46 protein-coding genes and 2 pseudogenes are annotated in these 46674 nt (G+C 37.3%); 34 read left to right on the forward strand and 14 right to left on the reverse strand.

What is annotated here, in order from left to right; translation table 11 throughout:
* Window positions 1–590 precede the first annotated feature (590 nt).
* From CUN59_RS06115 to CUN59_RS06145, 7 genes are all read left to right on the forward strand, one after another.
* Window positions 591–1247, forward strand: coding sequence for a hypothetical protein (locus tag CUN59_RS06115; RefSeq protein WP_104387003.1), 657 nt, complete (start codon window positions 591–593; stop codon window positions 1245–1247).
* A gap of 437 nt (window positions 1248–1684) precedes the next feature.
* Window positions 1685–3451: an N-6 DNA methylase gene (locus CUN59_RS06120; RefSeq protein ID WP_104387004.1), complete on the forward strand. Its 1767-nt coding sequence runs from the start codon at window positions 1685–1687 to the stop codon at window positions 3449–3451.
* 69 nt (window positions 3452–3520) lie between these two features.
* Window positions 3521–3745 (forward strand): hypothetical protein, encoded by a 225-nt coding sequence (locus tag CUN59_RS06125; protein WP_104387005.1) that lies wholly within the window; start codon window positions 3521–3523, stop codon window positions 3743–3745.
* On the forward strand, window positions 3726–4007 hold the full coding sequence (locus CUN59_RS06130; RefSeq protein WP_104387006.1) for a type II toxin-antitoxin system RelE family toxin: 282 nt from the start codon (window positions 3726–3728) through the stop codon (window positions 4005–4007). Before CUN59_RS06125 ends, CUN59_RS06130 begins: the two co-directional genes overlap by 20 nt.
* Window positions 4008–4048: 41 nt before the next feature.
* Window positions 4049–4249 (forward strand): type II toxin-antitoxin system HicB family antitoxin, encoded by a 201-nt coding sequence (locus tag CUN59_RS06135; protein WP_104387007.1) that lies wholly within the window; start codon window positions 4049–4051, stop codon window positions 4247–4249.
* Window positions 4246–5577 carry a type ISP restriction/modification enzyme gene (locus CUN59_RS06140; protein ID WP_104387008.1) on the forward strand — a complete coding sequence of 444 codons (1332 nt, stop codon included), beginning with the start codon at window positions 4246–4248 and terminating at the stop codon, window positions 5575–5577. Before CUN59_RS06135 ends, CUN59_RS06140 begins: the two co-directional genes overlap by 4 nt.
* A 144-nt stretch (window positions 5578–5721) precedes the next feature.
* The gene (locus tag CUN59_RS06145; protein WP_104387009.1) at window positions 5722–5949 is read left to right on the forward strand and encodes a type II toxin-antitoxin system HicB family antitoxin; all 228 of its coding nucleotides are present in this window, start codon (window positions 5722–5724) and stop codon (window positions 5947–5949) included.
* 446 nt (window positions 5950–6395) lie between these two features.
* On the opposite strand, the gene CUN59_RS06160 is transcribed toward CUN59_RS06145, so the two are convergent.
* Both CUN59_RS06160 and CUN59_RS06165 read right to left on the reverse strand, forming a co-directional pair.
* A complete protein-coding gene (locus CUN59_RS06160; protein ID WP_104387011.1) occupies window positions 6396–6590 on the reverse strand; it encodes a hypothetical protein in 195 nt (64 codons plus the stop codon).
* 32 nt (window positions 6591–6622) lie between these two features.
* Entirely contained in the window at window positions 6623–7828 is a 1206-nt protein-coding gene (locus CUN59_RS06165; RefSeq protein ID WP_104387012.1) for an RNA-guided endonuclease InsQ/TnpB family protein, read from the reverse strand.
* Between the two features lie 81 nt (window positions 7829–7909).
* On the opposite strand from CUN59_RS06165, the gene tnpA reads away from it, so the two are divergent.
* The 3 genes from tnpA (at window position 7910) to CUN59_RS06180 (ending at window position 10928) form a co-directional block, all read left to right on the forward strand.
* Window positions 7910–8314: an IS200/IS605 family transposase gene (gene tnpA, locus CUN59_RS06170; RefSeq protein ID WP_104387013.1), complete on the forward strand. Its 405-nt coding sequence runs from the start codon at window positions 7910–7912 to the stop codon at window positions 8312–8314.
* A gap of 381 nt (window positions 8315–8695) precedes the next feature.
* Complete coding sequence (gene ccsB, locus CUN59_RS06175; RefSeq protein WP_104387014.1) at window positions 8696–9733, forward strand: c-type cytochrome biogenesis protein CcsB; 1038 nt, start codon at window positions 8696–8698, stop codon at window positions 9731–9733.
* 475 nt (window positions 9734–10208) lie between these two features.
* A complete protein-coding gene (locus CUN59_RS06180; RefSeq protein ID WP_243406883.1) occupies window positions 10209–10928 on the forward strand; it encodes a sterol desaturase family protein in 720 nt (239 codons plus the stop codon).
* A gap of 73 nt (window positions 10929–11001) precedes the next feature.
* On the opposite strand, the gene CUN59_RS06185 is transcribed toward CUN59_RS06180, so the two are convergent.
* A complete protein-coding gene (locus CUN59_RS06185) occupies window positions 11002–11613 on the reverse strand; it encodes a (2Fe-2S) ferredoxin domain-containing protein (RefSeq protein WP_104387016.1) in 612 nt (203 codons plus the stop codon).
* Window positions 11614–11818: 205 nt separating this feature from the next.
* Window positions 11819–11962 carry an Asr1405/Asl0597 family protein gene (locus CUN59_RS22425; protein WP_306460502.1) on the reverse strand — a complete coding sequence of 48 codons (144 nt, stop codon included), beginning with the start codon at window positions 11960–11962 and terminating at the stop codon, window positions 11819–11821.
* Window positions 11963–12447: 485 nt separating this feature from the next.
* Here CUN59_RS22425 and psbX point away from each other — a divergent pair, with 485 nt between their 5' ends.
* From psbX to CUN59_RS06210, 4 genes are all read left to right on the forward strand, one after another.
* Entirely contained in the window at window positions 12448–12567 is a 120-nt protein-coding gene (gene psbX / locus CUN59_RS06195) for a photosystem II reaction center X protein (RefSeq protein ID WP_096669626.1), read from the forward strand.
* Between the two features lie 150 nt (window positions 12568–12717).
* The gene (locus tag CUN59_RS06200) at window positions 12718–13659 is read left to right on the forward strand and encodes a Ycf66 family protein (protein WP_104387017.1); all 942 of its coding nucleotides are present in this window, start codon (window positions 12718–12720) and stop codon (window positions 13657–13659) included.
* A gap of 29 nt (window positions 13660–13688) precedes the next feature.
* On the forward strand, window positions 13689–14246 hold the full coding sequence (locus tag CUN59_RS06205; protein WP_104387018.1) for a TolB family protein: 558 nt from the start codon (window positions 13689–13691) through the stop codon (window positions 14244–14246).
* A gap of 307 nt (window positions 14247–14553) precedes the next feature.
* Window positions 14554–15063: a TolB family protein gene (locus CUN59_RS06210; RefSeq protein WP_207765375.1), complete on the forward strand. Its 510-nt coding sequence runs from the start codon at window positions 14554–14556 to the stop codon at window positions 15061–15063.
* Window positions 15064–15117: 54 nt separating this feature from the next.
* On the opposite strand, the gene CUN59_RS06215 is transcribed toward CUN59_RS06210, so the two are convergent.
* Complete coding sequence (locus tag CUN59_RS06215; protein ID WP_104387020.1) at window positions 15118–16113, reverse strand: succinate dehydrogenase/fumarate reductase iron-sulfur subunit; 996 nt, start codon at window positions 16111–16113, stop codon at window positions 15118–15120.
* Window positions 16114–17589: 1476 nt separating this feature from the next.
* Here CUN59_RS06215 and CUN59_RS06220 point away from each other — a divergent pair.
* Entirely contained in the window at window positions 17590–18015 is a 426-nt protein-coding gene (locus CUN59_RS06220; protein WP_104387021.1) for an AbrB family transcriptional regulator, read from the forward strand.
* A gap of 197 nt (window positions 18016–18212) precedes the next feature.
* Window positions 18213–19070 (forward strand): CPBP family intramembrane glutamic endopeptidase, encoded by an 858-nt coding sequence (locus CUN59_RS06225; RefSeq protein WP_207765376.1) that lies wholly within the window; start codon window positions 18213–18215, stop codon window positions 19068–19070.
* 85 nt (window positions 19071–19155) lie between these two features.
* Here CUN59_RS06225 and CUN59_RS06230 read toward each other — a convergent pair whose 3' ends face one another.
* Window positions 19156–19539, reverse strand: coding sequence for a hypothetical protein (locus CUN59_RS06230; protein WP_104387023.1), 384 nt, complete (start codon window positions 19537–19539; stop codon window positions 19156–19158).
* A gap of 150 nt (window positions 19540–19689) precedes the next feature.
* On the opposite strand from CUN59_RS06230, the gene hslO reads away from it, so the two are divergent.
* From hslO to eno, 4 genes are all read left to right on the forward strand, one after another.
* Window positions 19690–20604, forward strand: coding sequence for an Hsp33 family molecular chaperone HslO (gene hslO, locus CUN59_RS06235; RefSeq protein WP_104387024.1), 915 nt, complete (start codon window positions 19690–19692; stop codon window positions 20602–20604).
* Window positions 20605–20763: 159 nt separating this feature from the next.
* Entirely contained in the window at window positions 20764–22839 is a 2076-nt protein-coding gene (locus CUN59_RS06240) for a chromosome segregation ATPase (RefSeq protein WP_104387025.1), read from the forward strand.
* A gap of 377 nt (window positions 22840–23216) precedes the next feature.
* Window positions 23217–24158 carry a DNA adenine methylase gene (locus CUN59_RS06245; RefSeq protein WP_104387026.1) on the forward strand — a complete coding sequence of 314 codons (942 nt, stop codon included), beginning with the start codon at window positions 23217–23219 and terminating at the stop codon, window positions 24156–24158.
* Window positions 24159–24521: 363 nt separating this feature from the next.
* Window positions 24522–25811, forward strand: a complete 1290-nt coding sequence (eno, locus tag CUN59_RS06250) for a phosphopyruvate hydratase (RefSeq protein WP_104387027.1) — start codon at window positions 24522–24524, stop codon at window positions 25809–25811.
* Window positions 25812–25955: 144 nt separating this feature from the next.
* Here eno and argC read toward each other — a convergent pair whose 3' ends face one another.
* Window positions 25956–27014: an N-acetyl-gamma-glutamyl-phosphate reductase gene (gene argC, locus CUN59_RS06255; RefSeq protein ID WP_104387028.1), complete on the reverse strand. Its 1059-nt coding sequence runs from the start codon at window positions 27012–27014 to the stop codon at window positions 25956–25958.
* 338 nt (window positions 27015–27352) lie between these two features.
* Here argC and CUN59_RS06260 point away from each other — a divergent pair, with 338 nt between their 5' ends.
* Window positions 27353–27799 carry an SRPBCC family protein gene (locus CUN59_RS06260; RefSeq protein WP_104387029.1) on the forward strand — a complete coding sequence of 149 codons (447 nt, stop codon included), beginning with the start codon at window positions 27353–27355 and terminating at the stop codon, window positions 27797–27799.
* Between the two features lie 370 nt (window positions 27800–28169).
* Here CUN59_RS06260 and CUN59_RS06265 read toward each other — a convergent pair whose 3' ends face one another.
* The 4 genes and pseudogenes from CUN59_RS06265 to CUN59_RS06285 all read right to left on the reverse strand — a co-directional run bounded on the left by CUN59_RS06265 (window position 28170) and on the right by CUN59_RS06285 (window position 32142).
* The gene (locus CUN59_RS06265; RefSeq protein ID WP_104387030.1) at window positions 28170–29117 is read right to left on the reverse strand and encodes a LysR family transcriptional regulator; all 948 of its coding nucleotides are present in this window, start codon (window positions 29115–29117) and stop codon (window positions 28170–28172) included.
* A 602-nt stretch (window positions 29118–29719) separates the two neighbouring features.
* Window positions 29720–30677: pseudogene (locus CUN59_RS06270) on the reverse strand (RNA-guided endonuclease TnpB family protein); the annotation flags it as partial.
* Between the two features lie 206 nt (window positions 30678–30883).
* Window positions 30884–31717, reverse strand: a complete 834-nt coding sequence (locus CUN59_RS06280; protein ID WP_104387032.1) for a M56 family metallopeptidase — start codon at window positions 31715–31717, stop codon at window positions 30884–30886.
* 5 nt (window positions 31718–31722) lie between these two features.
* A complete protein-coding gene (locus CUN59_RS06285) occupies window positions 31723–32142 on the reverse strand; it encodes a BlaI/MecI/CopY family transcriptional regulator (protein ID WP_104387033.1) in 420 nt (139 codons plus the stop codon).
* A 135-nt stretch (window positions 32143–32277) separates the two neighbouring features.
* Between CUN59_RS06285 and CUN59_RS06290 the strand changes: the two genes are divergently transcribed.
* A complete protein-coding gene (locus CUN59_RS06290; RefSeq protein WP_104387047.1) occupies window positions 32278–32730 on the forward strand; it encodes a DUF29 domain-containing protein in 453 nt (150 codons plus the stop codon).
* 274 nt (window positions 32731–33004) lie between these two features.
* Here the strand turns inward: CUN59_RS06290 and CUN59_RS06295 are convergent, their stop codons facing one another.
* Window positions 33005–33886: an SGNH/GDSL hydrolase family protein gene (locus CUN59_RS06295; protein ID WP_165790166.1), complete on the reverse strand. Its 882-nt coding sequence runs from the start codon at window positions 33884–33886 to the stop codon at window positions 33005–33007.
* Window positions 33887–33978: 92 nt separating this feature from the next.
* Between CUN59_RS06295 and CUN59_RS06300 the strand changes: the two genes are divergently transcribed.
* Entirely contained in the window at window positions 33979–34179 is a 201-nt protein-coding gene (locus CUN59_RS06300; protein WP_133164003.1) for a hypothetical protein, read from the forward strand.
* Here the strand turns inward: CUN59_RS06300 and CUN59_RS06305 are convergent.
* Window positions 34172–35340, reverse strand: a pseudogene (locus CUN59_RS06305) (glycosyltransferase). The gene CUN59_RS06300 and the pseudogene CUN59_RS06305 overlap by 8 nt on opposite strands.
* Window positions 35341–35473: 133 nt before the next feature.
* On the opposite strand from CUN59_RS06305, the gene shc reads away from it, so the two are divergent.
* From shc to CUN59_RS06335, 6 genes are all read left to right on the forward strand, one after another.
* Window positions 35474–37384: a squalene--hopene cyclase gene (gene shc / locus CUN59_RS06310; protein ID WP_104387036.1), complete on the forward strand. Its 1911-nt coding sequence runs from the start codon at window positions 35474–35476 to the stop codon at window positions 37382–37384.
* Window positions 37385–37897: 513 nt separating this feature from the next.
* A complete protein-coding gene (locus CUN59_RS06315) occupies window positions 37898–38299 on the forward strand; it encodes a DUF2267 domain-containing protein (RefSeq protein ID WP_104387037.1) in 402 nt (133 codons plus the stop codon).
* A 198-nt stretch (window positions 38300–38497) separates the two neighbouring features.
* Window positions 38498–38938 carry an urease accessory protein UreE gene (ureE, locus tag CUN59_RS06320; protein WP_104387038.1) on the forward strand — a complete coding sequence of 147 codons (441 nt, stop codon included), beginning with the start codon at window positions 38498–38500 and terminating at the stop codon, window positions 38936–38938.
* Window positions 38916–39602, forward strand: a complete 687-nt coding sequence (locus CUN59_RS06325) for an urease accessory protein UreF (RefSeq protein ID WP_104387039.1) — start codon at window positions 38916–38918, stop codon at window positions 39600–39602. Before ureE ends, CUN59_RS06325 begins: the two co-directional genes overlap by 23 nt.
* Before the next feature lie 5 nt (window positions 39603–39607).
* Window positions 39608–40204 carry an urease accessory protein UreG gene (gene ureG / locus CUN59_RS06330; protein WP_104387040.1) on the forward strand — a complete coding sequence of 199 codons (597 nt, stop codon included), beginning with the start codon at window positions 39608–39610 and terminating at the stop codon, window positions 40202–40204.
* Between the two features lie 162 nt (window positions 40205–40366).
* Window positions 40367–40903: a Uma2 family endonuclease gene (locus CUN59_RS06335; protein WP_104387041.1), complete on the forward strand. Its 537-nt coding sequence runs from the start codon at window positions 40367–40369 to the stop codon at window positions 40901–40903.
* Window positions 40904–40945: 42 nt separating this feature from the next.
* Here the strand turns inward: CUN59_RS06335 and CUN59_RS06340 are convergent, their stop codons facing one another.
* On the reverse strand, window positions 40946–41617 hold the full coding sequence (locus CUN59_RS06340) for a helix-turn-helix domain-containing protein (RefSeq protein WP_243406884.1): 672 nt from the start codon (window positions 41615–41617) through the stop codon (window positions 40946–40948).
* A 131-nt stretch (window positions 41618–41748) separates the two neighbouring features.
* Between CUN59_RS06340 and CUN59_RS06345 the strand changes: the two genes are divergently transcribed.
* The 5 genes from CUN59_RS06345 (at window position 41749) to CUN59_RS06355 (ending at window position 46193) form a co-directional block, all read left to right on the forward strand.
* Window positions 41749–43923 carry a DEAD/DEAH box helicase gene (locus CUN59_RS06345; RefSeq protein ID WP_104387043.1) on the forward strand — a complete coding sequence of 725 codons (2175 nt, stop codon included), beginning with the start codon at window positions 41749–41751 and terminating at the stop codon, window positions 43921–43923.
* A gap of 55 nt (window positions 43924–43978) precedes the next feature.
* The gene (locus CUN59_RS21350) at window positions 43979–44116 is read left to right on the forward strand and encodes a hypothetical protein (RefSeq protein WP_165790167.1); all 138 of its coding nucleotides are present in this window, start codon (window positions 43979–43981) and stop codon (window positions 44114–44116) included.
* A 268-nt stretch (window positions 44117–44384) separates the two neighbouring features.
* Window positions 44385–44552, forward strand: coding sequence for a hypothetical protein (locus CUN59_RS21660; protein ID WP_207765377.1), 168 nt, complete (start codon window positions 44385–44387; stop codon window positions 44550–44552).
* Between the two features lie 83 nt (window positions 44553–44635).
* On the forward strand, window positions 44636–45214 hold the full coding sequence (locus CUN59_RS06350) for an Alr1449 family protein (protein ID WP_104387044.1): 579 nt from the start codon (window positions 44636–44638) through the stop codon (window positions 45212–45214).
* A 346-nt stretch (window positions 45215–45560) separates the two neighbouring features.
* On the forward strand, window positions 45561–46193 hold the full coding sequence (locus CUN59_RS06355; protein WP_104387045.1) for a metal-independent carbonic anhydrase family protein: 633 nt from the start codon (window positions 45561–45563) through the stop codon (window positions 46191–46193).
* The last annotated feature ends 481 nt before the right edge of the window (window positions 46194–46674 follow it).

A 46674-nucleotide genomic window follows, 5' to 3' on the forward strand; every position in this document is an offset into this window, starting at 1 on the left:
ATAATAGCTTTCATCACATTTTCCTAGATTTGATTTGTTATCATTAGGACTTACGTAAGATGTGGCTGAACACCTTATTCTTGCGTAGGGGTAATTCATGAATTACCCCTACTTGCGGTTATTTTTGCGTAAGTCCTGATCATATTTATAGTGTAGTAATGATTAAAAGTTCATAAATACTTGTACCCCTACCCAAAAGGGTTACTGATTTTTTCAAATAGTTCTAACAGTTGATTGCAAATACCCTATCGTAATTTTAGCTAATGCGTTAAATAGCGGATCATATTCAAGTATGATACTGCTGCTAGGTTTCAACCACTGTGTAATCATTAAGTGAGTATGTGAAGGAGGTTAAGGGGTTTATATCCCTTTTTGAATAAGCTCGTGATCTACTTCGATGACAAGTTTCATTAAATCAATGTCATTTATCACTTTTGTACTCCAACCACAAATTTAGACTACACAGTATCATGATATATAATGCTATAAGTAAGTGTTTTCGCAAATTTGTTAATAAAAACTTAATTATATAGGTATTTTTAGTCTATACTACTTATCAAATCAAGGTTTAGACATAAGGATATTTTGCTATGTCACTTATAAAGCTGCTACAAACACTCATTTCCGGTACTCATAATCCTGAATTGGATGCGGCGCGAATAAATCATGACAGCTTGCCTCAAAGTGAATATTTTCAGGGTGAAAAACTTTCAAAAGACCAATTGGAAAGGGATAAACAGATAACTTCTCAAAGAGGTTATCAATTGGGGCGGAGTTTGAGAGCAGCTATCGAAGAACATTACTCTGCTCCAGAACAACAGCGAGTTATTGATAGTCTTATGAAAGCAATAGTATACCTTGGTAATAACGCCAGGATATTTCCTGATATGGACTATAAGGATATTTGGTACACAGATTACTATGATCTAATTGAATTAGCGAAAGATATGGGTTTAGGGGATCGTACTTTACCTCACTGGCCTGAAGAATCAAATTCCTTTAATCGCTATCTAGAACTGACTACTTCTGATTTAGTTCAAATATTTCTGGGTTTTTTAGAAGAAGCTTTGCTTGATGAGTATAAGTTTGGGGCAGATTTAGATAGCTGGGTTAGGTACTTATTAAGAGAAACCTTAAAATCGAGACAGCGTTTAGCTCGTGAACAACAAAAGCAGGATGAAGCTTTGCGCTTTTCCCCTACAATCTTCAAAACAACTCAGCAGAATAAAAGCAATAACAGTAAGTAAGACATTTGAACGTTAAAAGCTCTTACAGTATTATCGGTTGTTGAGAGCGATAGCGAAACGTGACTTAAGAATCGCATTTTCCCTATGTGGTTGATGTGCGATACCTTTGGTAAGCTTCGCTAACGCTTTTCTAATATTGTGATTTAAGTGCGATTAGAATGCTGTTATCTTAGGCAGGACTTACGCAAAATAGAACGAAAGTAGGGGTAATTCATGAATTACCCCTACAAAATAATCAGGGTTGCAGTTACATCTTGCGTAAGTCCTATTAGGATTATGATCCAATTTTGTCATCACTTGCTATACGTCTATCAATGAACTGTTACCTACTATTAATCAACCATCCCAGCAAGAGAAATTGCGTCTTATTCATTTCCTATGATTAACCGTAGCAAAAGTAGAATATGGTAATATAACGACAAACTAGTTTTAATGATATGTATAGTCTTAACCTCAAACCAACCCATAAACCTATTAAGCAATATTACGAAGAGTTAGAAAACTTTAAGAAATTGGGCGTTGTTCATGAAACTGCGGTAAAAGTTGCTTTCCAAAAGTTGCTTGAATCTTGCTGTCAGCAGTTTAAATGGACTTTGATACAAGAGTATGCTATTTCCAGACCAAAAAGAAAACCATTGCGTGTTGATGGTGGTTTAGTTGATGATTTTAATTTGCCTCGCGCTTATTGGGAAGCTAAGGATAGTAAAGATAATTTAAAAAAAGAAGTCCAGAAAAAAATAGCTGTTGATTATCCTAAAGATAACATTATTTTTCAACAACCTGAAAGGGCGATTTTGTACCAGGATGGTAAACTGGTAATGGATGAAGATATTACTAAACCCCAAAATTTAGTAGATGTATTACGACAACTTTTTGAATATCGTCCTCCCGCAATTGAACAATGGGAAAAAGCATCTAATGAGTTTGGTTTTCGGGTTAAGGAACACGCAACAGCATTATTAGAATTAATTCGAGAACAGAGTAAAAAAAATAAAAAGTTTATTGATGCTTTTGCCGAATTTTTACAACTTTGTCGTCAGTCAATTAATCCCAATCTTTCAGAAGTAGCAGTTGAAGAAATGTTAATTCAACATTTATTAACTGAGCGTATTTTTAGAAGTGTATTTAATAATCCTGATTTTGCTCAAAGGAATATTATCGCGGTAGAAATTGAAAAGGTAATTAATGCTTTAACTTCTAAATCTTTTAGTCGTAGTCATTTTTTAAGTAGTTTAGATCGGTTTTATGGTGCAATTGAAGAAACCGCCGCAACTATTGATAATTTTTCCCAAAAACAGGATTTTCTCAATAAAATTTATGAGCGCTTTTTTCAAGGGTTTTCTGTAAAAGTTGCTGATACCCACGGAATTGTTTATACTCCTCAACCAATTGTTAATTTTATGGTTAAAAGTGTTGAGGAAATTTTACAGAGAGAGTTTGGTAAATCCTTAGTTGATAAGGGTGTACATATTCTTGATCCTTTTGTGGGAACAGGTAATTTTATTATTCGGGTCATGCGAGAAATAGCGGAAATTCAAAAATCAGCTTTACCTTATAAATATGAACATGAATTACATTGTAATGAGGTGATGTTATTACCTTATTATATTGCTTCTATGAATATAGAGCATGAGTATTTTGAGCAAGCAGGAGAATATAAATCTTTTGAGGGTATTTGTTTAGTTGATACTTTTGAGGATCAAAATATCCAACAATTAGATTTATTTAGTCCTGAAAATATGAAACGAGTAGAAAAACAAAGACAATCTGATATTTTTGTGATTATTGGTAATCCTCCTTATAATGCAGGACAATTGAATGAAAATGATAATAATAAAAATAGGAAATATACCACTAAAGATAAAACAGGTATAGATGATCGTGTGTCTGCAACTTACGCAAAAGCATCGAAAGCAACAAATAAAAATAAACTTTCAGATACTTATGTGAAAGCAATTCGTTGGGCAAGTGATAGAATAAAAGAAGAGGGTATTATTGCTTTTGTCACTAATAACAGTTTTATTGAACAAATCGCTTTTGATGGTATGAGACAGGAATTAGAAAAACATTTTGATCAAATTTACGTATTTGATTTAGGGGGGAATGTTCGCAAAAATCCTAAACTATCAGGTACAACTCATAATGTTTTTGGTATTCAGGTGGGAGTAAGTGTTAATATATTGGTTAAGCATCTAAGCAGATGAAATTTATTTATAATTATTGGTATAATTCTTGATGAATTAACAATCTGACTCAATAGATAGGGAATAGATATGGAAACACAAGAACTTAAAACTCTGATTCAAGAAACTGTAAGAGAAACAATGCTAGAAGTATTAAAGAAAGAAAGACTTGCTCTTTGTTTAGCTTTGATACCTCGTGTTAGTGACAGGGAAATGCGGGAAATTGAAAAACAATTTGGATCACCTTCAGATTATGATCAGGATGAATTTATTAATATGACAGACTGGGTGCGAAATGGAACTAAACTTCAGTAAAAATGCGCTGAAATTTATCAAAAAACTTTCAGATAAAGATACAGAGAGAGTACGTAATAAGATATTGCAACTGTTAAACTCAGTTGAAGAATCTGGTTTAGTACCATCTGGAGAACTTGATATAAAAACATTAGAAGGAGAATGGCAAGGGTTCTTAAGAATGAGGGTAGGTAAAATTAGGATTATTTTTACAGTTGATGTAGAACAAGATGAACTACAAATTTATGACATAGGCTTTAGAGGTGATATTTACAAAACTTGAAAATATCAACAAAAATTAATTCCTATGGAACAAGGGTAAAAATGAAAAAATCATTTCCTCATCACTTTACTATTGAAGTTGAACAAGAATATGATGGACGATGGATAGCAGAAATTTTAGAAATACCTGGTGTTTTAGTTTATGGTTTAACTAAACAAAAAGCAATATCCAATGTCCAAGCATTAGCTCTGCGTGTCATTGCTGATAAACAAAAAAACGAATTACAACCAGAGGATTTATGAAAAAAGCTAAAATATACTATGCGCGAATGGATGAATTTTGGACAAAGGAAGAAAAGTTAAAATATTTAGAAAAACTTGAACATACTGGTAATGTAGAATGGCAAGAAATTACACCAGACAAAAACAATAATTGGTTAACTGAAGACTGCCAAATTGATTATGATGATTTTTTACCAATAGGTAATAAAGAAACAAAATCTAAATCTTTAAATTCTTCTGCAATCTTTTATATTTACAGTTTAGGTGTTAATAGTAATAGAGATAATTGGGTTTATAATTATGATATTGATGATTTAAGTAAGAACATCAATATTTTTATTGAAACTTATAATGAACAAGTTATTAAATGGGGTCAAAACAAACAATCTCATAAAAATATAGATTTGTTTATTTTATATGATGATGAAAAAATTAAATGGAGTAGTAAATTGAAAGCATTATTAAATGCTGGAATTTCTACAAAGTTCGATCCAGAAAAAATTAGAAAATCTTTGTATAGACTATTTACTAAACAGTGTCTTTATTTTGAAAAAGTTCTAATTCATAGACCTGGGCAATTTCCCACAATCTTTCCTACTGCTGAAACTGAAATTGAAAATCAGGTGATTTCTGTGAGTGGTATAGGTAGTAGTAAAGCATTTCATTGTATGGCTAGTGTAGTAATACCTTGCTTAGATTTTTTAGAAAAAACTCAATGTTTCCCATTCTACACCTACAACGAAGACGGAACAAACCGCCAAGAAAATATCACAGATTGGGCATTAAAACAATATCAAAACCATTACCAAGATACTACAATCACTAAATGGGATATCTTCTATTATATCTATGGAGTGCTGCATCATCCCCACTACCGGAAACGCTACGCAGCCAACCTGAAAAGAGAACTTCCCCGCATTCCCTTTGCTCCCCAATTCCATCCTTTTGTCATAGCTGGAAAACGACTAGCAGAAATTCATGTTAACTATGAAAAACAGCCAGAATATCGCCTTAAACATATAGAAAATAAAGACTTACCCATTGATTGGCGTGTAGAAAAAATGCGCCTTTCTAAAGATAAAACCCAAATCAAATATAACGATTTTCTCACCTTAACAGGAATACCTCCAGAAGTATTTGAATATCGTTTAGGCAACCGTTCCGCCCTAGATTGGATAATAGATCAATATCAAGTTACCACAGATAAGCGCAGTGAAATTACAAATGATCCTAATCGTCTTGATGATGAACAATATATTGTCAGGTTAATTAAACAGATAATTACTGTGAGTTTAGAGACAGTAGAAATCGTTAATAATTTACCAGATTTGGGATTACCAAAAGATTGATAAGTACGTTTGGAGTCATCCCAGTTTATCCTATAGTTTGATATTATCAGGGAAAGACGGAGCAGATGCAGATCGTTATCAAGAACGCGACGTAAAAAATGCCCTCAGAGACTTAGAAAATTTAGATAACGAGGAAGAGTAACTATGAATCATCATTACAGTATATTAATTCAGTGGTCAGATGAAGATCAAAAATATGTAGTCAGTTTTCCAGAGTTCGGTCCTTATGCCCATACTCACGGAGAAACTTATGCAGAAGCCCTAAGAAATGGAGAAGAAGTATTAGAACTTTTGATTGAAGAATATCAGTTACAAGGAAGACCACTTCCACAGCCTTTAATGGTAGGTTCTTCTATGATAATTGGTCAGTAATCTTCAACGTTTTATTGAACAAATCGCTTTTGATGTAATGAGACAGGAATTAGAAAAACATTTTGATCAAATTTATGTATTTGATTTAGGGGGGAATGTTCGCAAAAATCCTAAACTATCAGGTACAACTCATAATGTTTTTGGTATTCAGGTGGGAGTAAGTGTTAATATATTGGTTAAGTATCTAAGCAGATGAAATTTATTTATAATTAATCTGACTCAATAGATAGGGAATAGATATGGAAACACAAGAACTTAAAACTCTGATTCAAGAAACTGTAAGAGAAACAATGCTAGAAGTATTAAAGAAAGACTTGCTCTTTGTTTAGCTTTGATACCTCGTGTTAGTGACAGGGAAATGCGGGAAATTGAAAAACAATTTGGATCACCTTCAGATTATGATCGGGATGAATTTATCAATATGACAGACTGGGTGCGAAATGGAACTAAACTTCAATAAAAATGCGCTGAAGGTTAATTAAACAGATAATTACTGTGAGTTTAGAGACGGTGGAAATCATTAATAATTTACCAGATTTGGGATTACCAAAAGATTGATAAGTACCAAGATCCCCAACTTCTTTTACCCCTGCGTTTATAGCAAAATGCTCATAAACTAAATTTAGCCATTTTGTATTCACTCTCGGAATTAAATACCTTGACACTCCCCGGTCTAAAGACGCGGGGATTCTACATTCATAGTCAAAACTTGCTCAACCAGGTTTGCACCAAGTAGAGTAGAGGCTTCAACTCCTGTAGCGTTACTTTGGGGATGCCCTCCCCTAGCTTTTGCAAGATTTAAAATATTAATTGCTGCATTTGTATCTCTATGCAACTCGCATCCACAACTACATTTATGGGTACGAGTTGATAGAGATTTTTTGACAATTACGCCACAACTAGAACACTTTTGAGAAGTGTAATATGGTGCTACAGCTATAGCAACTTTGTCAAATTTAACCGCAAAATATTCAATCCATTGCCTGAACAAATACCAACTAGCATCACTAATTGATTTTGCTAGACAATGATTTTTTACCATATTTACAACCCTTAAATCTTCGTAGGCTACTAAGTCGTTAGACTTGCATACGTTACGCGCTATTCTCTTAGCGTGTTCATTCCGTTGCCTACTTACTTTTAAGTGTTTTTTAGCATAAAGTTTTCTAGCTTTTTTCCTACCACTAGAACCTTTTCGCTTTTTGTAAATTTGTCTTTGAGAATGTTTGATTGATTTTTCAGCTTTCTGGTAAAATTTAGGGTTAGGTTCATGATGCCCGTTAGAATCAGTGTAAAAAGATTCTATACCAACATCTAAACCAATTTCTTCGCCTGTTTTTGATTGAATATCTACAACATCAATACTAATACAAAACTGAGCATAATAACCATCAGCACGACGGATTAAACGCACTCGTTTAATATCTTTAAGGTTGTAGGAATGAATATCCCATTTACCTAAAAGTTTAAGTTCACCAATCCCTTTTTTGTCGGTAAAAGTGATGCGTCGTTTAGTTTTGTGTAACTTCCATCCAGATGTTTTATATTCAACAGAACGACAATCTTTTTGAAAACGGGGGAATCCCTTTTTCCCGGATTTATTAGATTTACAGTTGTCGTAAAACCTGGATATAGCGAACCAAGCTCTTTCTGCTGCTGATTGCACAGCCATTGAGTTTAATTCAGCAGTAAAAGGAAATTCCTTCCGAAGTTCCGTAGAGTATTTGTTAAGAGCAAACTTATCAATTTTTAACTCACGGGGTGCATCCATCCAATATCTAATCGCTTTATTGCGAATGAATTGGGTAGTCCGAATTGCATCGTCTATGGCGTTGTATTGATGTTGTTTTCCTTTAAGTTTATATTCTAGAACTATCATGGGTTTTATTGATTTGTTGTTTACGACCTGTAACTATTATACAATAGCTATATACAGATAGCAAGCAAATCTTTTTAAATTATGGCGAAGTTTTCTCCAGATGAGTACAGACACGAAAGCAATGCGGTATCGCTTCTGAATTACCACTTTGTCTTTATTCCTAAGCGGCGGAAAAAAGTCCTGGTAGGTGCTGTTGCAGAGAGGTTGCAGCAAATTATTTGCGAGTTGGTTGTAGAGAATAGGTGGAAAATTATTGCTATGGAGGTTATGCCGGATCATGTCCATCTGTTTTTAAACGTGAAGCCAACCGATGATCCGTCTAGCATTATGAGGAAAATTAAAGGCAGGGCTTCTCATCATCTTAGGAAAGAATTTCCCGAACTTTTAAAAATACCTACGTTGTGGACACCAAGCTATTTTGTAAGCACTGCTGGGAATATTTGCACAGAAACGGTTAAGAAATATATTGAGCAGCAACGCGATTAACGTCAATGCAGGATAAATCCTGCAACTAGCATTCATCCCTTGTCTAAAGCACAGATGTGACTTCCTGAGTCAGTCACATCTTCAAGGGTTTTCGGCATTTTTCTTATAAAGTTTCTCCACTTCTTGGCTTGTGAGCAAGTTTGGGCAACTCACGGACTAATTTATATTCAAAACGTCTTAATTCTGTGATTCTATAGTGGGGGTTTAGCACTGCTAAACCCCTGCATACCTGCTAAATCTCTACACATCTGGATATTTAACTAAATATTTAGGCGCTATGAATTATGAAGGTTAATTTTGCCAATTACTAATTCCCAAAACCAGTTAGGATCGAGATAATCGGAATTGATATTTTCAAGCATCCACTGGAGAGAAGTGTTTATGAATCTGGTTGTACTCCAGAACTGGCTAGATAATGCCTCTTTTGCTGTCTTATTCTGTACGATGTTGGTGTATTGGGTGGGGGCGGCTTTTCCGAGTTTATCGGTGACAGCGGCTTTGGGGACAGCCGGAATGGCGATCGCTAATTTATCTATTGCTACCCTATTAGCAGCAAGATGGATAGAAGCGGGTTATTTTCCCCTCAGTAATCTTTATGAGTCTCTATTTTTCCTCACTTGGGGAATTACTGCTGTCCATTTAATTGCCGAAAATAGCAGTCGTAGTCGTTTGGTGGGGGTTGTGACTGCACCTGTAGCCATGGGAATTACAGCTTTTGCTACTTTGACTTTACCGTCAGATATGCAGGTATCAGAGCCTTTAGTGCCGGCTTTAAAGTCCAATTGGCTGATGATGCACGTTAGTGTGATGATGTTAAGTTATTCCGCTTTGATGGTGGGGGCATTGTTAGCGATCGCTTTTTTAATTGTCACCCGTGGTCAAAATATCCAACTGCAAGGTAGTTCCGTGGGTGCAGGTGGCTACCGAAGTAATGGTTACAAACTCCTCAAAGCTGGCGAGTTAGTTCTATCTACACCTGTTGCGGAAAATAATGGATTTTCTCGCATTGAAACGAATAAAAACGGAAATGGCACGGCGGTTTTAGATGTAGTCACCACTACCCCCATACAAACCACTCAAACACTATCACCCCAACGGCTTAACCTCGCAGAAACCCTGGATAATATCAGCTATCGCATCATTGGCTTAGGATTTCCCCTCCTGACCATTGGTATTATTGCCGGTGGAGTTTGGGCTAATGAAGCCTGGGGTACTTACTGGAGTTGGGATCCCAAGGAAACTTGGGCGTTAATTACTTGGTTAGTATTTGCTGCTTATCTCCATTCTAGAATCACTCGTGGTTGGCAAGGTAGAAAACCTGCAATTATCGCTGCTGCTGGTTTTGTTGTCGTTTGGATTTGTTATCTCGGTGTGAATCTTCTGGGTAAAGGTTTACATTCTTACGGTTGGTTTTTATAACTAAGTAGGTTGGCGTTAAAAATTGTCGTTGGGGCAGGGGAACAGGGAACAGGGAACAGGGAACACCGAAGAGAGTTTTGGGCGATTTTACTTTTCTTCACATACCTTTAAATTTTTCGGTTTACCTACTTACATTTTCCCCCTTTTCTTGTGAGAAAGGGGAATTTTTTTGATCTCATCTAGAGAAAGATTAAAATAAATAGGGATTTTTCTACAAAAACTAATAAATACTCTTACTATTTAATGTCACTGACATAGGAATTACGTAAAACAGACTCAATAATTCAAGGTTTATAATGAGGAATAGATTCCTGATTTGAGGACTGAAGCCCTTATAAAGAAATCATCTCCAGGTTTCTTAGATTACTTAATGTACCTTGATTTATTCTTGTCTACTTACTTACATAACTCCTATAACAGCTTAATTTATACTTTTTAATTTGATATGAAGCAATTTGGAATCTCCACTTTGTTTATGTTTGCTATACTGTCAACACGATACCTGATTGTATCTTCTGTTCTCTATTGGTTACTGTGGGTACGTCGTCCCCAATCTTGGGAGGTGCGTCGTCTTCATGATTTAGATAGACGTAAGAGTAAAATAAAAAGTGAAATTAAATGGTCTATCTTTTCCTGTCTCATTTTCGCATTACCAAGTGCTTTTATCATGGAAATGATTGCCTTGGGACAGACAAAAGTTTACATAAATCCTATCGAATATGGCTGGTTGTATTTACCTTTGAGTCTTTTTATATATTTGTTTTTACACGACACTTATTTTTATTGGACTCATCGCTGGTTACATATTCCTAGCATATATCGCCGCTTTCATAAAGTACATCACGAATCTATTAATCCTACACCTTGGACTTCTTTTTCTTTTGATCCAGTTGAGAGTATTATTACAGCCATTATTATTCCTGTTCTAGTTTTTATTATTCCCATTCACATTAGTATGGTGGTTTCATTGCTAATATTAATGACTATATTTGGCGTTGTTAATCATACAGGTTATGAAGTTTACCCCCGTTCATGGATGCGTGGTTTTTGGGGAAAAAATTGGATTACACCAACTCACCATACCCTCCATCATCATAAATTCAATTGTAATTATGGTCTGTATTTTCGGTTTTGGGATACGTTGATGAATACAGATGTTATGGTAAAAACGCCATTTACTCTAGAGAAAAAATAAATGATGAATTTATCTGGTGAAGTCGGGAATTTAGGTGTGAACGATTGATAGATGATAGGACTTACTTTTTACCTTATTTTGATAATATCGCTCTAGGTTTGACATTAATTTTCTCCCGATATTCCCCAGAGAAATGCTTATCTATTAAAGCTGGAACTTGTTCGGCTTTGATTTTACTATAACGAGTTTTATCTGGCATTACTAAGTTAGGCCCAGCTTTACAGTTTTTCATGCAACCAGTACCTTTAATATTGACTGCATCTTCTAAACCATTATTTCTTAACTCTGACTCTAAAGCTTGACACAAAGCTTTGCCACCACGCTTCATACAATCAGATTTTTGACAAACTAAAATTGTTTGGGTTTTGGCTGGCTGAGTCTTAGCTGGATTCGGCGCTGAAACTGTTCCCATATCAGCACTTGCAGCCATCACCCGTTCTGCTACCAGTGTTACCTGATTTTTTTTGGCGTTATACTGTTTTGTCCCCACAACTTGCAACCAAGTACCTTTGGGTAAACGCAAATCAAAAGCACTCCGTAAATGTTTGGCTAATTTTATGTAAAATTCACCCTCAGAAGTCCATAACAACAAGCCTTTTAACTTATATCCATCTTTAATCAAAAAATCTATAAATCTGCCTTCAAAACAAAATTCTATTACTGCGGAATTAGTAGATATACTCATTTTTTAACCTATTTGTCTAACTAAAATTTTTGGTAATACCATTTCTGGATGAAGATGCGCTTTAGTTTTCGTTGTAGAGACGTTTCACAGAAACGTCTTTATCAAATTTATTTAGCCCAACCTCAAATAGAATTGGTATAAAAATCATGCCAACAATTTTCAACATTACCAATCAAATCTTGACGAAAAGCATTAAATTGTTTAACTATACTTCAAAGGTTAAAGGCCGATTAGTTTCATAGATGGAAGGAATATCTAACTCTTGCAAGCGTTGATAAACCTGCCAACTATCTGCCCAATTTATATCAATAACGTGCTTTCTATTTATATCTGAGCTAGAAGATTTCAAGGGAATAGCCCTCAAAATGCTATAAAGTTGCAGTAAAACTAGAAACTCACAGCGTAAATTTGAGAGTTAGTTGGAGTTTAGCTTCCTTCCTTAGAATACACTAACTGCAAAATATTATCATTAATTTTGAGAAAAAATCTCATTTTTTTTAATCAATAGACATACATATTTTGTGCCAGAAGTCAAAATAAATACAAAATTAGGACTTACACATTGACAGAACCAACCAAATATGGGGTATGGGTTTCGGGGATTTTAACGTGATTTTTTCATGATTTTTAAGCGATAGTGAAGCGCTGCTGCAAGCACTTCGCTATTGAGCAGAAGTTAATCTCCAAAAGCCTGAAACAACGGATTTTGCTTCATGCACATCATGGTGAATTTGTACAGTGCGTAAGTTCTAGATATATAATTCTGATCTACTTTCCAAGAAAGCGATGCCAGATTAAAATTACAATAGATTATGTAAAAAAAGGTTGAGAACTATGACACCCTCTTTAGCAAATTTTCTTTGGAGTCTGGTTTGGGGTACTGCCATCGTAGTTATCCCTGCTACTATTGGTCTAATTTTCATTAGCCAAAAAGATAAAATCCAACGTTTTTAATCCTTGTAGACTGGAGACTGGGGAAGAATTTTCTTCTTTCTTCTCCTTTCTCCTGAACTTTTGTATTCTTCTTCTACAATATTATGACTGGTTAAAGTAGTGATGGTAAGTGTAACTCGTTAATATAGATTTGATATTAGGAAAACACCAATGATTAATTTGGGGCTGAACTCAGCCAGTGTTTTGGCTCAGGTAAATTTTGGAGCGAACTCAGCCAGTATTCTCGGAATTTTTCTGGCTGTGGCTGGAGCAGCATTGTATTTTCTGCGTTCTGTCCGGCCAGAACTGTCAAGAGATCAAGATATCTTTTTTGCTGCGGTGGGTTTATTGTGTGGGTTTATTCTCGTCTTCCAAGGGTGGCGACTAGACCCGATTTTGCAATTTGGTCAATTGTTGTTGGTAGGTTCGACGGTATTTTTTGCGGTTGAAAGTATTCGGCTGCGAAGTATCGCTACTCAACAAGCAAAACGCAATACTCCTATTGTGGATGATGAACGGGAAGTGAGTCGTAGATATTCTTACACTGAACGGCGTAACTATCAAGCGGAAATGGATGCAGATTTAGAACCCCTACCTTACGAGGACGAAGAACCACCACCACGTCCAAGAATTCGGGGTAGTCGAGATGATCGTTCCAACCGTGATGACTATTACGAAGATCAACCTCCACGGAGTTCAGAACGCCGAACCAGAGAAAGACCAGATGCAGCAGAAAGAAAGCGTCGTCCTAATTCTGGGCGTTCAGTCAGTCGTCCTAGTGACAGTTATGATGAAGAAAATTGGGGTTCTGCTCCCAGAACTGCTGATAATTGGGAAAGTTCTAATTCTCAAGAGGAAGTGAGAAAACCACCACGGCGGAATAATAGTGGTAGTAGTGGTAGTAGTGGTAATAATCGCCCTCAGCGTCCAGAAAGCCGTGAGGATGATGTTGCGCCAACTCCTAGACCGAGAAAACGCCGTCCTCCCAGAGATTCTGTTCCGCCCAGAAGACAGGATGATGATGAGGCAATACCAACGGAATATGTACCATATAATCCCATTAATAAGCCAAATAACGAACCAGATAATTCTGATTTTGATGATGACATTTAAAAAAGCTGGGGCGGGTAAGGGACAGTGATGTGAAAACATTTACATCTGGTTTCTGGCTCCAAAAGTCTGTTTATTGGAGCCTGATTTTTGGATTAACGAGTTTATTGATATCTTGTACTGCTGATAATATCCCTATGGGAGTTACTTCTCTCAATAGCCGATATACTGAAGAACAACCGGCAATAAGTGGTAATGGCCGTTTTTTGGCTTTGATTTCCAATCGTTCTCGTTATCAGCAGTTGTTACTATACGATTTGGAAAATCAAAGTTTTATTCCTACACCAGGTTTAAACCGACAATCAGTAGTTGCAGAAAGTCCTAGCCTAAGTTATACAGGTCGCTATATTTGCTACATTACCAGTGAACAAGGTAGACCTGTGGTAGCACTTTATGATCGGGCTTCCCAAAATTCACAAATTCTCACTCCTACTTTTCGTGGGTGGGTGAGAAATCCTAGTATTAGTCCTGATGGACGTTATGTTGTTTTTGAATCTTCTAGTCGTGGACAATGGGACATTGAAGTTCTTGATAGGGGCCCAACTGTAGAGTTAGATATTCCTAATGGGGCAACGGTGAATACCAATTAAAAATTATTTTGTCTGAATCAGGATTTACAGGATTTCAAGATTGACAAGATTGATAATTGGTAATTTGTTTATTAATTCCCTGCACTCTGTCCTTCCTGCTGTTGTTCCCTGTTCCCTCATTCCTTAAATGAATTACAAATTATCAATTATTCTATTGAAACAATCTGGTCTAATATCTCGCCTGTTAAGGCGAAAATTTTTGGAGTGGAGTATAAATCCTCGTTCCAAAAACGGCCTTCTGCCTCCGGTTGGTGAGCAACTTGCGCTGAGCGAAGTCGAAGGGAGTCGAACTACTGCCTCCTGCCTCCTGCCTTCTTTAATTTTATGTTCGACTTTATTAACTGGGTGTTTTGGCTATCCGCGTTTACTTAGCTATCCATTTGATCCAGGGGGTAGAAGTCTGAATAGTTCTGCTTCGGAGTTAAATCCGCAAATTTCTGGGAGATATATTGTGTTTACGAGCGATCGCCGAGGCAGTCAAGATGTATATATGTTTGATACATTAACTCGTGATTTAGTATATTTACCTGACTTAAATTCCTTTGATACAATTGCTTCCCATCCTGGAGCTTCTGAGAATGGTAAATTTATTGTCTTTGCTGCTAGTCGTCAAGGAAGAACACAAATTGTTCTTTATGATAAAGATGTCCGTCAATCACGCAATTTAGCTGGAGATTTACAGGGAGAAGTCCGCAATCCTACAATTAGTGCTGATGGTAGTAGAATTGCGTTTGAATATAACAATAATGGACAATGGGATGTCTTAGTTTATGACCGTTTTGGACGGAGATTGAATATTCGTCAAGATCCAGGTTAGGGGAGAGGGAACAGGGGTGCAGAAGAAAAATATTCTTTTACAACTGACAACTGACTAATCACTCTTTTGTACAGATTCGATGAGCGATCGCACTTGTTGAGTTCCTTCGGATGGTTCAAAGGAAAGGGGAAATTTACCTCTAACTAACATTCTTAAACCCAAAGGTGCAATACCCAGTAATCCTTGAAGATCGCGGAAATAATTACCAACTACTTGAATACCAAATTGTCGTTCATCTATCCAACCGCCTTGTTTGACTAAATCTACTAAAACTTTGCGATGACGAATAGAACGACTATCATTTTTATCTTTGCGTTCGAGAATTTCCTGTTTAATTTTGGTAATTTGTTCTAGGGGTGCGACTTCCATGGGACAAACTGAATCACAATAAAGACAACGAGTACAACCCCAAACTCCTTGAGTTCCTTCACTATAATGTTCTAATCGTTTTTCTGTATTGCTATCACGGGAATCTTCCACCATGCGATATGCTTTAGCCAGTGCATGGGGTCCAACAAAATCAGGATTGACTTCACGGGCATTACATTCGGAATAACAAGCACCACACATAATACAATTACCCGTTTGATCCAAGAGCGATCGCTCTTGGGGGGTTTGTAAAAACTCTCTTTCTGGAACTTGTCTACCTGCTGTACTCACATAGGGGGCAACGGTCTGTAAATTATGCCAAAAACTACTCATATCTACAACTAAATCTTTAATTACAGGCATATTCCCCAAGGGTGCAACCGTAATTTCTGGAGTAGTTGGAGACTGATTTGCAAATGATGAGATTTTTGCCAGTCTAGCTAGTTCACTACCCACATTTTCCTTACAAGCCAAAGCAGAGCGCCCATTAATCCGCATTGCACAACTACCACAAATTGTATTGCGACAATTTTTGCGAAATGCTAAAGTTCCATCTTGTTCCCACTTAATCTGATTCAGGCAGTCAAGGATAGTATTACCTGATTCTACCTGCAAAACGTATGATTGGAAAACAGGCCCAGAATGTTCTTGTTGTCGCGCAATCTTAAAAATAACTTCCATTATTATCAATCCAAATTTTGAGTGTAAATCTTCTGTTTTACCTGACCTGCCGGTAAAATCATGCTGCTAGGGAAGGATAAAACCTGATAACATAGCTTGGTATCAGCCATACCATGAAGTATAAAAATACATTTTCTTTACTGCTTGAGTCTTGATCATCCTCCCCTCTTTACTCTTGATCGTTGACACTGAATAGTCCTTGCGTCAAGCCCTAGTTATCAAAATTCTACATCCTTAAATATATATAAGACTCTTATCCATACTACTCAGTTAAGAATTGAAAAGTTGTGAGGTGGTCGGGAGAAAGGTTTTTCATGGTTGCCCCCTAAACCTACAAGTCTGAGGAATCCTATTAAATTTTAGAACTAAACCCACTGCTTTTGAATCTGGGAGAATCTTCTTAGCTGTTACTGTTTAGTGGCCTACACAAGTAACTTTAGGAATCAAACCAGAATATAAGTGTTAAAGCAAGTGAATATCTTTCCTAGTGGCGATCAAATCATCCATAGATGTGGTAAATTTATTCTTCCCCTAGACAGACGTACATTATCTGAAGACAAGTTTTGAGGAGAATTTTGAATTAGATGGTGATCAACAAGGGAAAGAAGATTTTTTACTTGGCTTTTTCTCCCTAGTCACTGAAGAAACTCGATAACTTAACCGCTTCACTCCCAAAAAGCTTGGCTGAATTAGATGAACTTTTATAAAAGTTATGACATCATCCTTATGACAGTAGCAAGCTTCAGGAAAATTTTCACTGATTTTTAGCACCTCAACTCCAGGGATTTAGATCAAAATTTAGAAAGAATTTTAATTTTCAATGCAAAAAATATTTTGCTATTATTATTTCATGCTATTATTTGATAGAAAATTACGAACTCAGAAAATCACCAGACAATAGCCGCCTAAGCACGGTTAGCACTTCTGTTGTTTTTTCGTAATGTAGGGACTAAAAAACTCATGTCTCTACTGGCAGAATAAAAGGGTGTATGTCCGTTAGACCACATACAAATACTATGCTGTCTTGAGCTAAAGATGATCATTAGGTGCAAACCTAGAACTCAAAAGCAAGATCGATCAGCATTGAATCTCAAAAATTCGTAATTTATTGGCTCTCCAACTTTTTTTGGAGTAGAGTAACCTAATTTGTAAAGGTGGCTTGAAGTTATACCATACTTAGTAGACCAAAGAGAAAATAATTTAATTTCTGATGGCCAATGATGGTTAAAAATGCCGTAAAATTACTGAAATAAATGTTTGTGGCAACTATGACCCAGAAACCTATTATAGATAACTGTAATAGAGTCTTCGGTTGCTGCCTTCCTCAGCAGGAATTCACCCAAAACCCTGATGTAAACTACTCTCTAGAGTCCAATTCTTACTAAGAAGCTCAAGAGTAGACTCAAAGAAAATTTGAGCATGGCTAACGCCACCCTACCCCATCAATTTGAAAAGATTAAGGAAAATTAGAACATAATGAGTGAAACTGCAACCGCCCCATTAACAGGAAAAGCATTACTGGCGAAAGTAAAAGAACTTTCCAGTTTACCCCGTCGGGAAAGAGCAAAGCAATGTGGCTATTACACCGTTACTAAGAATAGCCAAGTTCGTGTTAATCTCACCGACTTTTATGATGCTTTACTCTCAGCTAGAGGCATTCCCCTCAGCCCAGAAGCTCCAAAAGATGGACGTGGCCGCGAACCGACATATCGGGTCAGTGTCCACCAAAATGGTCAAATTGTGATTGGTGCAACCTACACCAAAGCAATGGGACTCAAGCCTGGTGATGAATTTGAAATTAGACTAGGTTACAAACATATTCACTTAATTCAACTTGGTGAAAGTGATAAGCAACTGAGCCAAGTAGATAGTGATACTGATGAATCTGACGAAGAAGAATAAATTTCCTCACCTATTAGGGGTAATTTGCTAGTCAATATGGCGTAAGTTATCTCTAAAGCTGACCCTTATTTATAGGTCTAGCTGAATAATTACTCTAAAATTAGACATAAAAAACAACTTGACCTCTTCCACGGGTCACAAATTTTAGTAGAGTCTTGATTAATTATCAAGAAATCTATTGTTGTAGCAAGGGAGTCCTGTTTTTTATGTCTATGCCAATATCATTTTTAGAGCCATTGGCCAAGACTTTGCTGGAGTTTCTGAGGGATACACCAGTACTTTTGGTCATGGCTTTTTTTATTGTTTGGGTAGGTTGCTGGTTGCCATTAGTAGCAATTTTAACTATTAAATTTAAGTGGCAAATACATAAATTTTTACAACCAGAGCAAAAAATTCCTTTGTTGGTGTCTCTCTACTTATTAGTACCGCTAATTCTGTGGGTATTTCAATGGTTAAAATTAGGATCTTTCTCGGATTATGGATTAGTCGGGGAAGTTTCTCTGGTTGTTTCTTTATGCCTCGGCTTTAGCTTGGGTATTTTTAGTCTAGGAATAGTATTTTTTGGACAAATTTGTGCTGGTTGGTGCTATTTAGAAAAGTCTAATATCAAGTTAATACCACCTATTTTATTAACTATTTCCCTGGTGGCTTTATTTGTCGGAGGAATAGAAGAACTGATATTTCGAGGATTTTTATTGACTAAGCTAGAAGATAATTTCTCAATTTGGTTAGCGGCAATTATTTCTAGTTTAATTTTTGCTGTTTTGCATTTGGTATGGGAACAAAAAGAAACCCTACCCCAATTACCAGGACTATGGCTCATGGGTATGGTATTAGTATTAGCCAGATTAGCAGATGGGAATAATTTAGGAATAGCCTGGGGACTTCACGCTGGTTGGGTATGGGCGATCGCTACTATAGATACAGCAGGATTAATTACCTACACAGATAAAGTTCCCCAATGCTTGACAGGTATCAATAAAAAACCCCTGGCGGGGTTAACAGGAATTATTTGTGTTTTAGCGACAGGAGGAGTGTTGTTATTGGTATCCTAGTTACCAATTAGTCTTGTTTATGCAGAGATAAAAACAGAAGTATTTATGTAAATAAATTTTAGTAGAGGTAATTCATGAATTACTCCTATTTAGTTGTCGCTAAGAATTGGCGTAAGCTAACTAAAGCGAAAGTTTGACCTAAATTGAGGGGTAATAAGGATATACCTTCTAAGCGAGATTGTATCCAACCTTCACCCCAATACCATTCATGAAAGCCATCAATACCGCCACTAAGTAATAACCGAAGACAATTAGGTCTGACAACTTCTACATGATGATGAATGGCAATCGGACCTGTCTGGGTTGTAAACTCAAATCCTGGTGATAATTTTGAGGGCATTTCCCCAGGGAAAGTTTGCCCTAACAACCATTTTTGCAGTTGTGCAGGATGCAAAATACTATGATGAATAGCATCGGCTGATGCTGATACTTCAATGCGAATTTGACTTTGTTGAAATTTTCCTAGCATGGTAATTGTTGACGGTTGACTGTTAACTGTTGACTTCTACCTATTCTGCTCCTCTGCTCTCCTGCCCCTCTGAAAATTCTCCCTGTCGTTTTCAATGACGAAACAACCTAAAATATAAAAGTCATCTTGTAAAGAATTGTAAGGTTTTTCATGGCAGATCAATTAATTCGTGGGACTGCGGCCGATGGTGGTATTAAGATAGTTGGTGTCATTACCACCCGATTAACAGAAGAAGCTAGACAACGCCATAAACTATCTTATGTGGCGACCGCAGCACTGGGAAGAACAATGACAGCTGGGTTGTTGATGGCTTCGAGTATGAAACGGCCAGGTTCTAGGGTGAATGTGCGAGTCAAGGGAGATGGGCCTTTAGGTGGTATAATGGCCGATGCGGGTTTAGATGGCACAGTCAGGGGCTATGTCCGTAATCCATCTGTGGAATTGCCACTCAATCATAAGGGCAAACTAGATGTCGGTGGGGCTGTGGGTGAAGGCTTTCTGTATGTAGTCCGCGATATTGGCTATGGCTATCCTTACTCTAGTACGGTAGAACTGGTATCTGGGGAAATTGGTGACGATGTTGCCCACTACTTAGTAAGTTCCGAACAGACCCCATCAGCTTTGGTTTTGGGTGTATTTGTGGGAGAACAGGGTGTAACTGCGGCGGGAGGAATACTTATACAAGTGTTGCCTAAAGCGGCTAGAGATGAAGCCTTGGTAGCGACATTAGAATCGAGAGTGTCGGCTTTGTCTGGGTTTACGCCATTACTTCAAGCTGGCAAAACACTGACAGAAATCTTTAATGATTTGTTAGGAGACATGGGATTAAGTATATTTCCCGAAAGTCAGATATTGCGCTTTCATTGCGGCTGCTCTTTTGATCGGGTGTTAGGAGCGCTGAAAATACTAGGAGAAGTGGAACTACAAGACATGATTATTAAAGATAATGGTGCAGAGGCAACTTGTGACTTTTGCGGCAATGTTTATCAGGCAAGTAGTGATCATTTAAACCAACTTATTTTAGATTTGCAAAGAGAATCTGCAATTTCTGGTGAATGTAGCTAGTCACACTCTAATTTCAAGAAAAGTAATGCTATTGATGGCGGTGGTGAAAACCAGATATGACTGGTTATAAATGGGAAAGTGAGAATAGCAAACTTATGATTATCCATTATTAATCTACCTGCTTTTGTGATTTCTATTCAATTCACTATGGTGTGAGCAATGAAAGATCAGGATATTCGAGATAATTGGTCTTCCGACTCTGGAGGAGAACCAATTGGGGTTCAGCCCCATTATATACAAAATAATCGAACCGCTGATACCACTGCTATTGGTTCTAATTCTCAGTCAGCACAAAAAACAAAAAAGCAAGATAGGGTAGATTTGTCTATAAATAATGATTCGGAAACAGGTTTTAATCTCAATCTCTTAATTGAGAAAATGCCCCGTTGGACTAAAAGTTGGATTCCTTGGGCGATCATCCTGACTTTTGTACCTGGGACTATGGGTTTTTTTGCCATATCCATGTTGTTTAAGCTGCCATCCGCCCCTAATTGCCCGCAAATTTTTTGGCCTTTAGCTAGTGCTTCAGTGCGGTTAAATTGCGCTCAGTTAGCGGCTTCTAAGCAAACGATTAATAATTTGTTGCAAGCGATCGCTTTAGTGAAAGAACTCCCCGAAAATCACCCACTGCGGGGCGAAATTAATCGTTTGTTGGAGGAATGGTCACGGGATATTTTAAAACTAGCTGATGAGAGTTTCCAAGCGGGAAATTTGGAGGAAGCGATCGCTACAGCCCGGAAAATTCCTCCTGATGTGAAAGTCAGTGAATTAGTAACAGCACAAATTGAAAAATGGCAAACAGTTTGGTCACAGGCAGAAGCCATTTATCAAGAAGCAGAAAAGGAATTACGACAGCGCAATTGGCAATCTGCTTTCATGCTCACAGCTAAATTGCTGCGGGTAAATAATAAATATTGGGCAAGCACAAAATATGATGAATTAAATAATATTATTGTCACCGCTAGAGAAGATGGCGATAAACTTTACAAAGCGGAATATTTAGCCAAAAGTCCCAATGTAGATAATTTACTCAAAGCTATTAAATTAGCTGAGGCGATTAAACCAGAAAGTTATTTATATCAAAAGGCCCAAGAGTTAATATCAGGATTTGCCCGGAAAATGCTGAAATTGGCACAGGAGAAAATGAATGAGAAAGATGCCGATACAGCACTAGAAATTGCTCGCCAAATTCCTGACATTCCTGAATTACAGGTAGAAGTTGATGATTTTATGGTGTTGGGTGAAGCCAAAAGAAGTTCCTTTCTTGGTACTATTGCTGGGTTAGAAACTGCTATTTCCCAAGCGCAACAAATAGATGCTTCTAGGGATATTCATAATGAAGCTCAGGAATTAATTGCCCGGTGGCAATTGGAAATTGAAGATGTTTCTCGATTGGAAAAAGCGCGAAATTTAGCTAGTCAAGGAACGGTAAGTGATTTAACGGCAGCTATTTCGGAAGTGCAGCTAATTCCTGGTAATAATCCTCGTAGTACGGAAGCACGTCAGGAAATAGGACGTTGGCGTGGTCAGGTGGAGACAATTGAAGATAAACCATATTTAGCAAGGGCTGAACAAATTGCTGTTAATGATAATATTAATTCCCTGCAAACAGCGATCACTGAAGCTAGTCAAATTCGTTCTGGACGAGCATTATATCCAGAAGCTAGGAAAAAAATTAGACTCTGGACAGCAAAAATTGAGCGCATTCAGGATCAGCCATATTTAGATCAAGCTAAGGCACTAGCGGATAGTGGTAATTTAGCCAGTGCTATTAATCAGGCCCAAAAAATAGCTACATCAGGACGTGCTTTATCAAATGAAGCCCAAACAGCTATAGATACTTGGCAAGAACAAATTCGCGCCAAAGAAAGTTGGCAAAAAGCTAAACAAGTCGCCGTGGCTGGTACACCGGAAGCTTTAGTACAAGCTATCAAATTAGCTAACCGGGTATCGAATCGTCATATTTTACGCTTAGATGTGAATATTGCCATTGATCAATGGAGCCAACAACTGTTACAAATGGCACGTTCGCAAAGCGAGGTAGATGTGGCAAGAGCCATTGATACAGCCAAGTTAATTCCCCGTGGTAGCAGTGCTTATACTGATGCCCAAGAACAAATTAGAACCTGGCGACAATTTATGATGCCTAAATCACCATCTACTCCATCTATGCAATCTACACCTGAACAAAGACCGACAATTGAGGAAATCCAACCTTCAGGAATTGGTAATTAAATAGACATCTGGTGGTAATTAAATCTGCATAACTGCCAAACCTTTGTAGGGACATTTATGAACTGTCTCTAAGATAATTTTCACTCCTATGTCTAATGTAGATGATACAGCAGGAGGCAGTGGGTAGGGGTTTAGAAATGCTAAACCCTGACATTTTATGAATCAATATTTTTTTAGTAGATTAATTACATTATTTTTTATATTATATTTATATATTTGATATTTATATATTTGGATAAGTAGGTGAACCGAAAAATTTAAAGGTATGTGAAGAAAAGTAAAATCGCCCAAAACTCTCTTCGGTGTTCCCTGTTCCCCGTTCCCTGTTCCCTTGCCCCAACGACAATTTTTAACGCTAACCTACTTACTTCAAACTAATGATTTCAACGCTTACAAAAGTTTCAACATCTTCAATAGTTCCAAAGCCTTTTTTAAAATGGGCTGGTGGTAAAACTCAACTACTTGAACAAATTAGTAACTTCTTACCAGAAGAATTGCTTAATGGCTCAATCAAAAAATATGTAGAACCGTTCATAGGTGGTGGTGCAGTTTTTTTTAACATAGCTTACAAATATCAAATTCAAGAACTGGTTATTTCAGATATAAATACAGAATTGGTTATTGCATATAAAACAATTCAATATCAGGTAAATGATTTAATTCAATTGTTGACAGATATTGAGAATAAATATTTATCCTTTGATGAAAACCAAAGAAAGGAATATTTTTATCAAACGAGAATACAATTTAACTTGCGAAGAAATTACATCAATTGTCAGGATTATAGTTCTGAATGGATAGAAAGAACAGCGCAAATTATTTTTCTAAATAAAACTTGTTATAATGGACTCTTTAGAGTAAATTCAAAAGGAGAGTTTAATGTTCCTGTTGGTAAATACAAAGATCCAACTATATGTGATTCAGAAAACTTAAAAGCAGTTGCTGAAGTTTTACAAAATACAGAAATTTATCATAGAGACTTCAGCGATTATGAAAATTCTATAGATAGTAATAGTTTCATTTATTTTGATCCTCCTTACCGACCTTTAAATAAAACTTCTAACTTTACTTCTTATTCACAACAAATATTTAATGATTCTGAACAAATGAGATTACGAGATTTCTTTAAAAGTCTAGATCAAAAGGGTGCTTTGATGCTTATGAGTAACTCAGATCCCAAAAATCAAGATATTGAAGACAATTTTTTTGAAACAGCTTATGCGGGTTATCGAATAGAAAGAGTTAAAGCATCACGATCTATAAATAGTAATTCATCAAAACGAAAAGCTATTAACGAATTACTAATTATGAACTACTAAATAAAATCTACAGGGGCAAATATGTTGAAGATCAAGGCAATTAACGTCAATGCAGGATCTATCCTGCAACTAGCGTTCATCCCTTGTCTAAAGACCAAATGTGGCTTCCTGAGTCAGCCGCACCTTCAAGGGTTTTCGCCATTTTCCTTATAAAAATAAATAATCCTGTACATCCTTTAATCCTGCACATCCTAATTCTGACAAATACCATGTTTCCTTGCATACTCAGGGAACATTACCACCCCTCATTACTGGAAATATTCTTTAATCTCCGGCAATTTTCCCCCAGAAACGCATAAACTAACGGTTGGTTTAGGACTAAACTGTAAAGTCTTGACCCTCAAACAGAAGGAGAAAGCCAGAATGACAAAATACCTAGACACTGCCATTGAAGCCATTGTCGCCCGCGAAATCCTTGACTCACGGGGTAGACCTACCCTAGAAGCAGAAGTACATTTAGCTGGTGGTGCAGTGGGACTCGCACAAGTTCCCAGCGGTGCTTCCACAGGCACATTTGAAGCCCATGAACTGCGAGATGCGGATAAAAGCCGTTATGGAGGTAAAGGAGTCCTCACGGCGGTAAAAAACGCCAATGAGATATTAGCACCGAAATTATTAGGGTTGGATGTCCTCAACCAAGAATTGTTAGACCGGACAATGATTGCTACAGATGGTTCACCTAACAAATCTAATTTAGGCGCGAATGCCATTTTAGGTGTTTCCTTAGCAGCAGCTAAAGCAGGTGCAGCAGCTTTAGATATTCCCCTCTATCGCTATTTGGGTGGACCTTTGGCAAATTTACTGCCAGTACCCTTAATGAATGTGATCAACGGTGGGGCGCACGCTGCAAATAACGTTGATTTTCAAGAGTTTATGATTGTCCCCATCGGTGCGCCTTCTTTTAAAGAAGCTTTGCGTTGGGGTGCGGAAGTATTTGCCACTCTTAGCAAAGTGTTAGATGATAAAGGTTTGCTGACAGGTGTGGGTGATGAAGGTGGTTTTGCACCTAACCTAGAATCTAACCAAGTGGCTTTAGAATTGTTGGTAGCTGCAATTAAACAAGCTGGTTATAAGCCCGGTGAACAAGTGGCTTTAGCTTTAGATGTAGCTGCAAGTGAATTTTACAAAGATGGCCAATATGTCTATGATGGTAAACCCCATAGTCCTGTTGAGTTTATTGATTATTTAGGACAATTGGTTGACCAATATCCAATTGTATCTATTGAAGATGGTTTACATGAGGAAGATTGGCAAAGTTGGCAATTACTAACTCAGAAAATCGGCTCAAAAGTACAATTAGTAGGTGATGATTTATTTGTAACTAACGCCACCCGCTTACAAAAAGGCATTGAACAAAAAGCCGCTAACTCGATTTTGATTAAGTTAAATCAAATCGGTTCTCTAACTGAAACTTTGGAAACCATTGATTTAGCTACTCGCAACGGTTTCCGTTCAGTTATTAGCCATCGTTCTGGTGAAACTGAAGATACAACCATTGCTGATTTAGCTGTCGCAACTCGCGCCGGACAAATTAAAACCGGTTCTCTGTGTCGTAGTGAACGGGTAGCAAAATACAATCGTTTACTGAGAATTGAAGATGAATTAGGCGATCGCGCTGTTTATGCCGGTGCTGTGGGTTTAGGACCAAAGTAGGTGATTGGTAATTGGTGATTGGTAATTGGTGATTGGAAGAAAATATTACCCATTACCCATTACCCATTACCCATTACCCATTACCCATTACCCATTACCCATTACCCATTACCCATTACCCATTACCCATTACCCATTACCAAATTAAGGATAAAATCCCACTTTAGGCAATCCTAAAGTTTCATCCCAGTTCATCATGATGTTCATACATTGAATTGCTTGTCCAGCTTGGCCTTTAATCAGGTTGTCAATAGCTGACATGACAATAACTCGACCTGTGCGGCGATCAACTTCTAAGCCGATGTAACAATTATTGCTACCACAAGCCCATTTAGTTTGGGGATAAGTGCCGCTATTGCAGATTTTTACCCAAGGAGAATTGCGATAAAAGGCGTTATAGATGGTGATTAAATCATCACGAACTAAACAAGGATCGCGCATGGTGGCGTATACAGTTGCTAAAATACCCCGCACCATAGGGATCAGGTGGGGTGTAAACTGAATTGTTACGTCATGTCCTGCCAATTCACTGCAAGTTTGCTCAATTTCTGGGGTGTGACGATGACTGGCTACACCATAAGCAGCCAGAGAGTTATCAGCTTCCGCTAATAAGAGATTGATTTTTCCTTGTCTACCACCGCCAGATGTTCCAGATTTAGCATCAATGATCGCTGTTTCGGGAACAATTAAACCTTGTTTTAGCAGTGGAGAAAGCGCCAACAGACTGGCGGTAGGATAACAACCAGGACAACCAATGAGTTGAGATTCGGCAATGCGATCGCGGTACAATTCCGGTAAACCATAAACTGCTGTAGCGGCTATGGTGCTATCGCTCCTTTGTGTCCCATACCAGGTTGTATAAGTTGTTAAATCACTAAAGCGATAGTCAGCACTCAAATCTAGGACTTTACAACCTTTTTCTATAAGCTGAGGAGTAATTTGGCAAGCTAGACCATTAGGTAAAGAAAGAAATACGACTTCACAACGACTAGCAATAACTTCCGGGTCTACTCCCTCAATGTCCAAATCAACTATATTACCTAAATGTGGGTAAAGATCAGTAAAGGATTTACCCGCGCTGCTTTCACCACCTAAATAAGCAAGTTCTACCTCTGGATGATCCATCAGGAGTCGCACTAGCTGCACTCCACCATATCCTGACGCGCCAACAATTCCAACTGGTACGCGCCTCAAATTTCCCATGATATTAAATCCTTATCCACTTTCAGTTAATCTATTATCAGCCATCAGCAGTCAAGCTAGTAGCTCATTACTGATGATATTATTGAACTTTCGCTGCATTGTATAGCAAAGAGAATTTTTTAGCGCACCTCAGTAGGTTAGCAAAATAAAACCAAACTGTGTCAAGAAAAGTAAACAAGACTAGAACCTAAAACCCACCTCCTACCTCCTGCTCCCCTACTCCCCTGCCTTCAATACACAAATTTTTGACATCTGACGCACCCTACCAATATGCTAGTTCCGTAACTCCTGTAATTGTTAGCATTTTAATATCGGGTAAATTTTAGATTTTTCTGTCTATGTTACACTTTCAACATTCTTCAATCATTAACGCACCAGTAGAAGTAGTTTGGCAATTTCACGAACGACCAGACATCCTACAACTACTAACTCCACCATGGCAACCCTTACAAGTAGTCAGACGGGAAGGAGGACTAGAAAAAGGCGCAATTACAGAATTTCGGCTATTTTTGGGGTTATTACCCTTAACTTGGTTAGCACGTCACACTGACTATGAAAAATATAGTCTGTTTACTGATGAACAGATATCTGGACCTTTTGAGTCTTGGATACATCGCCATGAGTTTACAGAAGAAGCAGGAAAAACTAGATTGACTGATAATATTAGCTATGCCATGCCTGGTGGTAATACCATAGAATTTTTCAGTGGTTGGTTAATACAAGCACAGCTAGAAGCTATGTTTCGCTATCGGCATTATGTGACTGGGCGAGAATGTCAAAAGTAAGTAGTGGTACAAAATAAATTGCATATTTAGTAGGATTTACGCACGAGTTACGGAATAACGTTCGCGTAGCGTATCGAAGACATACCGCAGAGGATGCACCAGAACACAGGGGAATAAGAGTTTGAGAGTTTTTTGCGTAAGTCCTATTTAGGAAAGGTGATAGGTAACAGACAAGAGATATACCAGATGTCTATTCGTTTTCCCAATGTTCAATTAATTTTGCCCAGGTACTTAATAATGCTGTTGATTCATTTTTAATTGTTGCCTGTATTTCCGTCAAGCTATTGATAACTTTTAGATACATAACAAATTTATCATGTATCTATTTTAGATGGTTGCAGATTACAATACCATCTGCAAAAATCTGGTTTTAAGGATGGGGTGTAATCAAACTATAGTTATGATCTGGAATTAAACCACCCTGTTCTGTAATCTTTTGCGCGGCGTCTAAAAGATACTGATAATAGGTCTGTCCAATAATAGATAACTGCTTACCAGCAGGGTAAACCATATACCACGTCCGTTTAATGGGGAAGTGTTGCACATCCAAAATGCTAAATTCTGCTGCATCACCTAACAAAGTATGACGGGATAGAATAGAAATACCTAAGCCACCAGCGATCGCCTGTTTAATAGCTTCATTACTCCCCAACTCTAATTTCACTTTCACCTTTACCCCATATTCTTCAAACACACTTTGCACCGCGCTACGAGTTCCTGAACCTGGTTCACGCATAATAAAGGCCTCTTCACCCAACCGTTCAATAGGAATATTTTTTTCCTGTGCTAAGGGATGATTAGCGGGTGCAAAAACTACCAAAGGATTTTCTAAAAACGGCTGGAAATTGACATCAAAATGATCAGGAATCTGACTCATAATATACAAGTCATCCAAATTACTCATCATTCGATCTAGAATCATTTCATGATTTGTGACTTGGAGAGAAATATCAATCCCAGGATAAAGCTGACAAAAAGGCCCCAACAATCTAGGAATAATATATTTGGCGGTCGTAATTACTGCCAAACGTAATTGACCTTGCTTTAGTCCTTTTAAATTAGCAACAGTCATTTGAAAATTGTCTATGGTTTCAAAAATTTGCCGACAAGTTGTAAATAATTCCCGTCCCGCTTCAGTTAAATATAAACGTTTACCTACCTGTTCAAATAAGGGCAAACCTACTGATTTAGTTAGCTGTTTGATTTGCATGGATATGGTAGGTTGAGTTAGAAACAACTCTTCCGCAGCCCGTGTAAAACTGCCATGGCGTGCTGCCGCCTCGAACACCTTCAACTGGTGCAACGTCGCTTGGTTCAAGGTAATTCTCCCCTAATAACAATTGTACATATACCTTGGTATCGCGTAACACTAAGAATTTTTTGAGTGTTATTTATACAAAGTTCTCAACCCTAGTATATATAAAAATGTCTCTTCTGTGTTATTAAAGACTTACTTATTTGGGGAATATACAGCGAATTTAATCTGAGTGATGTATATATGTAGCGGGCAAGATTCCCACACCATAAGAGTTTTATTATTTATGCCTGTATCTGATTTAGTTGCAGTATGATGTGATGCGCTAATAGACAAAAATAAGGAAATTTCCAACTTATTAAATGAGTCGGAAATATGCTAATTTTGATTTTTAACAATCAACTATAACGACTAAAAATACTGGAGTAATTATCAATTAATCAGGTCAATTGGGTAAGTCATCTTCTGGCAAAATATCAGATATATTGATTACCCAAGGAATATCATTATTCACTGGCGAACTAATACTAATTTTAGCTTGGATCCATATAAATGTTTATATAATTTGGATGTTCTGACTATCAATTTTCCACATATTTTCTTTAGCAATTACGATACAAAACTATATTAAGTTTTGTAGTAGGGGGCAGGAGGAGGAAAGTGAACTACCCACACTGACTTGGAGTACCAAGTACAGTGTTGGCTTCTGTACTCACGGGGGAGTGCCGCAACTTAGACTTTCGCCCAAGTTTTGGTCTTATCTCCCCTCCTACAGCACCAGACGGCTGAACCTTCCGCCTTTATCCCTTCGACTTCGCTCAGGGCAAGCATTCTGATACCCTCTGTCCTAATATTTATCGCTGCATTTCCATCTCTATCATGATGAGTACCACAATGAGGACAAGTCCATTCACGGACATCCAATGGCATATCACCAATTTGATAAAAACAATTAGAACAGAGTTGAGAACTGGGAAACCATCTATCAATCTCTACCAACTTCCCACCTTTGCGTTCTAGCTTATAGGCTAAAAAATTAGTAAATGTTCCCCATCCTGCATCAGATATTGACTTTGCCAAATTATGATTGCGTACCATGCCTTTGACATGAAGATTCTCTACTATGACAGCTTGGCTATCGCTGACCAACTTATAACTAAGTTTATGTAGAAAATCTTGCCGAGAATTACTAACTCGTTCGTACACTTTAGCAACAACTTTTCTATATCTATTTCTGGATTTACTTCCCTTTTGTTTACGTGCTAATTTTTTCTGCTTGCGTTTAAGGTTTTTCTCGTGCTTGGCAAGGTGTTTAGGGTTATCGTATTTAGAAACTTTTTCGCCATCAGTAACAACAGCAAAATGTTTTAATCCTAAGTCAATACCATAAATCTTCCCTTGGGAAATAGTTTGATTTTTCCTTGTGTTTGGTAGAGTTGAAACACCTTCTACTTCCGTCAGGATAGATGCAAAATATTTACCTGATGGTGTTTTACTAATAGTGACAGTCTTAATTTTCCCCTCAATTGGTCTATGTATTTTGGCTTTAACTATCCCAATATTGCCAGGAAGTTTAACATTACCATCTACAACCTTGACGTTTTGAGGATACTGAATAGACTTGACTGCCCCCTAAATCTCCCAACTTTGGGGGACTTTGAAGTAAATTCTTCCCCAGAATTGGGGGTGAGGGGGCAGTTTGCTAAATTTGATCACTTGTGTGTACACCGTAGCGCAGAAAATGGGGACTTTAAAGCCTCTCTCCTTGCAGGGGAGAGGTTTGGAGAGGGGTTTATTTATACATTGACAACTGCGGTAGAGAAATTGATTCAAGTATGAAATAATACGGTGATTAGGGGCAGAAAGGCTAAAAGGAAAATATGCCAAGATTGCAATTGGGCTTCTGATGTTGGTTCGGATGGTGTTAATAAAGCTTCTATTCTTTGTTCCAAGCGATCGCCCGCGCCCAAAGCAGCACAACAAATATCTGATGTCATGGGATTGTTACTTACCACTAATAACAAGGATTCTGCTAATACTAAAGGATCTACTTGAGATGCGGCGTAACTATCAGCCCGTAATTCTCGTAAAACTAACAATTCTTGCCATAAAGGTTCTGTATTGGGCAACCAAGCGGTACAGACACGTATCCAACCTAACCAAAAGAACCAGAATGTATCCCTATACTGATAATGCCCTTGTTCGTGTGCTAGGACGCTTTCTAGATGGTCAGGAGAGAGGGCTTGTAGGAGTCCCTGACTAACTACTAATTCCGGTCGCCAAAAACCCATTTGACCGGCAAATAAAGCTTTAGTTTGCAAAAGTCGGGCTGGTTTACCGGCTAAGTGGACTTGGGGACATTCACGGGCGGATTTAATGGCTTTCCAGGCAGAGAAAGCGAGTTTAATGCCTAAAATGTTAAAACAGCCCAGAAAAATTAATGCCAGGAGATAGCTAAAAGAACTAGTATACATTCCGCCCATTTTTCCCTGAGTACCCATGCAGACAATGGAGGTTGCAGTCATGAAGATGAGTAGGGGGGGGAAAAGAAATAAAAATAGCGATCGCTCCCAGCGCATCAACCAAGTGCCTTGAGAAATACTGCCGGAGTGTCGTAACCAACAAGCAATGGTGAGGGCGGTAACTATCATGAGTAGGTGCATAAATTCTATTTCTCTCCTCTGGCTTCCCGTGCAGCTTGAATGCGTTTAGCGATCGCTTCTATTTGGTCACTAGCAGCTTGATCTAAGCTATCAGCAAATGCCGCAATTACATCAGGATTTCCCACTGCTAAAAATCGCTGTAATTGATCATGGGCTTTAATTACCTCTGCTTGTTGCTTAGTTAGCAATGGCCGCCAATAAAAGGCTTTGCCCTGTTTATCGCAAGCTAACCAACCTTTTTCCGTGAGACGACGGAGAACGGTAGTAACAGAAGTATAAGCCAATTCGCGGTTAGGATCGGAGAGAATGCGATCATGTACGTCTTTGACTGTCGCTGAACCGATATCCCAGACAATACCGAGGATTTCTGCTTCTAGGGGACCTACGGACATTTGTTTAGGACGATAATCTGGTAGGGGTGCCATGTTGATAATTTTGGATGTTCTTTCTATTTTAAGATGACTACCGACAACAAGATCCCCGACTTCTTGAAGAAATTGAGGATTTGAACTTTAGTTTTAACTTAAACTGGAATTATGTCACTCAAGGGACAAAAGCCAATGACACAAACACAGATTGCAGTATCTTTATATGAGCAAGATTATTTACTCTGGATTGAAGATATCGTCCAAAAATTACGGAATAGAGATATAGAAGGACTAGATATTGATAATTTGATAGAGGAGATAGAGGACTTGGGGCGCTCAGATAAACGTGAACTTGAAAATCGGTTAGCAGAACTTTTAGAACATATTCTCAAGCGGAATTATGTGCATATCCCTGATTGTTATCGTGGGAGGGTAGAATCAATCATTAAACAAAGGATTGGAATCAGAAAGTTAATCAAAAATTCACCTAGTCTCAAGCCTTATTTTAGCCAAGTATTTGATGAAGCTTATGCAGATGCCCTGAAAATTGTCCGCAATGGTTATCCACACTGTGAGTTTCCTGATACGTGGCCGTTTAGTTGTGATATTGAAGCAATGTTAAATGTTGATTTTTGGGAAGAATAAATTGTCATCATGTTTTATAATTGCTGAAATGCCTGTTATATATAAATTTTCGCAGTTATTGATCCCTTTTTTATTTTCTTTCTGAGAAATATGGGTAAAGTTCTTTATATCTCCTCAAGGTGTTTGGATGCAATCCCAGAAATTCGACCGCTTTTCACCAGTGGTATGTACGCCATAAGGAGAGTATAGCATTAGTTAGTATTATTTGGCAAGCAGTTAACTAGCTAATTTCCTTCCATGGAAAGTCTCTAAAAGGGTTCTGGAAAACGCACATTTAATTACTGGAGATGTCTATTATTCTTTTGCCTATTGCCTTGTTTTGAGGTGCTGGTTCTTGCTGAAAATAAATTTGCAAAGCAGTGCGCCACACCAGATAACCTGGAGGGCTTAAATGTAAACCATCGGTAGTAAAATCTGAACGGAGATTACCTTGTTTATTACTAAATAGAGGATGTAAATTTAGATATTTTGCACCTTTTTCAATAGCAATTTTCTTTATTTCCTCATTTAAACTGCGAATTCGAGTATTAGGAATAGCCAGAAGTTTCTCTTTTCCTTCCCAAGTTACCCCTTCCTCACCATGGGGTAAAATTGACTGCACCACAATTTGGGCTTGAGGGTGCATATTTCGCAAATAACGGATAATTTGCCGATAATTACGTAAAATTTCCCTATCACCTAGGCCGCGAATTAAATCATTAATTCCCACCATGACGAAAATAATATCCGGTTGGGTGCGGTCAAAAAAATCTAATCTTTGTAATAGTCCATTGGTAACTTCCCCAGAAATACCTTGATTTAACCAAGCTCTATTCTCCGGTAATAACTCTGGTGGAAACCATAAACTCAGAGAATCTCCTGCCAGTATGGTTAAACGTGGCGGCTTTTTCTGAGCAGTTATTTTCGCTTCTTGTTTGAGAATATCCAACCATTCGGGATAACTAAGTTTATGGCGGGGTCCTAACTCTGGTGGCACATATTGATTATTCCAGTCTAGCTTAACTGGTTCTAGTTGCTTTCGGATTAGTGTGCTTGGGATCTCAGGAGTAATTTTGTACTGTCGCCAAATCAATAAAATCACCGCTAACATCAGGATGATATTACTTAACAGCGCGAATACTCCCCAAACAGGAAAGGCTTTTATATGGTTAGACACGACTAATAAATATTACTGATATCGAACTTTATTGTAAATCTGAGAGTGGCTAATTGGTTATTGTTGGTTGGTCAATCAAAAAATTGAAAATTATGCAATGTATTCACCAAATTTCATTTTACGGTATAATTCAGGAAATACTCCGTACAGAAAAACACCAAGATAGCCTGTGTATAGGTTCTTCCGTACCCATTATGCCAAATATGGGATTATTATTGGGATTACTATGCGGAGGCAGGGTGGCTGTAGGGGCGAACGGCCGTTCGCCTCTACAAAAGTTAACCGTCACCTAGCATATACTCTACCTTTCCACATTCCTCCCCGGCCTTGCCAATGACGGGAGGCTGAGTCTACGGTCATTAGGGTATATAGAAAAGCGATCGCTGGTAAGCTAAAGGCAAAAGCTGGAGAACATTTATAAAAGCGAATAATGGGGAAATAAGCAAAAGTCATTAGCAGATATCCGATGAAAGCGGTCAGGCTAATGATCCCATTCCCCAAAATCACTCCGAAAATAATTCCCATGGGTGGGACTATATAAACTAAGATCATGCCTAACAAACTGCCTAGTAGTAATAAAGGGGAATAATTCAGTTGTGTATAAGCACTTCTGGCTACCATATCCCAAATTGTTTTGAGGGAATCGTAGGGACGTAAACTATAGGTGACGGTGCTGAGTCCTAACCAGATGTTTCCATGACTTGATTTGACGGCTTTGGCGAGGGAACAGTCATCAATGAGGGCTTGACGAATCATTTGCAAGCCACCGATTCTATTGAGGGCTTCTCTATGAATGAGAATACAGCCCCCGGCGGCGGCAGCGATCGCTTTTTTCGAGTCATTTACCCAGGAAAATGGATAAAGTTTTTGGAAGAAGAAGACGAATGCGGGTATTAATAGTTGTTCCCAAAAGCTTTGACAGCGTAAGCGTACCATGATAGATACAAGGTCTAATTTCTGTTTCTCGGCTTTGGCCACTAATCGCCGTAAGTTGCCGGGATCATGTTGTATATCTGCGTCAGTCAGTAAAAAATAATCTGGTGTTAATTCACTGGCTTTTTGTATTCCTTGTTCCATTGCCCACAATTTTCCCGTCCAACCCGTAGGTAATCCGGTACTGGTGACAATCTGCAATTGCTGGGTTTTATCGAGGGCGTGGGCTACTCCTTGGGCAATACTGGCTGTACCATCGCTACTTTGATCGTCTACTAAAAAGATGGTGAAATTACCAGGATAGTCTTGCAGGAGAAGCGATCGCAAGCTAAAAGGAATTACATCGGCTTCATTACGGGCGGGAAGGGAATGAGTACACACACCGTTGGTAAGGTGTTATTATTAATATCTTTATCCGTTTCTAATTGCTGATCAACTTGCCAAAACTGTCCCCAAAATAAGAGTAAAAATAACCAAATTACTAAGGATAAAAGCGTCAAACTCAATATAATTGCTACCATTACTGTCCCTTGACTCCAATGCAAAATTTAAAAACTAAATTTAATTCTTTTACTATGTTTGCTGATTTTGGGGAAGAATTTTCTCTGATTTCGGTTATCTTGTTAAATTATTTGGTGTTGAGGTAGGTATTGGATGGAAACACAAGATAGAGCAAAAGTCAAGCAAGTTGTTGATGCGATTGCCGCAACTCAAAAACATTTGCTTTCAATTCAAAATCCTGATGGTTATTGGTGGGCGGAATTAGAATCTAATGTTACCATCACCTCGGAAGCTGTTTTATTACATAAGATTTGGGGAACTGACAAAACCAGACCTTTATATAAAGTAAAAAATTATCTCCGTTCTCAACAACGAGAACATGGGGGTTGGGAATTGTTTTATGGTGATGGTGGGGATTTAAACACAACTGTAGAGGCTTACATGGCATTAAGGTTGTTAGGTGTACCCGTTACAGATCCCGCATTACTGAAAGCGAAATCTTTGATTTTAGCCAAAGGTGGTATTAGCAAAACCCGCATTTTTACCAAGTTACATCTAGCTTTAATTGGCTGTTATAATTGGCACGGACTGCCTTCGTTACCACCTTGGGTAATGTTGCTACCCGATAATTTTTTCTTCAATATTTATGAACTTTCCAGTTGGGCGCGTTCTAGCACTGTGCCATTATTAATTGTCTTTGATCAGAAACCTGTTTTTAAAATTGATCAACCAATTAATTTAGATGAATTATATGCTGAAGGTGTAGAAAATGTAGTTTGGCAATTACCAAAAAATGGTGATTGGTCGGATATTTTTAACATTCTCGATGATGGCTTTAAATTAGCAGAAAGTTTGAATTTTGTACCTTTCAGAAATGAAGGTATTAAAGCCGCAGAAAAATGGATTTTAGAACGGCAAGAAGTTACAGGTGATTGGGGGGGAATTATTCCCGCAATGTTAAACTCTCTGTTAGCCTTAAAGTGTTTAGATTATGATGCGAATGACCCAATTATCAAACGGGGTTTAAAAGCAGTTGATAATTTTGCTATTGAAATAGAAGATAGTTACTCTGTACAACCTTGTGTTTCTCCTGTATGGGATACAGCTTGGGCGATTCGGGCTTTAATTGATTCAGGGTTTTCCCCGAATAATGCTGCTATTGTCAAAGCTGGAGAATGGTTAATAGAGAAACAAATTCTCGATTATGGTGATTGGAACGTCAAAAATAAGCAAGGGAAACCCGGTGCTTGGGCGTTTGAATTTGACAATCGTTTTTATCCCGATGTGGATGATTCGGCTGTAGTTGTCATGGCTTTACATCAGGCTAAATTACCAAATGAGGAACTGAAAAAACAAGCTATTAATCGGGCTTTAAATTGGATTGCGACGATGCAATGTAAACTAGGGGGTTGGGCGGCTTTTGATATTAATAATGATCAAGAATGGCTTAATGCTGTCCCTTATGGTGATTTGAAAGCGATGATTGATCCGAATACTGCTGATGTCACAGCTAGAGTATTAGAAATGTTGGGTGCTTGTAATTTATCCATTCAACCAAATAATTTAGAAAAAGCTTTAGATTATCTTTTGCAGGAACAAGAAACAGAAGGTTGTTGGTTTGGACGTTGGGGTGTAAATTACATTTATGGAACTAGCGGTGTTTTATCGGCTTTAGCTTTAATAAATCCTTTAAAATATGCTGGAAACATCAATCAAGGTGTTAATTGGTTGGTGAAAATTCAAAATACTGATGGTGGTTGGGGAGAAACTTGTTTTAGTTACAATGATCCTAGTTTGAAAGGCAAAGGTGACAGCACAGTATCCCAAACTGCATGGGCTTTAATTGGTTTAATAGCAGCAGGTGAAGCTACGGGAAAATTAGCTTTTGATAGTATTGAAAAGGGGATTAATTACCTGTTAGAAACTCAAAGATCAGATGGTACTTGGGATGAATCATACTTTACTGGTACTGGTTTTCCTTGTCATTTTTATTTGAAGTATCATCTGTATCAGCAGTATTTCCCGTTAATAGCTTTGGGTAGATACAGCAAGTTAGGAACGTAGATGAACGCAGATAAACGCGGATAAATTGGGATTTGATTAAATAGTAGTGATAAGGATTCAAATGAGGTACAAAGATCCCCAACTTCTTAGAGAAGTCGGGGATCTTGTTGTTGATAACTAATTTAGGATCGCTATATAGAAATGATATTACATTTGTGAAAAAATTAGGTATTGTGGTATTATAGGGTATGGTTAGATAAGATCACCAACCACGTCAGATATTATAAATCTGTCTATTGATAGAATTTATGCAGTCTGACGCACCCTACGTATCTATTTAGATTTATGAATATAGCAAGGAGATATTATATCTAACCATAGGTATATTTCTATCTACTTCTTTAGCACGAAGTTAAGTTAATCATTGAAGTTTAGACTGGAGTAAATTTACCATTGCAAAGCCACTTTTAGTTTTTAATATTTAATTATGAGTTAGGGTGATAAACAATCATAGTTGTAAATCCTCTCACTCATAATTATTTTGTTTATAATCCAAATTATTGGAGATAAAAAATGGAATATACCGAGTTTATTACCCATGTCCAAACTTTAGCACAATCAGAATCTCGTGAAGAAGTAGAAATTGCTACCCGTGCTACTTTGGAAATTATTAAACAAATTATTCCTAGTGATGAAAGAGAAGAATTAGCAGCACAAATTCCCCAGGAGTTAGGAGAATATTTGCGAGGTAGTGAAACAGAACCTATTCAGTCTTTTCATTTACAGGAGTTTATTGAGCGAATTAGTCAAAAAGAAAGTGTATCACCCACTATATCTATTATTCATGTGCGGGCTGTTTTTGCTGTTTTGCAAAATGCCATAACTCCAGAGAAGTTTCGCAAATTCTATGATTATTTTTCCCATGACTATGAGGAATTGTTTAATATATCAATGATAAATCGAATCTCTGTTTAGCATTGTAGAGACGTTCCGGTGGAACGTCTCTAATTTATTTAGGACGGACTTAGATAGAATTGGTATTAAGATACATTTATAAACTTAAAATTTAAGATACTCGATTTTAATAATAAATTGAGTATCTTTTTGGTGAAAAATAATTTAAAATTACCAATAGATACAAAATAATCAAAGTTAACGTTAATTTCGTCAATTATGCTGACTTTTACCCAACGCAAAACACCTCATCCTGATCCTATAGTTACTCTCTCTCTTTCACTGACTGCGGAAGAACGAACTCGTAGCCGACATAAATTTATATTAGCAGATCAGAAGGAGGTTTTTTTGCGTTTAGCTAGAGGTACAGTATTACATGATGGTGATATTCTCACAAATGAAACCGAAAGTATTTATATGAGAATTATTGCTAAACCTGAACCTGTTCTCACTGTATTGGCAGAAATTCCTTTATTATTAAGAGCTGCATATCATTTAGGAAATCGTCATGTAGCTGTGGAAATTACTGCCACTTATTTACGCTTATCTCCAGATGCAGTTTTACAGTCTATGTTGACACAATTAGGATTAGAAATTAAAGAGGAAATTGTACCTTTTAAACCAGAATTAGGGGCTTATGGAAATCACTCTCACTCATAGCCATTTTTTAACGGTTTTACAATTAGCAAGTCCCGCTTTACCTGTTGGGGCTTATGGCTATTCGGAAGGGTTGGAAATGTTAGTAGAAAATGGGACTATTACGAACATAAAAAATCTCCAAGATTGGCTAAAATCTGAGTTGATTTATGGTTCAATTCGCCTAGATGCTGCTGTAATAGTAAGGAGTTTTCATGCTGCGAAAAGCAACGATATAGAGGGTTTGAAGCGGTGGAATTTATGGTTATCGGCGGCGAGGGATACGGAGGAATTACGGGCTGCTAATTGGCAAATGGGGCGTTCTCTGATGCAATTATTAAGTAAGCTAGAACCAGGAATTTTACCTTTAGTCAATGCTGTCGGTTATCCTAGTAATTATGCGATCGCTTTTGCTATGGCTTGCGCTCATTGGGATATAAATATTCAAGCTGGTTTATTAGCCTATTTACACAGTTGGGCGAGTAATTTAATTACGGCAGGGATTAAAATTATTCCTCTGGGACAAACTGCGGGACAAGAGTTATTATTGGGTTTACAACCTTTATTAACTACTACTGTAGAGGAAATTTTACTCATGGAGGATGATGATTTAGGATGTTGTAATTGGGGTTTATCTTTAGCAAGTATGCAGCACGAAATCCAGTACACTAGATTATTTAGGAGTTAAAAATTATGACGGCTTTGAGAATAGGGGTTGCAGGTCCCGTGGGTTCAGGAAAAACAGCTTTAGTAGATGCTTTATGTAAGACTTTGCGGGAAAAATATCAGTTAGCAGTAGTGACAAATGATATTTATACTCAAGAAGATGCTCAGTTTTTAGTCCGTTCTCAAGCCTTAGAAAGCGATCGCATTTTAGGAGTAGAAACAGGAGGTTGTCCCCATACTGCTATCCGTGAAGACGCTTCCATGAATTTAGCAGCAATTGAACAATTAGAAGAGAAATTTACTAATTTAGATCTAGTCTTTTTAGAAAGTGGTGGAGATAATTTAGCTGCTACTTTTAGTCCTGAATTAGTAGATTTAACCATTTATGTTATTGATGTTGCTGCCGGTGATAAAATCCCCCGTAAGGGTGGACCAGGTATTACTAAATCTGATTTATTAGTGATTAATAAAACCGATCTTGCTCCCTATGTAGGTGCAGATTTGAATGTCATGGAACGAGATGCCAAAAAAATGCGCGGTGATAAACCTTTTGTTTTTACAAACCTGAAAACTCAAACTGGTTTAGGAGATGTGATTCAGTTTGTGAATGCGGCTATTTGTTAATTGAATCCAACACTGAAGAAATTGCTTTTATTTCTCCGGTAAGTATTGATGATCTACCCACAAATTGGTCTTGTGACTGGTTGAATATATGGAATAACACCAGTAAATCACTATTTAATTTACTGAAATTTCCCAAAATGTGAACAATAAATAACAGCAATTATGCAATTATCTACTCTCACTAATTCATTAGACAATTTTCTGCAACAACCCAATATTGAAGCCTCTCCAGCTTGGGAGTTTATCCAAGGAAAAGTCCAGCAAAAACCCATGCCAACGCTGTTTCATTCTCGCCTCCAACGTAACCTTGTTAACGCCATCAATAACCAAACTACCGCCTACGAAGCTATTCAAGAATTACGGTGTATCGTGTCTCCCATGTCTCCTGTACCTGATATTTCGGTTGTTAATAGCGAACGTCTTGCTGATGAAGATGGACCCCTACAAGGTTCACCAGACTGGTTAATTGAAATTCGTTCTCCTGATCAAAGTACATTAGATATACAACAAAAAATCCTGCATTGCTTGAGTAATGGGACACAACTTGCTTGGTTAATTGATATTCAAAAAAAGCAAATTTGGGTGTGGGAAAATCAAGAATTACCACTGATTTATGCTGATAATGATACACTTCCCACCTTGGGTAACATTTTAGAATTAACTGTTGCAACTGTGATGGCAATGACTCAGCAAAGATGATATTGTGTAAGTATTCAGCTAAAGGTGAAATTAGTCCAAAAATTAGATACCGTTCGATTCCACCTGTTTAATTACCTCTAAAGGTAACTCTAAGATCTCTGCAATTTGCTCGTCACTTAAACCAAAATACCGTAATTTATCAATTTTTTTTATCTGAGGTTTATTATTTTTACGTTGCTTTAATTTAGTATTACTAGAATGATTTTTATCTGATTTATTTTTAGGTTGTTTAGAACTAATATTTACACAGCCATTTACAAATAAATTATTACTATTATCACCCAAAGAAATATCCACATTTTCCTGTCGTTCCAGAACAGATTTAAGATTACTTTTATCAACTGGTTCATCAAAAATATCAAATAACATTTGTAAAAGTTCGTAACCTACATCCTTTGCATGACCCGCGCTACAACCACAATTTTCGGCAATATCAGCATACTTTTGATGCTTTAGTGTCCCCTCAATAACTCCACGTTGCAAGTCATTGAGATGCTTGCCTGTGTTGAGATAAACAGCTTCATCCACAAGTTGTAGTAGTTCGTGAACCTGCATGGTTAGAAATGTAACGCGACACAAGTAATGATAGCAGACTTTATCCGTATTTTTCAGTCTTTTTCCGTCTGTTTGTAATTTTTTGTTGAGATCCGCTTTTTTCCGCTTTTCAGGGTTGGGTAGGTGGTGTAGGGTATGTAAAAAGTATAACTCACGCAAGTTTCACACTAAATATTTATTGTAGGGTGCATCATAAATAATAAATCTGTTAATTTAAATTATTTATGCGATTTTACGTAAATAGTCATGCCTAAATTTGGGTAAGTCATCAAAATAAAGGAGATATAATCATGACTGACAATGAACGCAAATTTATAACCAGTGAAGCTATATCCAACGACAAACATGATACTCATGAGAAAATTTGGAAAACCACTAAAGACAGTTTTTCTAGTCGAGATTGCATAGGATATTGGCGTTATCCCTTATTCTCTAAAGTAGGAGAAGTCAGAAAAGAACCAGACATTCTGATTGTTGATCGAGAGTTGGGATTAATTACTATAGAAATAGAAAATATTAGTATTTATCAAGTTGTAGCTGTCAATGGTGATCAATGGGAATTTGCACATGATAGTACATTGCTTTTCAATCCTGCACAACGTTCTAATCGTTCATTACAAACATTATTAGGATATTGTGATCGAGAAGATATTATTTTCCGCAAAATTACAGGACGTGCTTTAGTTGCCTTACCAAAAATTACCATAGAAGAGTGGCAACAAAAAGGTTTTGATCAATTACCTAATTGTCCTCCTATTATATTTAAAAATAATTTGGGGAAAACAGCTTTTTTTGAGAGAATTTACCAATCACAACCAATGGTTACAGGAGATCACATCAATGATGAACAATGGAAAGTATTGCGTGCTGTTATTAGTGGGACTCCTGTACTTCGTAAACCTTCTACAGCTACTTTTTCTCATACTAAAAATAGATCAGCTATTCTTTCAATTCTTGGGGAGTGGCTTTATGAAACTGATTTACAACAAGAACATATTGGTAAAGAAATTCCTCCAGGAGCGCAAAGAATACGGGGAATTGCAGGTTCAGGTAAGACTGTTTTATTGTGCCAAAAAGCTGCTAATATGTATTTGAAACATCCTGATTGGGATATTGCTTTAGTGTTCTTTACCCGTTCTTTATATGAGCAGATTGAAAGTTTACTAGATCGTTGGTTAAAAAGATTTAGTAATGGCGATGTTTCCTATGATGAAAAAGTTAGGAGAAAACTAAAAGTTCTTCATGCTTGGGGTGGTAGCTATAGAGCAGGTTTATATTCAACTATTTGTGAGAGACACGGCGTTTCACCTTTGAGAGCTATTCAGGGTTTAAGCCCAAGTGAAGGATTAGCTGAATGTACTAAGAGATTGTTAGATGGGAAAGAAATCCAACCTCTTTTTGATGCTATTCTTATTGATGAAGGTCAAGACCTTGTAAGTGAAGATGAAAGAAAATTTGAAGAAAATAATGAATCTAAACAAGCTATTTATTGGATGGCTTATCAAGCTTTACGTCCTGTTGACAATGAATCTTCTGAACAACGTTGTCTAATATGGGCTTATGATGAAGCTCAAAGTTTAGATAGTTTAAAAATACCAATGGCTAAAGAATTATTTGGTAAAAGTTTGACAAATTTAGTATCTGGACAACATAAGGGTGGAATTAAAAAAAGTGAAATAATGCACCGTTGTTATAGAACTCCTGGAGAAATTCTAACAACTGCTCACGCAATTGGAATGGGATTATTGCGCTCCGATGGAATACTACAAGGATTAACAGACAAGAAGAGTTGGGAATCTATTGGTTATCAAGTTAAAGAAGGGGAATTTCGTTCTGGGCAAAAAATTGTTTTACATCGTCCTCCTGAAAATTCGCCGAATCCTATTCCTAAACTATGGGAAAAGCCAGTTCTTGAATTTGAAACCTATGAATCTCGAACTCAAGAATTAGAAGCTTTAGCCGCAAGAATTAAATATAATCTTGAGCAAGATGGATTAAAATCTAGTAGAGATATTTTAATAGTCGTTTTAGGTTCAGTGAGAGATGCAGGTCAGTTAGAAACAGAAGTAGGAAAATTCTTGATGAAAGAAGGAATTAATATTTACATTGCGGCTGCTAAAACACTGAATCAATTAAATCCAAATTTTCAAGCTGGAACATTAAATCAAGATAAATTTTGGTGTGAAGGAGGTGTAACAATTTCTCGTATTCATCGAGCAAAAGGAAATGAGGCTAATATGGTTTATGTTGTTGGAATTGATAAAATTGCAGAAAATGAAAATGATCCTAATTTACGAAATCAGCTATTTGTTGCATTAACAAGATCGAGAGGTTGGGCTTGTATGAGTGGAATTGGTGACTATCCTTTTTATAGTGAAATTAACCAAGTGATTAAAAGTGGAGATACTTTTACTTTCACCTATAAGAAACCGCCAAAAGTCAATACAGGAGAAGAAACAGAGTAATCGTAGGGTGGGTTAGGCATATGAGCTAATCAAGTAGTAAAATACAATAATATTAATGCACCGTAACCCACTATTTACCATCAATGATCCTATATTATCAGATTTTCTTAATGATTTAAAAAGTGCTGATTTAGCAGGTATTTCCCTAAATCCTCAAAACCTGGGATTGCGTCTTGATTTTACTTTCTTTTAATTTTGAATCTAGAATTTCCCACTCCCCAAGCTTTACCGGTACGAGCAGGTTTGCCCCTACTTTATTTCTCCAGACTGCTGCTTTAGCTCTTAGTGCTTTCTTGGCAGATTTGTTCCAGTTTATTTTTAGTCTAAATATAGTCTAGTAGACATAGAAGTGAAAATTATCGTAGGGACAATTCATGAATTGTCCCTACAAGAGTTTGGTGGTTATGCACATTTAATGACCACCAGATGTCTATTTATAGCGATCGCTACAACAATACAACATGAAAACGAAGTTAGGACTGGAATTAGAGCAAGTAAATCTGCGTTTGAAATCTGCAAAGACCAGAGTAACAATTCGAGAATCGGCGTTGCTGAAACCAAGTATGAATTTAGATGTAGAGACGTTCCATGGAACGTCTCTACAAGGGTTTGGAGATCATCAAAAATAATTTTCATACCTCAAATCAGCAACGCCGAATTTCCGATAGAAATGCTTTATGATAGTGTGGGATTGGAAACAGAAACGTAAAGTATGACCAAGCGCAAGAAAAGCAATCTGCAATGGATTAAAGAAACCCTAGAATTAGACCAGAATCATCACTGGGAAGGACCCGATGGTTATAAGATTTTTGTAGCCGGGAGGGGTGCTGTTCGCTTTAATATTCCTCAGAATTGGGTATTTGAACCACAAGAGAAATCTTTCAAATTCATGGATAAAAAACCACCTAATGATGATTGTTGTTTAGAGGTATCTTATAATCATTTACCTCCTAATGACTGGACTTTATTCCCTCTCAAATCTACTTTAAAGAAAATCATGGAAGATGATAGTCGTGATGTCATTGAAAGGGGAGAAGTAATTCAAGTTAAACGACAAACTGCTAGAATTATGTGGTGCCAAATTAAATTTATTGATACTCAAGCAGAACCCAGGGAAGCATTTTCAAGAACTTGTGTTGGTTTAGGTTCTAATATTCAATGTTTAATTACTTTTGATTATTGGGCAGACCAAGCCGAACAATTAACACCTATTTGGGATGAAGTGGTACGGAGTTTAACACTAGGATTATATATTCGTGATCCCAGAACTGGTTTAGCTTATCCTGATTAAATAAACATCAATAAAATGAGAGAAGTTTTTCAAGAAATTTGCCAAAAATTAGCACTACTTTATTGATTAGCCGTAAGTATTCAGCCATAGAACTTGTTTATACCCAGATCCCCGACTTCTTTTATTGATTGTGTCCATAAATGATCAATTAATTACAGAAGTCGGGGATCTTATTTTCTCATCTGAATTCTTACGATTAGCCACAGGTTGTGCTAATCCTAGATCATTAAATGATAGCATAGATGATTACCTATAGTAACTATTTATAGTAAATATTGGACTGATTTGGCACAAGATTGTAGAGTGTTGGTGGTAATTTTTTCAACATCTCCTTTGACATTTTAGTATGCATACCAACTCATTTAAACAATTACAAGTCAATCTTTCTGTAACGGCTGCTACCATAGCCTTGTTGGTTACTGCGCCATCGATGGCTCATGGTCAAGTTAATAGTACCACCACTAAGCCGGACTCATCAAATTCTAAGACATCAGTAGTTAATATATCCATTACTGAGGCTGAAGTGCTGGCTGCTCAAAAAGCCTGGGGTGAAGCATTGGTTTCCATCAGTACCACCTATGATGAAAAGGGGATAGCCGCTGCTAGAACATTGGCTGACAATATAATAGATCAAGCATATGCTTATCAATCGGGATTGGTGTTGTTCAAGCCAACCTTGACAACTGGAGACCAGACCTTCCGCACGACACACAAAGGAGCTTTGTCTTATTTTGTGGGTGGTGATTCCTCCTTCCCTCAAGATACTGGTTTTGCTCTCAAAGGATGGCGAAAGGTAGAAATTCGCAACGCTGGTATTTTTATTCTTGGTAATACTGCTACCACTATGGGTAATGTTTTCTTCACTGATAAAACAGGTAAAGTCACAACAGTAGATAAAACCTGGCAGTTTATTAGAGGTGGTGATGGTAAGTTGCGTATTATTCTACACCATTCTTCTCTGCCCTATAGTCCAAAATAAACATGGAATAGATACTCAACTTCTTGGGGATTTAAAATAACTCTAATCGCATTAAAATAAGGTTGTTAATTTGACGGTAATTAATTGTCTGATAGCGTAGCGTGGCGCAAGCCATATCAGGATTTACAGGATTTCAGGATTTACAGGATGAGGTATCCGGTGATTAATTGGTAGCGATCGCTGACCCTAGATCCCTAGATCCCCGACTTGTCTAAGAAGTCGGGGATCTGAATAACTCTAATCGTACCAAAACGGATTCAAGTAGGCTTCCTATATTTTTGATAAAATCACGAATAAATCAGGGTTTTTCAAGTCATTGGTGTATTAATTGAAAATTATGAAAATGAACATATTCCTGAATTATTGTGAACTGTAAAAATATGCTAGAAAAACTCATTCTTTATAATTTCATTGTAGTGCAAAAACTAACTAGAAAACAAGGTTATTAATTTGTAACCCACATTCCGCACTTCAATTTGTA

The sequence above is a fragment of the Cuspidothrix issatschenkoi CHARLIE-1 genome, assembly GCF_002934005.1.
GTDB classification, from domain to species: Bacteria; Cyanobacteriota; Cyanobacteriia; order Cyanobacteriales; family Nostocaceae; genus Cuspidothrix; species Cuspidothrix issatschenkoi.

Bases quoted from the DNA above. Each gene is read 5' to 3' on its own strand.
- CUN59_RS06115 (WP_104387003.1), top strand. From the start codon at position 591: ATGTCACTTATAAAGCTGCTACAAACACTCATTTCCGGTACTCATAAT.
- CUN59_RS06120 (WP_104387004.1), top strand. From the start codon at position 1,685: ATGTATAGTCTTAACCTCAAACCAACCCATAAACCTATTAAGCAATAT.
- CUN59_RS06125 (WP_104387005.1), top strand. From the start codon at position 3,521: ATGGAAACACAAGAACTTAAAACTCTGATTCAAGAAACTGTAAGAGAA.
- CUN59_RS06130 (WP_104387006.1), top strand. From the start codon at position 3,726: ATGGAACTAAACTTCAGTAAAAATGCGCTGAAATTTATCAAAAAACTT.
- CUN59_RS06135 (WP_104387007.1), top strand. From the start codon at position 4,049: ATGAAAAAATCATTTCCTCATCACTTTACTATTGAAGTTGAACAAGAA.
- CUN59_RS06140 (WP_104387008.1), top strand. From the start codon at position 4,246: ATGAAAAAAGCTAAAATATACTATGCGCGAATGGATGAATTTTGGACA.
- CUN59_RS06145 (WP_104387009.1), top strand. From the start codon at position 5,722: ATGAATCATCATTACAGTATATTAATTCAGTGGTCAGATGAAGATCAA.
- CUN59_RS06165 (WP_104387012.1), bottom strand. From the start codon at position 7,828: ATGATAGTTCTAGAATATAAACTTAAAGGAAAACAACATCAATACAAC.
- tnpA (WP_104387013.1), top strand. From the start codon at position 7,910: ATGGCGAAGTTTTCTCCAGATGAGTACAGACACGAAAGCAATGCGGTA.
- ccsB (WP_104387014.1), top strand. From the start codon at position 8,696: ATGAATCTGGTTGTACTCCAGAACTGGCTAGATAATGCCTCTTTTGCT.
- CUN59_RS06180 (WP_243406883.1), top strand. From the start codon at position 10,209: ATGTTTGCTATACTGTCAACACGATACCTGATTGTATCTTCTGTTCTC.
- CUN59_RS06185 (WP_104387016.1), bottom strand. From the start codon at position 11,613: ATGAGTATATCTACTAATTCCGCAGTAATAGAATTTTGTTTTGAAGGC.
- psbX (WP_096669626.1), top strand. From the start codon at position 12,448: ATGACACCCTCTTTAGCAAATTTTCTTTGGAGTCTGGTTTGGGGTACT.
- CUN59_RS06200 (WP_104387017.1), top strand. From the start codon at position 12,718: ATGATTAATTTGGGGCTGAACTCAGCCAGTGTTTTGGCTCAGGTAAAT.
- CUN59_RS06215 (WP_104387020.1), bottom strand. From the start codon at position 16,113: ATGGAAGTTATTTTTAAGATTGCGCGACAACAAGAACATTCTGGGCCT.
- CUN59_RS06220 (WP_104387021.1), top strand. From the start codon at position 17,590: ATGAGTGAAACTGCAACCGCCCCATTAACAGGAAAAGCATTACTGGCG.
- CUN59_RS06230 (WP_104387023.1), bottom strand. From the start codon at position 19,539: ATGCTAGGAAAATTTCAACAAAGTCAAATTCGCATTGAAGTATCAGCA.
- hslO (WP_104387024.1), top strand. From the start codon at position 19,690: ATGGCAGATCAATTAATTCGTGGGACTGCGGCCGATGGTGGTATTAAG.
- CUN59_RS06240 (WP_104387025.1), top strand. From the start codon at position 20,764: ATGAAAGATCAGGATATTCGAGATAATTGGTCTTCCGACTCTGGAGGA.
- CUN59_RS06245 (WP_104387026.1), top strand. From the start codon at position 23,217: ATGATTTCAACGCTTACAAAAGTTTCAACATCTTCAATAGTTCCAAAG.
- eno (WP_104387027.1), top strand. From the start codon at position 24,522: ATGACAAAATACCTAGACACTGCCATTGAAGCCATTGTCGCCCGCGAA.
- argC (WP_104387028.1), bottom strand. From the start codon at position 27,014: ATGGGAAATTTGAGGCGCGTACCAGTTGGAATTGTTGGCGCGTCAGGA.
- CUN59_RS06260 (WP_104387029.1), top strand. From the start codon at position 27,353: ATGTTACACTTTCAACATTCTTCAATCATTAACGCACCAGTAGAAGTA.
- CUN59_RS06280 (WP_104387032.1), bottom strand. From the start codon at position 31,717: ATGCACCTACTCATGATAGTTACCGCCCTCACCATTGCTTGTTGGTTA.
- CUN59_RS06285 (WP_104387033.1), bottom strand. From the start codon at position 32,142: ATGGCACCCCTACCAGATTATCGTCCTAAACAAATGTCCGTAGGTCCC.
- CUN59_RS06290 (WP_104387047.1), top strand. From the start codon at position 32,278: ATGACACAAACACAGATTGCAGTATCTTTATATGAGCAAGATTATTTA.
- CUN59_RS06300 (WP_133164003.1), top strand. From the start codon at position 33,979: ATGCAATGTATTCACCAAATTTCATTTTACGGTATAATTCAGGAAATA.
- shc (WP_104387036.1), top strand. From the start codon at position 35,474: ATGGAAACACAAGATAGAGCAAAAGTCAAGCAAGTTGTTGATGCGATT.
- CUN59_RS06315 (WP_104387037.1), top strand. From the start codon at position 37,898: ATGGAATATACCGAGTTTATTACCCATGTCCAAACTTTAGCACAATCA.
- ureE (WP_104387038.1), top strand. From the start codon at position 38,498: ATGCTGACTTTTACCCAACGCAAAACACCTCATCCTGATCCTATAGTT.
- CUN59_RS06325 (WP_104387039.1), top strand. From the start codon at position 38,916: ATGGAAATCACTCTCACTCATAGCCATTTTTTAACGGTTTTACAATTA.
- ureG (WP_104387040.1), top strand. From the start codon at position 39,608: ATGACGGCTTTGAGAATAGGGGTTGCAGGTCCCGTGGGTTCAGGAAAA.
- CUN59_RS06335 (WP_104387041.1), top strand. From the start codon at position 40,367: ATGCAATTATCTACTCTCACTAATTCATTAGACAATTTTCTGCAACAA.
- CUN59_RS06345 (WP_104387043.1), top strand. From the start codon at position 41,749: ATGACTGACAATGAACGCAAATTTATAACCAGTGAAGCTATATCCAAC.
- CUN59_RS21350 (WP_165790167.1), top strand. From the start codon at position 43,979: ATGCACCGTAACCCACTATTTACCATCAATGATCCTATATTATCAGAT.
- CUN59_RS21660 (WP_207765377.1), top strand. From the start codon at position 44,385: ATGAAAACGAAGTTAGGACTGGAATTAGAGCAAGTAAATCTGCGTTTG.
- CUN59_RS06350 (WP_104387044.1), top strand. From the start codon at position 44,636: ATGACCAAGCGCAAGAAAAGCAATCTGCAATGGATTAAAGAAACCCTA.
- CUN59_RS06355 (WP_104387045.1), top strand. From the start codon at position 45,561: ATGCATACCAACTCATTTAAACAATTACAAGTCAATCTTTCTGTAACG.